This is a genomic window from Bordetella sp. (genome assembly GCF_051960075.1).
In the GTDB taxonomy this organism is placed as follows: Bacteria; Pseudomonadota; Gammaproteobacteria; order Burkholderiales; family Burkholderiaceae_B; genus Bordetella.
The window spans coordinates 1-44,237 of record NZ_JBQCER010000098.1 but is presented as its reverse complement, the minus strand read 5'-3'; the positions used below and the strand labels follow the sequence as shown (position 1 = coordinate 44,237).

Genomic DNA, 44,237 nt, shown 5'->3' with positions numbered 1-44,237 from the left:
CATTGTGGGCGGGGCCCGCCGTGCGGTTCGGGCGCCCCTGACGGGGGCCCCCCACCCCGGACTTCGCTCGCGCCCCGGCCCAACCCCGCCCAACCCAGGACGGACTTAAGAACCCGCAGGGCAGCTCAAGAACTTAAGACTTCTTCTCCGCGATCACCGCATCGGCCACCAACTTCGGCGCTTCGGCGTAGTGCTTGAACTCCATGGTGTAGGTTGCCCGCCCCTGAGTCAGCGAACGCAGCGACGTCGAATACCCGAACATCTCGGCCAGAGGCACTTCGGCGCGCACCAGCTTGCCCCCGCCGCCCGCGATATCTTCCATGCCTTGCACCATGCCGCGCCGCGAAGACAAGTCGCCCATGACCGAGCCGGTGTAGTCCTCGGGCGTCTCGACCTCGACATGCATCATCGGCTCGAGCAGCACCGGCTTGGCGCGGCGCATGCCTTCCTTGAAGGCCATGCTGCCTGCCATGCGGAAGGCATTCTCGTTGGAGTCGACGTCGTGATAGGAGCCGAAGACCAGCGTGGCCTTGATATCCACCACCGGATAGCCTGCCAGCACGCCGGCGTTGAGACTGTCGCGGATGCCGCGCTCGACCGCCGGGATGAACTCGCGCGGCACCACGCCGCCCTTGATCGCATCGACGAATTCGAAGCCCGCGCCGGGTTCCTGCGGCTCGAGCTTGAGCACCGCATGGCCGTATTGGCCCCGGCCGCCCGACTGTTTGACGAACTTGCCTTCGACCTCGTCCACGGTGGCGCGTATGGTTTCGCGATAGGCCACCTGCGGCTTGCCGACGTTGGCTTCGACGTGAAACTCGCGCTTCATGCGATCGACCAGGATCTCCAGGTGCAGTTCGCCCATGCCCGAGATGATGGTCTGGCCGGATTCTTCGTCGGTATGCACGCGAAAGGACGGGTCTTCCTGCGCCAGGCGGTTGAGCGCCAGGCCCATTTTTTCCTGGTCGGCCTTGGTCCTGGGTTCGACTGCCTGCGAGATGACCGGCTCGGGAAAGACCATGCGTTCCAGCACGATGATGTGCGCCGGATCGGTCAGCGTGTCGCCGGTGGTGACGTCCTTCAGGCCTACGGCGGCCGCAATGTCGCCGGCATAGACTTCGCTGATCTCCTGCCGCGAATTGGCGTGCATCTGCAGGATGCGGCCCAGGCGTTCTTTCTTGTCCTTGATCGGGTTGAACAACGTGTCGCCCGACTTGACCACGCCCGAATAGACGCGGAAGAACACCAGCTGGCCGACGAAGGGGTCGGTCATGATCTTGAAGGCCAGTGCCGAGAAAGGTTCGGCATCGCCCGGATGGCGCTCGATCTCTTTGTCGTCGACGGTGTGGCCCTTGATGGCGGGCACATCGACCGGCGAAGGCAGGTAGTCGATGACCGCATCCAGCATGGCCTGCACGCCCTTGTTCTTGAAGGCGCTGCCGCACAGCATAGGAACGATTTCGTTGGCGATGGTGCGCGTGCGCAAGCCGAGTTTTATTTCGTCTTCGGTCAGCGGCTCGCCCGAGAGATATTTCTCGAGCAGCGCCTCGTTGGCCTCGGCGGCCTTCTCGATCATCTTGTCGTGCCATTCCTGCGCCTGGGCCTGCAGGTTCGCCGGAATGTCGCGATATTCGAAGCGCACGCCCTGACTGTCGTCGTCCCAGATGATGGCTTTCATCTTGACCAGGTCGATGACGCCTTCGAAAGCGTCTTCGGCGCCCACGGGTATCTGTATCGGCACCGCGTCGCCGCGCAGGCGTTCGCCGATCTGGCGCTGCACGCGGAAGAAATCGGCGCCGATGCGGTCCATTTTGTTGACGAAGGCGATGCGGGGCACGCCGTATTTATTGGCCTGGCGCCACACCGTCTCGGACTGCGGCTGCACGCCGCCCACGGAGTCGTAGACCATGCAGGCGCCGTCGAGCACCCGCATGGAGCGTTCGACCTCGATGGTGAAGTCGACGTGTCCCGGGGTGTCGATGATGTTGATGCGATGTTCGGGATAATTGCCGGCCATGCCGCGCCAGAACGCGGTGGTAGCCGCCGAGGTGATGGTGATGCCGCGCTCCTGCTCCTGCTCCATCCAGTCCATCACCGCCGCGCCGTCGTGCACCTCGCCGATTTTGTGGGTGATTCCGGTGTAGAAGAGGATGCGCTCGGTCGTGGTGGTCTTGCCCGCGTCGATGTGGGCGGAGATGCCGATATTGCGATAGCGCTCGATGGGTGTGCGGCGAGTCATGGCGATTCCTGGTGGAACGGGTGAACGCCGATCTTACTGCTGGCCGCTGGCGCCTTGTTCGGCTGCCGAGAGCTCTTCAGGGGTATTGATATTGAGAAATCCATCTACCGCGTCGTCGAAGTCGACCTCGACGCCGCCCACGCACTTCTGCCAAAGATCGACCTTGCGATCGCCGCCTTGCAGGTAGCCGCGTAGATCGTCAGCGAGCGAGGTGCGCAGCGCCATGCAGACCGAATGCCGGCGCCCTCCCGCGCAAGCCACCGCCAATGGCGCGCCTTGCGCCTGCGCGGAGCCGATCAGACGCGCCGTCAGGTCGAGGGGCAAAAAAGGCGTATCGCAGGGCGCGACCACCAGCCAGCGGCCGGACCAGGCGAGCAGCCCTGCCGCCACGCCGGCCAGCGGACCCGGCCAGGCGTCTAGACTCGGATCGTCGGCCAGCACCTGACCGTATTGCGCGTAGCGCTCGGCATTGCGGTTGGCGCTGATGAACAACCGCTGGACCTGCGGCGCCAGACGCTGCGCCGCATGCGCCACGAGCGGCCGGCCGGCCAGCAAAAGCAGCCCCTTGTCGGCCTCTTGCATGCGAACGGCGCGCCCGCCGGCCAGGATCAGGCCGGCCGCGCCTTCAAAGGGAATATCAGCCACCGATATAGCTCATCTCGATCTTGCGCGCAGCCTGGGGCAGGCCCTGTGCGCGGCGTTCGGAATAGTTGTCGTCGCGCCGCGACCAGGTGCCGGCGATCAGTTCGGCCAGCCGGGCGTCGTCGGCCCCCTCGCGCAGCGGCTCGCGCAGGTCGTATCCTGCGCTGGCGAACAGGCACAGGAACAGCTTGCCTTCGGGCGACAGTCGCGCGCGCGTGCATCCGCCGCAGAAAGCATGCGACACGCTGGAGATGACGCCGATCTCGCCCGCGCCGTCTCGATAGCGCCAGCGCTCGGCCACCCGGCCCATCGCTTCGTCGGCCACCGCCTCGAGGGGAAACTCGGCGCCGATGCGCTCGAGCACCTCGGGGGTCGGCACGACCTCGGCGAGGTTCCACCCATTGGTGCTGCCCACGTCCATATACTCGATGAAGCGCAGCACGTGACCCGTGCCGCGAAAGCGCCGCGCCAGGGGCAGAATTTGTCCGTCGTTGAATCCGCGGCGCACCACCATATTGATCTTGATCGAGGCCAGCCCCGCTTCGGCCGCCGCATCCACGCCCCGCAGCACGTCGTCGGGCGTGAAATCGCTGTCGCTCATGCGCGCGAAAAGCTCGGCATCGAGTGCGTCCAGACTCACGGTGACGCGGCTCAGACCCGCGTCTTTCAACGCGCGCGCCTTGCGCGCGAGCAGCACCCCGTTGGTCGTGAGCGTGATGTCCAGCGACCGGCCTTGCGGCGTGCGCAGCTCGGCCAGCATGGCGATCAGCGCTTCGATGTTCTTGCGCAGCAGGGGCTCGCCGCCCGTCAGGCGGATTTTTTCGACGCCCAGCCGGGCGTACGTGCCGGCCAGACGCGTGATCTCCTCGAACGAAAGCAACGCCGAATGCGGCATGAAGGCATAGCTGCTGTCGAACACGTCGCGCGGCATGCAATAGCTGCAGCGGAAGTTGCAGCGGTCGGTGACCGAAATGCGCAAATCTCGCATAGGCCTGTTCCGGGAATCCGCCGCGGGCTGGCCGGGCCGCCACGAATGGGGGGCGACCTCGCGCGGCTGGGCAGGCCCGGCGGAGCGCTCGTCGGCGAGAAAGATCACCTTGTTCATGGAAATGCCTCTTTCAAGGTCATTGCCCGACCCACGTCGACGACGTCGTAGCCCGGCAGCAGATCGAGCTCGCCGATGTATTCCGGGCCGCGTATGACATCCAGCAATTCGCGCATCGCCGGAGTATCCATATCGGCCTTGCGCACGGCGAAGAAGTAGCGCTCGCGCGCCAGCAGGATGAAGTCCAGGCCGAAGCGCCGCGCGGCGGTTTCGACGCCCACGCCGGTGTCGGCCATGCCGCTGGCAATATGCGCGGCAATGGCCATGTGCGTGAACTCGCTGGTTTCGTAGCCCTGCACCTGATTGGTGGACAAACCCGCGCGCTCCAGCATGGCCTTGATCAGGTGGCGCGTGCTGGAGCCGATCTGACGGTTGACGAAGCGCACGTCGGGCCGCGCCAGATCGGCGATGCCGTTGATGCGCTTGGGATTGCCGGGCTGCACGAACAGGCCCGTGTTGCGCATCGACAGATAAACCAGCATGTATTCGTCGGCATCCAGCCAGGGGCGATAGGCCTCGAGAATGACCGACTCGAATTCGCCACAAGGCACCTGAAAGCCCGCCAGGTCGCACTCGCGGTGCTCGAGTGCGGCCAGGGCCTCGGCGGCGGTGCGATAGCGCAGCTCCAGTCCCAGGCCGTTACGGCTGACGTGCCGCATCATGGCCTCGACCGCAAAGCCGTGGCTGGCATGCAGCCGCAGGTGCGGCGCAGCGCGCGGCAGCAGGCGCTCGAGTTCTTCCTGCAGCTCGGAAGCCATGCTTTCGAGCGTGGGCGCCAGACGCGCCTCGATGCGCCGATTGGCCCAAAGCAGCCGCTGGGCAAATTCCGACAACTGCGTGCCCTGGCGTCGCCGCGTGATGAGCAGCGGCGTGCCGAAAATGGTCTCGAACCGCCGCAACACGCCCCAGGCATGGCGATAGGACAAGCCGCAGGCCCGGCAAGCGCCGGCGATGTGGCCGGTGGTATCGATGGCCGACAACAGCGACAGCACACTGCCCAGGGACACGTCCTGTTCGTCCTGCGCGCCATCCAGCGACCATTGTGGGCGCAGGCTCAACTGGAATTTATATGTCATCTATTTCTTATTGAGCGCAAAAAAGAACCGGATTATGGTATCAGCACAAGCGCATCCTGCAGATATTAATATGTTTTTTCTACCATATTAATCAGTTTCAGGCATTCCTATGAAAAAGCCGCGATCCGTCAAGCGGCCAAGGTTCAGGAGACCCGACGATGCATGATAGATCTGTCGTCAACGACATCGTGACCCGACTGCGCGGCATGCCCGGCGCGCTGCTGCCCATTTTGCATGCGGTCCAGCACGAACTGGGCCATATTCCGCCCGATGTCGTGCCAGACATCGCCGCCGCGCTGAACCTATCGCGCGCCGAGGTGCACGGCGTCATCACTTTCTACCCGCATTTCCGCAGCGAACCTGGCGCACGCCACACGCTGGAGGTGTGCCGCGCCGAGTCCTGTCAGGCCATGGGCGGCGAAGCCCTGGCAGGCCATGCCCGCACGCGTCTGGGCTGCGACTTTCATGCCGTCAGTGCCGACGGCACCTTCGCGCTCGAACCGGTTTACTGCCTGGGCCTGTGCGCGCAATCGCCGGCAGTGATGCTCGACGGCCGGCCTCATGCGCGCGTCACCGCAGCCCGGCTGGACCGCCTGCTCGACGCGGCGCGCACGTCGCCCGCACAGGACGGGGCCCGCACATGAACGCTCCCATCAAGATTTACGTGCCGCGCGACGCCGCCGCGCTGGCCGTGGACGCCGACGCGGTGTCCGCGGCCATCGAGCGCGTAGCGCAAGAACGCGGTGTCGCCATCTCCCTGGTGCGCAACGGCTCGCGCGGATTGCTGTGGCTCGAACCTTTGGTCGAGATCGCCACGCCGCAGGGCCGCGTGGCTTATGGTCCGGTGCAGCCCGACGACGTGCCGGGGCTTTTCGATGCCGGCTGGCTGCAGGGCGGCGCGCATGCGCTGTGCCATGGACAAACCGAAGACATCCCTTATCTCAAGAACCAGGAGCGCCTGACTTTTGCCCGCGTGGGCATCACCGACCCCTTGTCGCTGGACGATTACACGTCGCACGGCGGTCTGGAAGGCATGCGGCGCGCGATCGCGATGACTTCCGCGCAGATTGTCGACGAGGTATTGAACTCGGGCCTGCGCGGCCGAGGCGGCGCGGCCTTTCCCACAGGCATTAAGTGGAAGACCGTTCTGGCCGCCAACGCGGCGCAGAAATACGTGGTGTGCAACGCCGACGAAGGCGACTCGGGCACGTTCGCCGACCGCATGCTGATGGAAGGAGACCCCTACGTTCTGATCGAAGGCATGGCCATAGCCGTGCTGGCTGTGGTCGCCACGTATGGCTATATTTACGTGCGTTCGGAATACCCCCACGCCATCGCCGCGCTTGAAGAAGCCATTGCTCGAGCGCGCAGGGCTGGCTGGCTGGGCGCGGACATCCTCGGCAGCGGCCGGGCCTTCGACCTGGAAGTGCGCAAGGGCGCCGGCGCCTATATCTGCGGCGAAGAGACCTCGCTGCTGGAAAGCCTGGAAGGCAAGCGCGGCCTCGTGCGCGCCAAGCCGCCGCTGCCTGCGATCCAGGGCCTGTTCGGGCAACCCACCGTCATCAACAACGTGATCTCGCTGGCCTCGGTGCCAATCATTCTGGCGCGTGGCGCAAACTATTACCGCGACTACGGCGTGGGCCGCTCGCACGGCACCCTGCCCTTCCAGTTGGCCGGCAATCTCAAACAGGCAGGTCTGGTCGAAAAGGCCTTCGGCCTTACACTGCGCGAGCTGCTTTACGACTTCGGTGCAGGCTCCGCATCGGGGCGGCCGTTGCGCGCGGTACAAGTGGGCGGACCGCTCGGCGCTTACCTTCCCGAATCGCAGTGGGACGTGCCGCTCGACTACGAAGCCTACGTCGGTATCTCGGCCATGATCGGACACGGCGGTCTGGTGGCTTTCGACGACACCGTGGACATGGCGCGCATGGCGCGCTACGCCATGGAGTTCTGCGCGGTCGAATCGTGCGGCAAATGCACACCCTGCCGCATCGGCTCCACGCGCGGCGTCGAGACCATCGACAAGATCGTGGCCGGCGGTCCGCAGCGTGAGCAGCACGTAACGCTGCTGCGCGATCTGTGCGACACGATGCTGGGCGGCTCGCTGTGCGCGTTGGGCGGCATGGCGCCCTACCCGGTGCTGTCGGCCCTGAACCATTACCCCGAAGACTTCGGCATCAGCGCGTCGCGCGCTGCCGAGGCCGCTGCGCGAACCTAAGATCAGCGCCTACGCAAGGAGACATCCTCATGCTGGAAACCGTTGTCAAGCGCGACCGCGACCTGGGCACCCCGGCGCGCACGTCCGAACAACTCGTCACCCTGACCATAGACGGCCAGACCATCTCGGTGCCCGAGGGTACGTCGGTGATGCGCGCCGCCGCCGAGGCCGGAATCAATATCCCCAAGTTGTGCGCCACCGACAGCCTGGAGGCCTTCGGTTCGTGCCGCTTGTGCCTGGTCGAGATCGAAGGTCGACGCGGCTATCCGGCCTCGTGCACCACGCCCGCCGAGAACGGCATGGTGGTGCGCACCGAAACGCCCAAGCTGCACGATCTGCGGGTGGGCGTCATGGAACTGTACATCTCGGACCATCCGCTGGACTGCCTGACCTGTCCGGCCAATGGCGACTGCGAGCTGCAGGACATGGCCGGCGCGGTGGGCCTGCGCAACGTGCGCTACGGCTATGCGGGCGCCAACCACCTGCAGGACGCCAAGGACGAATCCAACCCCTACTTCAGCTACGATCCGTCCAAGTGCATCGTCTGCAATCGCTGTGTGCGCGCCTGCGAAGAGACGCAGGGAACATATGCGCTGACGATTTCGGGCAAGGGCTTCGATTCGCGCGTAGCGGCAGGCCAGAGCGAGGCCTTCCTGGACAGCGAATGCGTGTCCTGCGGCGCCTGCGTGCAGGCCTGCCCCACTTCGACCCTGCAGGAAAAGACCGTCATCATGATGGGCCAGGCCGAGCATTCGGTGGTGACCACCTGCGCCTACTGCGGCGTGGGCTGCGGGTTCAAGGCCGAGATGAAGGGCCAGGAAGTGGTGCGCATGGTGCCCTGGAAGGACGGCCAGGCCAACCGCGGCCATTCCTGCGTGAAGGGACGCTTTGCCTGGGGCTACACCACGCACAAAGACCGTGTGCTCAAGCCGATGATACGCAAACGCATCACCGATCCCTGGCAGGAAGTCTCGTGGGACACGGCGATCAATTATGCCGCCTCCGAATTCCGCCGCATCCAGGAAAAATACGGGCGCGACTCGGTCGGCGGCATCGCCTCTTCGCGCTGCACCAACGAAGAGACCTGGCTGGTGCAGAAGCTGGTGCGCGCCGCGTTCGGCAACAACAACGTCGACACCTGCGCGCGCGTCTGCCATTCGCCTACCGGGTACGGTTTGAAGCAGACCATGGGTGAATCGGCCGGTACGCAAACCTTCGATTCGGTCATGCACACCGATGTGATCATCCTCATCGGCGCCAACCCCAGCAGCGGCCATCCGGTGTTCGCCTCGCGCATGAAGCGCCGCCTGCGCCAGGGCGCCAAACTGATCGTGGTCGATCCGCGCCGCATCGAGCTGGTCGACGGCGCGCACGTCAAGGCCGACTACCATCTGCCGCTGCGGCCCGGCACCAACACCGCGCTGCTATCGGCGCTGGCGCACGTGATCGTCACCGAGGGCCTGGTGAACGAAGCCTTCGTGGCCGAGCGCTGCGACGCCAAGTCCTTCAACGAATGGCGCGAGTTTGTGTCGCGCCCGGAAAATTCGCCCGAGGCGATGGCGCCCATCACCGGCGTGCCGGCCGATGACATCCGCGGCGCGGCGCGGCTTTACGCCACCGGCGGCAACGGTTCGATCTACTACGGTCTGGGCGTGACCGAGCACAGCCAGGGTTCGACCACCGTCATGGCCATCGCCAACCTGGCCATGGCCACCGGCAACATCGGGCGCGAAGGCGTGGGCGTGAACCCGCTGCGCGGGCAGAACAATGTGCAGGGTTCGTGCGACATGGGTTCGTTTCCGCACGAGCTGCCCGGCTACCGGCATGTCTCGGATGACGCGGTGCGCGGCGAATTCGAGGCCGACTGGGGCGTGACCCTGCAGCCCGAACCCGGCCTGCGTCTGCCCAATATGTTCGACGCGGCGGTATCCGGCAGCTTCAAGGCGCTGTATTGCCAGGCCGAGGACATCATTCAGTCCGATCCCGATACGCAGCACGTTGCCGCAGCGCTGTCGGCCATGGAATGCGTCGTGGTGCAGGACCTGTTCCTGACCGAGACGGCCAAGTATGCCCACGTTTTCCTGCCCGGTTCGACCTTCCTGGAAAAGGACGGCACGTTCACCAACGCCGAGCGCCGCATTTCGCGCGTGCGCAAGGTCATGGAGCCGCGCAACGGCATGTCCGACTGGGAAGTGACGGTAGCCTTGTCCAATGCGCTGGGCTACCCCATGAACTATCGCGATCCCGGCGAGATCATGGACGAGATTGCGCGCCTCACCCCCACCTTCGCCGGCGTATCGTTCGAAAAGATCGATCGCATGGGCAGTCTGCAATGGCCCTGCAACGACGCCGCGCCCGACGGCACGCCCATCATGCACGTCGACGAGTTCGTGCGGGGCAAGGGCCGTTTCATGATCACCCGCTACGTACCCACGGACGAACGCAGCAATCGGCGCTTCCCGCTGTTGCTGACGACAGGGCGCATTCTGTCGCAATACAACGTGGGTGCGCAGACGCGGCGCACCGCCAATGTACTCTGGCATCACGAGGACGTGCTCGAGATTCATCCGCAAGACGCGGAGGACCGCGGCGTGAACGAGGGAGATTGGGTGGGCATCGAGAGCCGGGCCGGACAGACCGTGCTGCGCGCCACTATCACCGAGCGTGTGCAGCCGGGCGTGGTGTACACCACCTTCCATTTCCCACAGTCGGGCGCCAACGTCGTCACGACCGACAATGCCGACTGGGCGACCGACTGCCCCGAGTACAAAGTGACGGCGGTGCAGGTGACTCGCGTGACGCAGCCGTCGGAGTGGCAGCGCCAGTGGACGCAGTTCGAGGACGTGCAGCAAAAGCTGCTGCGCGAGCGCATCCGCGAAGAAGCGTCGGTCACCAAATAATAAGTCCGAAGCGCCATGCGGCTCTCCACGCCCGATCTGGATGAAGCGTTCGATCGCGCAGACCATGCGCGAGCGCAGGTCGTTCGCGTGCGCGCCGCCCGCATCGACGCCACCGAACAGGAGGACTGCCTGGCCGAGGAGGTTCCGATCGCGCTGGAATACAACGGCATCAGCCATGCCACCATGCTGGCCACGCCCGCCGACCTGGAGGATTTCGCCCTGGGGTTCTCGCTCACCGAAGGCATTGTCGACGGCGTGTCCGACATACGCGGCATGGATCTGCGTCATGAATGCGCCGGCATCGTGGTGGCGCTGGAGATTTCCAGCGCCTGCGCGATGCGCCTGCGCGAGCGGCGCCGAGCCATGGCCGGCCGCACGGGCTGCGGGCTGTGCGGCGTGGAAACGCTGCCCGAGGTGTTGCGGCCCGTGCCTGCAGTGGCCGACGGCCCCGCCGTGCCTATCGGCGCGGTGCTGCAGGCCATGCGCGACATGCGCGCGCGTCAGGTGCTGCACGATCTGACCGGCGCCACGCACGCAGCCGGCTGGGCCGACGCGCAGGGCCGCGTTGCCCTGGTGCGCGAAGACGTGGGCCGCCACAACGCGCTGGACAAGCTCATCGGTGCGCTGGCCCGCGGCGGGCAGGACGCGTCGGCGGGCATGACGCTTGTGTCCAGCCGCGCCAGTTTCGAAATGGTGCAAAAGACCGCGATGGCCGGTGTCGGCATTCTCGCGGCTGTTTCCGCCCCCACTGCGCTGGCCGTGCGCGTGGCGCTTCAGACCAATCTCACGCTGCTCGGCTTTCTGCGCGATGCCGATGCCGCGATCTACACTCACCCGCAGCGCATGCTTGCCTGACGCCTGGACCTATTCGCATGGAAATCCGCACACTGATCCGCTCGGCCAACCGCATCGGCGATTTCTTCGAATCGATGCCCGACAAGGCCGAGGCCGCCGAGGGCATCGCCAATCACATCCAGAAGTTCTGGGAGCCGCGGATGCGGCGCGAATTGCTGAATTTTCTCGCCCAGCATCCCGAAGGCCGCAGCGGGGAAGATCAATTGCACCCGTTCGTGCTGGAGACGGTGCTCAAGCAGCGGCAGAGGTTGACGCCGGCGGCTGCGTAATTTTCTTATGGGCGTTTCTTTGGGTTTTTAAGCCGTTCGCGCAATGCATCGCGGGCCTGCGATAACGCGAGTGCGTCAGACCTGAGGGAGTATGCGGATCAGGAAACCGCGATCACGCCTGCGTCTACCAGCGCATCGGCGATGCCGATGAACCCGGCCACGGAGACTTCTTCCGCGCGCGCGGTCGGCGCGATACCCAGGGTTTCCCAAGGAATATGCGCAGTCCAGTCGTCGAGCACCCGGCGCAGCATTTTGCGCCGTTGTGAGAAGGCCCGCGCCACCACGTGCTCGAACGCCGCGCTGCTGCGCGGTCGCGGGCGATCTGCTCCAAGAGGCACCATGCGCACGACAGCCGACACGACCTTGGGCGGCGGATCGAATGCCTCGGGGGGAACGTCGAACAGCTTGGCCATGCGATAGCGCGACTGCAGCATCACCGACAGGCGGCTGTAGTCGGAACTGCCCGGCTGCGCCACCATGCGGTCTATGACTTCGCGCTGCAGCATGAAGTGCTGGTCGCGCACCTGGTCGGCCGAGGCCATCAGGTGAAAAAGCAGCGGGCTGGAGATGTTGTAAGGCAGGTTGCCGACGACGCGCAGGTCGGGCCCGAATGCTGCGAAGTCGACCGTCAGGGCATCGGCCTCGACGACATCGAGCCGCTCGGACGGATACTGCTTGCGCAGGCGCGCCGCAAGATCTCGGTCGATCTCGACCACGGTCAGGCGCGACAGTCGATCGAGCAGCGGCCGGGTGAGCGCGGACAGGCCCGGGCCGATCTCGATCACGCGATCGTCGACGGCAGGCGCCACGGCCCGTACGATGGCGTCCACCACGCTCTCGTCGGTCAGAAAGTTCTGGCCGAAGCGCTTGCGGGCCTGATGCTGGGCCATGGCTCTTACTGCTGGTAGCGCTGCTTGAGCTCGTCGGCCTTGACCAGGCGATTGTCGATGTAGGTCTGAGCCATGACCTGATCCATATAGTCTTCGAAAGCCGGACCCGCCTGACGCTCCATCAGAATCTGGCGCGCGCGGTTGCGGCGCACATCTTCCGTGGCGTCGTGCTGGCGGCGCGCGATCACCTCGATCAGGTGCCAGCCGAAGGGCGACTCGATCGGTTCGCTGATCTCGCCGGGTTTGAGCCTGTTCATGGCCTGTTCGAAAGCGGGAACGGTCTGTCCGGGATTGAGCCAGCCCAGGTCGCCGCCCTGCGCCGCGGTGTTGTCCTGCGAGTACTGGCGAGCCATCGCTTCGAACGTGGTCTGGCCCGACACGATGCGCTGACGGATTTCTTCAAGCTTTTGACGCGCCTCGGCGCTGGTCATCACGGCCGAAACCTTGATCAGAATATGGCGCGCGTGAGTTTGCGTGATCTCCACGGTGCCGGCGGCGGCCGACGGAATCGTCTCGAGCTGCTGGACGCCGGGCTCGGGCGCCGGTTGTTGCTGCTGTGCCGGCGCGGCCACGCGTTCCATCGCTCGGGCCGTGACCTTGACGATGTGAAAACCGTTGCCCGCACGCAGCACGCCGGTGACCTGGCCGGGCATGAGATTGCGGATGGCGTTCACGAACAGATCAGGCCAGCCTTCCAGCGGGCGCACGCCCAGCTTGCCGCCATGCAGGGCGTCGGGCCCGTCGGAATTGGCCGCGGCCAGGCTGGCGAAGTCCGCGCCTTTGCGGATGCGCGCCAGCAGGCTGTCGGCCTTCTCTTTGGCGCGCGCGACCACCTCCGGCGACGCGCCTTCGGGAACATGGATCAGGATTTCCGACAACTCGACCGGACCGTTAGGCACGATTCGGACTTGCGGCTGGACGCTCGCCTGGGCGGGCGCGGCAACCGGGGCAGGCTTGGGCACAATTGCTTCGTTGTGCGCGTACTCTTTCAGAAAAGCGTCGACCTCGCTGTCGGAAATGAAGATCTTGGCATCGACCACGCGCTGGCGCAGCTGCTCCGACAGCAGTTCGTCGTGGATGGATTTGCGGTAGTCGTCCCAGGTGGAGCCGCTTTTGACGATATCGGCCTTCATCTGGGGAATCGTGAGGTGGTTGCGGCCGGCGACCATTGCAATGGCTTGGTCGACCTGAGCGTCGGTCAGCACGATGCCTTGCCGTTTGGCTTCCTGGGCTGTCACGCGATCCATGATGAGCCGGTTCAGTACCTGGCGCTGCAGGATGTCCATGGGCGGGGCCTTGATCCGTTGCGCGTTCAGGCTTGCCTCGGCCTGCCTGACCGCCTCGTTCAGGTCGCTCATGGTGATGACGTCCTTGCCGACCACGGCGGCGATGCCGTCGGTGATCTGCTCGCCCGCCGGCGCGGCGGACTTGGCCGCAGCGTGCTTGGCAGGTTGCGGCCGAGCCTCGGCATGGCGGCTGGCGGCGGCGTGGGACGCGGTGTTTTGCGCGTGCGCAGGCGAAGCAGCCAGTGCAGTGCACAGGGTCAGCGTCAGGAAGCAGCCGTACCCACGGCTGCGCAACGGCAATCTACGCATTACTCGTACCTTTCAAAGGAGGTGCCGGGTTGCTGATCCGGCGTCACGGGTTGGTAGCCCGGAATGTTGCGATTGATCAAACTCATGGGATCGCTGCCCAGCGAGCCCAGGCCCGTGAGTTCGAGCTGGAAGAACAGCGCGGTATTGGCTTGCGACCCTGAAATGGCATAGCGTTGGAACACCACGCGGGCAGACCAGCAGCAATCGGACTTGTATTCGACGCCGAGCATCGCCTGCGGGAACCGCGAATTGCCGCCGGAAGCCTCCTGGCCCAGAGCATAGTCGATGCGGCCCACGCCGTACCAGTGCTTGGTGAACGGCCATTGCACGCCCAGGCTGATCTGGTTTTGCGGCGTAGGCAGATATTGCTGGTTGATCAGCGCGGAGCTTTGGTAGCGGTAGGTCAGCGCTACGGTGGTCAGGCGCTGCGGCGACCAGCGCAGGCTGGTATAGGCCTGCGACACGCGATTGCCGTAAGTATCGTATTGCACGCCCATGTCCGTGCTGAGCGTGTCGGTCAGCGCAGCGCTGGCGCCGCCCAGCAGGTCGGAGTGCTGATGCTCGCGCGTCACTTCGCCCGGCAGCGCGACCATCTGGTCGACGAAATACTGCTGTACGCCGCCCGACAGCGACAGGCGCTCCAGGCCCGTGGCGTTGTCGATCCAGCGCGTGGTCAACGCGGCAGTGACCTGGTTGGCGTTGTTGATGCGATCCCAGCCGCCGATGTAGCGGTTTTCCTGGAAGGCCTGGTCGAAGCTGAAAGGCGCCAGGTAGGTATCGTAGACCGGCAGGTTGTTCTGATTGCGGTACGGCACGTACAAGTAATAAAGACGCGGTTCCAGCGTTTGCGTCGCAGACCGGCCGAAGAGCGCCGTCTGGCGGTCGAAGGTCATGCCGCTGTCGAGAGAAACAATGGGCACCGTGCGCGAGGCCGACGTGCCGTAGGTCGACGTGCTGCCCAGCTGATTGAAGTCGGTGTTGTACCAGTTGGTGTTGCCGTACTGGGTGTAGTTCAGGCCGACCTTGGGCGTGATGTACCAGCCGGGATGAACAATGGGATAGGACAGCGACGGATAGATCTGGAACCGGTTGCCGTCGGGACTCAGGCGTGTGCCCAGCTCCAGCGGCCGGGTGAAGCGGACCATCGAGGTGTCCACATTCGCGTCGAAGCCGTTCCAGTCGTAGTGGTGGCCGTTCGCCCTGAAGGCCAGCTCGTTGAACGGCGGGGCGACGGGCGCGAGCGGATCCTGCAGGGTCTGATAATGCAGGGACTGGACCGACGCGTTCCAGTAGACATTATTCCATCCGCCAATGACGTTCTGCGGCAGATAGACGGTGGCGGCCGTGTTCAGGCCGATGGTGTTGCTGATGTCGCGGTAGTAGTTGTTGTCCGAAACGCGCTGGACATCCCAGTTGGCATAGAAGCCGTTGCCGAACTGCTGGTAGTGCGTCCAGCGGTACATCCAGCGATCGCGGTTGGCGACCCGGTCGCTGGGCAGAAAGTTGGCCTGCGCCAGTCCGGTGTAGTCCTCGCCGAGATAGCGCCCCGTGGCGCCCAGCATCATGCCGCGCTTGCTCATGATCTGGGGATTGAGCGTCAGATCGTAGTTCGGCGCCAAATTGAGGTAATACGGCGCCGAAACGTTAAAGCCGGTGCTGCTGGAGGCACTGTACGTAGGAACCAGAAAGCCAGACTTGCGCTCGTCCTTGACCGGGAAGGTCAGGTAGGGCGACGCCAGGATCGGAACCCCCTTGAAGTACAGCACGCCGCCGTGCGCCACGCCTTCGTTCGCTTCCATGTCGATATCGAGGCTGTCGGCCTTGATGTACCAGGACGGATCGGAACAGGAACAGTTGCTGTAACGGACCTGCGTAAGTCGGAACTCCGACTTGCTGAAGATGTCTGCATGCTGGGCCTGGGCCGTGCCGCCGGTGGCGCCGAGCCAGAAATCCGGCTTCTGGATCTCGCCCTGGTAGTCGTCCAGATTGACGTGACCGGACGGGCCGGTGATCAGCGTGGCGTCGCGCAGCACACGCAGATTGCCCTTGACGGACACTTCGCCGGTTGCGCGATCGTAGTGGATGCTGTCGCCTTTGAGCACCGCGTCGGGGCGGCGTATCTGGGCATGGCCGGTCAGGGTGAACGATGTGTCGGGGTTGCCCTCGATCTGGTCACCCTGGATGAAGGTCGAAATGGCGTCGGTGGATAGATCGTGCTCGCGCAGGCGGGAAGAGCTGCGCATTGCGGCCGGCGGCTGAAGGCCCGGCACTTCGACCTGAGCGGACGGCGGCGTCGCGGCGGCGTCTGCGTCGGTATTGGAAATGGCCGCGGCCTGGGCCTGCGCGGCTCCGGCCACGCCCACTGCAAGAAGAATCAACCACCGGACCATGCGCACGAGCACGAAAACCAACCCCGTATGAAGTGGGCCCCCCTGCGGCATATTGAAAAGGTGCCGGAGCGAAGCGACCCGGTATTATAGAGAAGCCGGCCAAACGCCCAAGCGTCGGGGAATTCCCCATGACAGCGCGGCCAAACTCCCCGGCTTCCTACCCAATTCACTGACTTCGAGACGGTACTCTTGAACGCCTCCCCCGACACGCGCCGGACCTTGATCGAGGCCTGGCTGCGCAGCCTGCCGCCCGGACTGGCTCTGCGCCTGGAAACCCTGCGGCCTGCCTCCAGCGACGCGAGCTTCCGGCGCTATTTCCGCCTGGAGGCCGAGCACGGCACCGTCATCGTGATGGACGCACCGCCGCCCCACGAGGACGTGCGCCCTTTTCTGCACGCCGGCGATCTGCTGCGCCAGGCCGGGCTGAATGTGCCGACCGTGCTGGCCGAGGCGCCGAACCAAGGGCTGCTGCTGCTGTCCGACCTGGGCCGTGAAACCTACTATCAGCGCATCCAGGCCGGGTTGGACGATGCCCGCCTGCAAACCCTGTACCGCGAAGCGCTGGCGGCGCTGGTGCAAATGCAGCAGGCCTCGACCGCCGGGCTGCCGCCCTACGACACGGCGCGCCTGGCTGCCGAACTGGAGCTGTTCCCCGAGTGGTATGTACAGCGCCATCACGGCACCGCCCTGAACAACGGGCAGACCGAAGCGCTGCAGAAAATCTTCCAGTTGCTCTCGGAGCGCTGCGCCACGCAAACGCCCGTCTATGTGCACCGCGATTTCCACTCGCCCAATCTGATGGTCTGCGATGAGGCGCGTTTCGGCCCCAACCCCGGCATTCTGGACTTCCAGGACGCCCTGGCCGGGCCGCTCGCCTATGACCTGGCCTCGCTGGTGACCGATGCGCGCACGACCTGGGAAGAGCCGCAGCAGTTGGACTGGGCCATCCGCTACTGGGAAATGGCGCGCAAGGCCGGTTTGCCGGTGCCCGCCGATTTTGCCGAATTCCACTGCGCCTACGAGTGGATGAGCCTGCAGCGCAATCTGCGCATTCTGGGCGTGTTCGCACGACTGAATCACCGCGACGGCAAATCGGGGTATCTGGCCCACATGCCTCGCGTCAACCAATACGTGCGCCAGGTCGCCAGGCGCTACGGGGTCTTTGCGCCGTTGCTGCGCCTGTTGGATCAGCTCGACCAGACCTCGCCCACTGTGGGGTACACCTTCTGATGCGGGCGATGATTCTGGCGGCGGGCCGCGGCGAACGCATGCGGCCGCTTACCGATCACACGCCCAAACCGCTTTTGACGGTCGGCGGCAAACCGTTGATCGTCTGGCACCTGGAACGGCTCGCGCAGGCCGGTTTGCGCGACGTCGTCATCAACCATGCCTGGCTGGGCGATCGCATCGTCGAGGAACTGGGAGACGGCAGCCGCTGGGATTTGCGCATCCGTTATTCCGCCGAGGACCCGGCGCTGGAAACCGCCGGCGGCATCGTGCAGGCCCTGCCCTGGCTGGGCGCAGACCCTTTTCTGGTCATCAACGGCGATATCTGGTGCGATTGGGATCCCGCGCGTTCCGATATGGCGCGGCGCGACATGGACCGCACCCATGCGGACGCCTGGCTGCTGCTGGTCGACAACCCGCCGCAGCACCCGCAGGGCGATTTCGCGCTGCAGCCCGATGGCCGCGCGGCCGACGATGGCCCGGCCAAGCTGACTTTTTCCGGCATAGGCATCTACCGTCCCGGGCTGTTTGCCGGCCTCGCATCAGGCCGCCCTGCCCCGCTGGCGCCGCTGCTGCGGCAAGCCATGGCGCGCGGCGCCGTGCGCGCCGAGCGCCACGCCGGCCGCTGGGTCGACGTCGGCACGCCACAGCGCCTGCAGGCGCTCGACGCCGCGCTCGGCACCGACCCGAACCCCGAATCCGGCACACGGTATACGGCACGGCGCAATGCGCCACAGTAGTATGCTTTGAATTCTTCACCCTTTACACCAAACCCTAGGCACAGGAAGTCTTACATGGGCATGCTCGGACAATCGGGACGTCCGGTTTTCAAACCGTCTGTTTATCAGCCCGGTCGGCACAATCGGCGCCTGCCGCGCGGCCTGGGATTGCTGTTCATCGGCATCGCTCTGGGCGCCGGCGGCGTACTGTTTCTGCAAACCAACTACGGGCCGCCGCGGCTGTCTACCGAGCAGTCCGAGCAAGTGCGCAGCGAATTGAACGCCGCCACGCTGGAGCGGCAGCGCCTGCAGACTCAGATCGACGATCTGCAGCGCCAGCTCGACGCCAGCCACGCGGCGGCGGCAGCAGCGGCAGCCCCCGCGGAGACCGCCGCGCAGCCTGCCCTCCCGGTTGCGGCGCAATCGGCGCCCGAGCCTGCGTCAGCGCCAGCGGCAGCCACAAACCCGCCGGCAGTCCCCGCGCCCGCCGCCCAGACCGCCGAAACGGCTCCGGTGCCCATTGCCAGCCCGGCGCCGCGCACCGCCGAGCAACCCGCTGCCACCACCACGACCGCGCCCGTTATCGAGGCGCCCAAGCCCATCGCGCGCAAGCCCGTGCACCACGATTACGAAGAACCTCACTCGCAGCTGCGCATGACCATCATTCCGATGACGGCGCCCACGCCGTCGCCGACGAAGTAGCGCTGCGCCGCTGCCGCCACCAGGAAAAATGGCCCGTCATAGGCCATTTTTTTATCGGGCTGCGCCGCGCCGCGCGCCGCGATCGTCGCCCAGGGAATGGGCATACATGGATTTTCCGCCCAGCGCGTGGGCCACGACATAGCCCATGACGCAGGCCGTCATCAACGGCAACATGGCCTGATAGCTGAGCGTCATCTCGAATATCATCAGAATCGACATGAGCGGCGCATGGGTGGCCGCCGACAGCAGGGCGCCCATGCCGACCACGGCATAGCTGCTGATCGACGCCTGAGGCAGCGCGGCATGCAGCGCCGAGCCGTACAGATGCCCCAGCGCGGCGCCCATGAACAAGGTGGGCGTGAAGGTGCCGCCCACGGCGCCCGATCCCGAGCTGGCCGAGGTCGCCAACAGTTTCATCACGAACACCACCGCGACCGTCTGCCAGGCCCAGGGCTCGTGCAGCAGCGAGTTGACCACGCTGTAGCCGTTGCCCCAGACCTGGGGCCAACCCACCGAGATCACGCCCACCACCAGGCCGCCCGCGGCCAGACGCAGCCACAGCGGGCCGATGAATCGCGAGAACAGACGCTTGGCACCGTTGAGCATCTGCAGATACCAGGGCGCCACCACGCCGGCCAGCACGCCCAGGCCGAGATAGGTGAATACCTCCCAGGGCGAAGAAAAATCGAAGGCCGGCATGTGATACACGGCGTCGTAATGCAGCAACTGGCGCGTGACCATATTGGCTGCCACCGAGGCCACCACCAGAGGCACCAGCGTGGCCGACGATACCGAGCCGTAGATAATCTCGGAGACGAACAGGGCGCCGGCGATGGGCGCGTTGTAGACCGCCGTCAGGCCCGCCGTGGCGCCGCAGGCCACCAGCAGGCGCAGGCGCTCCGGCGGCCAGACCAGCCAGCGGCCGCACACCGACGCCAGCATGGCCGCGATCTGCACCATGGGACCTTCGCGGCCTATGGAAGACCCCGTGGTGATGGAGCAAAAGGCCGACAGGCTGCGCACCATGGTCTGGCGCAAGCCGATGAAGCCGCGCCCCAGCGAGATCGCTTCCATGTAGTCGCCTGCACCCTGAGGCGGCAACTTGCTGCGCGCCCAATGCAGGATCGCCCCCGCCACGGCGCCGCCGACGACGGGCAGGAACAGGCGCTCCCAGTCGGGCAGGCTGTGGGCCAGCGATACCATGCCGTGCGCCGGCTGCCGCCCCAGCAAAACCTGCATGAGTTCGAGCCCTGCGCGGAACACCATGGTGGCCAGCGCGCCGAGCACCCCCACCGCCGCCGCGGCCAGCAACATGACCGACAGTCGGTCGGGAACCAGGCGCCGGCCTGAGCGGAACGCCGCGGGACGGCGCCAGAATCGTCGAGGTCGCTGCATGGCCGGGATTCTACCGTTGGCTCTCGACATCGCCTATTCTTAACTCCTGTTCGAACCCCATATCAAGCCACGCTCATGCGCATTCTGCTTGTCGAAGACGACGCGATGATCGGCACCGGCTTACAGGACTGCCTGCGCGCCGACGGCTATGCGACCGACTGGGAGCGCGACGGCGAACGCGCTTCTACGGCGCTGCGCGCCGGCGTCTACGACCTGGTGCTGCTGGATCTGGGCCTGCCCAACCGCGACGGCCTGTCGGTGCTGCGCGAATTGCGCGGGCGGCACGACCGCACGCCGGTTCTGATCGCCACCGCGCGCGACGCCGTCGGCGACCGCATCGCCGGACTGGACGCCGGCGCCGACGACTATGTGGTCAAACCTTACGATCCCGATGAGCTGCTGGCCCGCATCCGCGCGCTGCTGCGGCGCAGCGCCGGCCATGCCGAACCCGCGTTCGAACATGGCAACGTGCGCATCGACCCGCAGACGCGCGAGGCGTCGGTGGACGGCGCCCCCGTTACGCTCACGGCCCGAGAATGGGCCGTCCTGCAGCCGCTGATCGCGCGCCCCGGCATGATCTATTCGCGCGCCCAGCTCGAAGAAAAGCTCTACAGCTGGGAAGAAGAAATCGCCAGCAACGCCGTCGAGGTCTACGTACACGGCCTGCGCAAAAAGCTGGGGCACCGTTTCATCCAGACCGTGCGCGGCGTGGGCTATGTCATCCCCAAGCAGGGCGGCAAGGCGGTGGAAACCTGATGCGTCGGGCCGTTACATCGCTGCGCACGCGGCTGCTGCTGTTTCTGCTGGGGTCGATCTTCGCCGCCGCGCTCATCCAGGCCGGCGTGGCCTATCGCGGCACGCTCGCGCAAACCGACGAACTCTATGATGCACAGTTGCGCAGCACGGCCCTGTCGCTGAGCGACGGCGATCTGCAGCTGAACAATACGCCCCTGGCGGTGCCCGGCGTGCCCGCCAACTCGGTGGACAGTCTCATCATCCAGATCTGGACCGTGGACGGCGTGCAGCTTTACCGTTCCGCCTCGGGTCGCCTGCTGCCCGATCCGGTCAAACTGGGCTTTTCCACGGTGCAGACCGGCGACGCCACCTACCGCGTCTATGCCATGTCCACGCCGCTGCAGGTGACTCAGGTCGCGCAGGACATGCGCGTGCGCCGTCTCACCGCGCGCGATCTGGTGCTGCGCTCGGTGGGGCCGACCCTGGTGATGGCGCCGATCCTGATGCTGGTGGTGTGGTGGGTGGTGAGCCTTTCCCTGCGGCCCGTCGAGCGCGCGCGCACACAATTGGCGGCACGCCAGCCCGACGATCTTTCGCCCGTGTCCGACGACGGGCTGCCCGATGAAATCCGGCCGTTGGTTCAGGAGCTGAACCTGCTGCTGGAACGCGTGCGGCAGGCCTTCGCCTCGCAGCAGCAATTCGTCGGCGACGCCGCACATGAGCTGCGCACGCCGCTGGCCGCCTTGCAGTTGCAGCTGCAGAGCCTGCGCCGCGCCGCCGACGATGCGGCGCGCGAGCAGGCCATCGGCCGCCTGAGCGAAGGCGTGGGGCGCGCCACGCGCCTCATCGAACAACTGCTGTCCATGGCGCGCCACGAAGGCGGCGCGCCGCACCTGCACCTGGCGCCCACCGATCTGGTGCAGGCCGTGCGCGACGCCGTGTCGCAGACTCTGCCGCAGGCCAACGCCAAACGCATCGACATCGCGCTCGACGGCCCGGACACGGCCATGATCGACGGCCAGGCCGACGCGCTCGTGCTGCTGGCGCGCAATCTGCTGGACAACGCCATCAAATACACGCCCGAAGCCGGCGCAGTGCGCATCGACGTCAGCGTCGGCAGCTCTGTGACACTCACCGTGGACGACACCGGGCCGGGCATCCGGCCCGGCGAGCGCGAACGCGTTTTCGACCGCTTTTACCGCGGCGCCGACGCGGGCGCCGCAGGCAGCGGCCTGGGACTGGCGCTCGTGCGCACGCTGGCAGGCCGGCACGGCGCCACGGTCACGCTGGACGAAGCGCCGGGCGGCGGGCTGCGTGCGCAGGTCGTGTTTCCGTCGATTTCAAGCTAGCGGATCAAAGGTCTCGTCGATGCGTTCTTAAGATTCGCCTAAGCGGGCGCCTGCACCATGAGGCCGTGTTTCACCTGGCCTCAAGGAGCCCCATCATGAATTCGACGCAACGTCCGACCAAGAAAATCGCCCGCTTGACGCTGGTTCTGCTCGCCGCCGGCGCCATCGGCGGCGCCGGCCTGGCCGCCTACGGCGGCACGGCATACGCCCAGACCACCCTGGCCCCGACGCTATCATCGGCCCCGATCGGCGTGGTGACCACGCCCAATTTCGCGCAGATCAACAAGCTATACGGTCCGGCAGTGGTCAACATCACCGTGAAGGGCGTGGAGAAAGTCAGCGACAGCCAGGGCGATCCCTTCCAGCAGTTCTTCGGGCAGTTCCCCGGTTTTCCGGGCATGCCGCAAGGCTCGCACAATGTGCCCATGGAAGGCGTGGGATCGGGTTTCATCATCAGCTCCAACGGCATCATCCTGACCAACGCGCATGTGGTCAAAGACGCCAAATCGGTCGTCGTCAAGCTCACCGACCGCCGCGAATATCATGCCAAGGTGCTGGGCAGCGACCCGCAGACCGACGTGGCCGTGATCAAGATCGACGCCACGAATCTGCCCACCGTGAAGATCGGCCACGTGTCCAGCCTGCAAGTGGGCGACTGGGTGCTGGCCATCGGCTCGCCCTACGGCCTGGAGAGCACGGCGACCGCCGGCATCGTCAGCGCCCTGGGCCGCTCGCTGCCCGATGACACCAGCGTACCCTTCATCCAGACCGACGTGCCGGTGAACCCCGGCAACTCCGGCGGACCGCTTTTCAATTCGCAAGGCGAAGTGGTGGGCATCAATTCGCAGATCTACACCAAGACCGGCGGCTACCAGGGCCTGTCGTTCTCGATCCCGATCGACGTGGCCGAAAAGATCAAGGACCAGATTCTGGCGCACGGCAAGGTTCAGCATGCCCGGCTGGGCGTAACGGCGCAGGAAGTCAATCAGGACCTGGCCGATTCGTTCAACCTGCCCTCGCCGTCGGGCGCTCTCATTGCCAGCGTCATGAAGGACAGCGCAGCCGAGCATGCGGGCCTCAAGCCCGGCGACATCATCCGCAAGATCGACGGCCGCGAGATCGTCTCGTCGGGCGACCTGGCATCGGCCATCAACATGGACGCACCGGGCCAAAAGATAACGATGGACGTCTGGCGCAACGGCAAGCCCATGACGATGACCGCCACGCTGGGCAAGCTCGACAGCAGCGGCGTCTCCGCCGCCGATAGCAGCGCGTCCTCCGCGCACGGCAAACTGGGCGTTGCGCTGCGTCCGCTCACGCCGCAGGAGGCCAGCGCGATCGGCACGCAAGGCCTGCTGGTGGAACAGGTATCGGGTGCGGCGGAGCGCGCCGGCATCCAGCCCGAAGACGTGATCCTGGCCATCAACGGCGTGCCCGCCACCAACGTGGATCAGGTGCGCAAGGAAGTCGCCCATGCCAAGGGCACGATCGCGTTGCTGATCCAGCGCGGCGACAACAAGATCTTCGTGCCGGTGCGGTTGAAGTAGCCTTCTCGACCTGCGGGCCAGCGGGTCGGGACGCCTAACGGCCTACCGCATACGCCTGCATCAACCGGGGCGTGGCCGCCGCGTGCAGCATGCCGTCGGCATCGCGCGTGGCGGCGGTCAGGCGGCCCACCGTCCACTGCGGCACTTCTTCCAGCTCGTGCCCGCGAGCGCGCAGATCGTCCAGCACCGCGCGGCCGAACGACGCCTCGGCGGCAAGATGCCCAGGCTTGCGGTCGCGCGGATAGAACGAACTGGGAAAGTGCATGGTGTGCGACATGGGTTGATCGATGGCCTCTTGCAGGTTCATCCCGTGATGCACATGGCGCAAAAACAGCAGCAGCTGCCATTGCTCCTGCTGATCGCCGCCCGGCGTGCCGAACGCCATATAGGGCTTGCCTTCGCGCAGCGCCAGCGAGGGCGTGAGCGTGGTGCGCGGCCGCTTGCGCGGCGCCAGCGTATTGGGCAGACCCGGCTCCAGCCAGAACATCTGCGCGCGCGTGCTCAACGCGAAACCCAGTTCGGGAATGACGGGCGAAGACTGCAGCCAGCCGCCCGAAGGCGTGGCCGACACCATATTGCCCCAGCGGTCGATGACGTCGACGTGCGTGGTGTCGCCGCGCCGCACCGAACCGGGGGCGGGCGTTCCCGCCGCGCGCATGTCGGCCATGGTGGGCTCGCTCGATGCCTCGCCGGCGCGCGTCACCTTGGACATGCGCGACAGCACGTCCATCACGCGCGCCACCTGCGCCTCGTAGCCCGGCGCCGTGCCCGGCCGCAATTCGTGCGAGGCGCGCTCGCCGATCAAGGCGCGGCGCGCGTCGTTGTAGCCGTCGGAAAGCAGATGCGCCAGCGGTACCTCGACAAAATCGGGATCGCCGTAGTAGACCTCGCGATCGGCGAAGGCCAGCTTCATGGCCTCGGTCAGGCGGTGCACGAACTCGGCGCTGTTGGGCCCGGCGCCTTGCATGTCCATGCCCTTGAGCAAGGCCAACGTCTGCAGGAACACGGGGCCCTGGCTCCACGCCCCGGCCTTGACCACGGTGTAGTCGCCGTAGTCGTAGGCGAGCGGCGCTTCGTAGTGCGCCGACCAGCTCGCCATGTCGTCGGCCGTGAGCACGCCGCGATGCGGCGCGCCGCTTTCATCCATGACCTCGGTGCGCGCGAAACGGTCGATGGCCTCGGCCACGAAGCCGCGGTAGAAGGCATTGCGTGCCGCTTCGATCTGTCGTTCGCGGTCGCCGCCCGCGCTCTCGGCCTCGCGCAGCACGCGCTTCCAGGTCTGCGCCAGCCAGGGGTTGCGAAACAGCTTGCGCGCCTGCGGCGCCGCTCCGCCCGGCAGATAGACGTCGCAGGTCGAGCGCCAGTGCTGCTTGAAAAAATCCTGCAGCCCCGCGATGGTGGCTGCGATGCGCGGCATCAGCGCATGGCCGTGCTCGGCGTAGTGTATGGCCGGCTCCAGCACGTCGCGCAGGCGCAGCGTGCCGTGATCGCGCAGAAGCAGCATCCAGGCGTCGAAGGCGCCCGGTATCACCGCCGGCAGCAGTCCGTTGCCGGGGATCAGGCCCAGGTCCAGCGCACGGTAAGCCTCCAGCGTGGCGCCTGCCGGCGACGGGCCCTGCCCGCACAGCACTTCGGTGCGCCCGGTGCGGGCCGAATGCAGCAACACCGGCACTTCGCCCGCCGGCCCCACCAGGTGAGGCTCGACCACGTGCAGCACGAAACCGGCCGCCACCGCGGCGTCGAAAGCGTTGCCGCCGCGCTCGAGCATGGCCATGCCCGACGCGCTGGCCAACCAATGCGTGGACGTGACGACGCCGAAGCTGCCTACGATTTCAGGGCGCGTGGTGAACATGCCCAGGCCCGCGGTGATATCCATGATGCTCAATTCCCCGAGAGAGTCACGCCCTTGAGACGGATAAGGCCGTCGGGATAGGGCACGAAACCGTGAACCGCCTTCTGCACGCCGAAGATCCAGGGCAGATAGTAGAGATAGATCTCGGGCCGGTCGTCACGCATTTTCTCCAGCACCTTGGCGTACAGCGCCTTGCGCTGGCCTACGTCAGCGGTGAGCTCGGCGTCGGCCAGCCACTTATCGACCTGGGGATCGCAATACTTGCCGTCGTTCAGGCCGCCCTTGCAGCGGATATAAGGATCGATATTTCCGCCCGGATCGACGCGGCCCGACCAGCCCGTCTGCCCGACCTCGAAATCGCCCTTGGCCAGCGCCGCCTGCAACGCGGCGAACTCCATGGGGTGCAGCGTAATGTCGAAGCCCGCATCGGCGCCCATGGCCTGGATCATCTCCATGGTCTGTTCCATCGTGGTGTTGTTGCCGTAGCTGAGTTCGAACTTCACATGCGAGTAACCGGCCTGCTTGAGCAGCTCGCGCGCTTTCTGCACATTGCTGCCGGCGTGCTCCATGTTCTTGTCGTAGGCGAAGCTGGCGGGCGGGAAAGGCTGATGCGCAGGCTGGAACATGCCGCCGCCCACCACCTGGTTGATGGCGTCGCGGTCGATGGCCAGTTCCAGCGCCTGACGTACGCGCTTGTCTTTGGCCAGCGGGTTGTCGGCGCGCTTGCCGTTGCCCATGTTGATGGAGATGGCCTGGAAGCCCAGGCCGGTGACCGGCATCAGCGCCAGCTTGGGATCGCTCTTGATGGCCGGGACGTCGCTGGGCGCGATGCGCTCGGCGATGTTCAGCCCGCCCGACCGCAGATTGTTCAGGCGGATGGTGGAATCGGGCATGGGCATGAAGACCACCCGGTCGAAGTGATAGTTCGCCGCATCCCAGTACTTGGGAAACTTGTCCAGCACGATGCGGTCGTTCTGCACCCGCTCCTTGAATTGATAGGGGCCCGAGCACACCGGCTTGGCGCCGGGGTTCTTGTCGAAGCTGGCCGGCGACATCATCATGCCCGCGCGGTCGGACAGCTGCGAGAGCAGGCCCGCGTCGGGATGCTTCAGATGCAGCACCACCGTCTGCGCGTCCGGCGCATCGACGCTGGCGACGCTGGACAGCTCGCTCTTGCGATTGCTGTCGGGCAGCGTCATGGCGCGTTCGAGATTGGCTTTCACCGACGCGGCGTCGATCGGCGTGTCGTCCTGGTAGACGGCGCCCGGTCGCAGCTTGAAGGTGAGCGTCTTGCCGTCGCCGCTGGTCTGCCACGACAGGGCCAGCTGCGGCACGAACTTCAGGTCGGGCGAGATGTCGATCAGTTTGTCGCACAACGAGGCGAACACGATGCGCCCGACGAAGGTGCGCGATCGAACGGGATCGAGCTGATCGGGGTCGTCCTGCAGGCCGATGCGCAGCGTGGTCTCGGCGATGGCCGCGCCGCTGCCCAGCAAGCCCATGATGACGCCGGCACAGGCCAGCGCAGTGCGTAGTTTCATGGCATTTCCTCTGTCGATGAACGAAACGGGCCGGCGCGAACCGCCAGCGCATCACCCGGTCATGCTATCACCGCGCCCGCGGCCGATGCGACGAACCGGTCAGGAGCCCGCGGCGACGACCTCGCGTATGCAGTCCATCGCCACCTGAACCGCTTGCGGGCGAAAGCTTTCGCGACGCCAATACAGCGCCACCGCGCCGAACCCCGACAAGCTTATCGGCAGTACGCGCAAGGTGTTCATCTGCGCCAGGCGCAGGGCCGCCCGATGCGAGGCCACGCCGATCATGTCGCTGTTGTTGAGCAGCGTGAGGTTGCTCGTCACCGAGTTCGTCTCTACCGCGTCGCGCGGGATCGCCTGGCCGGCGTCGGCCAGCGCTTTCTCCAGCGCCGTGCGCACCGGCGTGCCCTGCGGCCAGACGATCCAGCGGTAATCGCGCAGATCGTCCCAGCCCAGCGGCGAGCGAGACAGCAGCGGGTGATCGGGCCGCGTCACCATGTGAATGGGGTCGCGGTAAAGCGGCTCGGTCTCGATGCCCGGCTCCGTGCCCCCCGGCATCGCCCGGCCCATGACCAAGTCCAGATCGCCCTGCGCCAGCTGCTCGAGCAGACGGTCCGTCGTGCCCTCGACCAGGCTCACATGGGCCTGAGGCATGCGCTCGAACAGGCGCAGCATGGCCAGCGGCGCCGTATCGGAAGCCGCCGCGCCCGAAGCGCCGATCACCACCCGGCCGGCGCTGCCTTCGCGCAGGGCGGCCATATCGCCGCTGGCGCGGTCCAGCTGCGCATCCAGACGGCGCGCGTGCTCGATCAGTACCTCGCCGTATTGCGTGGGAATCAGTCCGCGCGCGTGGCGCTCGAACAGCGGCAGCCCGATGTCCTGCTCCAGATCCTTCAGCCATTTCGACAGACCGGGCTGGGTCGTGTTGAGCAGGGTCGCCGAATGGCTGATGTTGCGGGTCTGCGCCAGGCTGAGCAGCATCCGGACGTTGCGCAGCCGCAGGCGATGAGTCCAGTCCATGACCACCCCAATGTATATGTTTTATGGCATGAATTAGAAGATTAAATCATTTTAAATCGTATATCTGGGTCACCATAATGGGCCAAATACAAGGAGACACCATGTCCTACGTTTTCGCCCCCCAGGCCACCATCGGCGTGCCCGTCGTCGGCAGCAAAGACCTCTTCCCCGTACGCCGCGTGTATTGCGTGGGCCGCAATTACGCCGCACACGCCCGCGAAATGGGCTTCGATCCCGACCGCGAGCCGCCCTTTTTCTTCTGCAAGCCGGCCGACGCCGTCGTGCCCGTGGCTCGTGGCGATACGCTCGCGTTGCCCTACCCCAGCGAAACCCGCAACTACCACTACGAGATCGAACTGGTCGCGGCCATTGGCAAGGCCGGCGCCGATATTTCCATCGAGCAGGCCCTGGAACACGTGTGGGGCTATGCCGTGGGCCTGGACATGACGCGCCGCGACCTGCAGATGACGATGCGCGAAGCCGGCCGCCCCTGGGAACTGGGCAAGGCCTTCGACCTGAGTGCGCCCATAGGGCCGTTGTATCCTGCGGATCAAGCCGGCGACATCCACAAGGCCAGCATATGGCTCAAGGTCAACGGCGAAACCAGGCAATCCAGCGAAATCCCCAAGCTGATCTGGTCGGTGGCCGAGACAGTGTCCTATCTGTCGAAGTTCTTCCGTCTGGAACCGGGCGACCTGATTTACACGGGCACCCCGGAGGGCGTGGGGCCCGTCGTGGCCGGCGATCTGATGGAAGGCGGCGTGGACGGTCTGGGCACCCTCAACGTTCGAGTGACCAAATAATGCAGATCTACAGCTTCTTCAACAGTTCCACTTCGTACCGTGTGCGCATCGCCCTGGGGCTCAAGGGCCTGCCTTACGACTACCAGGCCGTGGACATTCGCGCCAAGCAGCACCGCGAGCCCGGCTACGTCGCGCTCAATCCCAACGCCAACGTGCCGCTGCTGCGCGACGACGGTTTCGACCTGGGCCAATCGCTGGCCATCATCGACTATCTCGACGCCACGCACCCCGAGCCGCGCCTGATACCGACCGACGCCAGGCTGCGCGCCCGCGTGCTGGAATTGAGCTATGCCGTCGCCTGCGACATTCATCCGGTGAACAATCTGCGCATCCTCAAATATCTGGTCAAAGAGCTGGGCGTCACGCCCGAGCAGAAAGACGCGTGGTATGCCCACTGGATCCACGAGGGCCTGACCGCCGTCGAGGCGCTGCTGGTGCGCCACGGCGGCGAGGGCAACTATTGCTTCGGCGATGCGCCCACCCTGGCCGACTGCTGCCTGGTGCCGCAGGTGTTCAATGCCCTGCGCAACAAGTGCGACCTGGCGCCCTTCCCGCGCGCCTTGCAGATCTACGAACACTGCCTGCAGCAGCCGGCGTTCAAAAACGCCGCCCCCAGCGCCCAGCCCGATTTTCAGGCATGAGGACGCACCGATGAGCGCGCAGGAGCCCGATGCGCAGAGTGGGCCGCTGCGCGCCTATGCCGACCCGGCCTACCGGCCGCTGTGCGGCACGCTCGCCCAAGTGCGAGAGAACATCGATCGCCTGGACGACGACATCGTGCGGCTCATCGCGCAACGCGCCATGTATGTGAAAGACGCGGCGCGCTTCAAGCGCGACGCCTTTCAGGTGAGCGCGCCCGCGCGCCAGGCCGAGGTCTACGCCAAGGTGCGCGCCTTGGCCCGCAAGCACGACCTGGGCTTCGACAATCTGGAAGATGTCGTGGAAACTGCCTATCGCGCCCTGGTGGCGGCCTTCATCGCCAACGAACAGGCGTATTTCGACAAGATGAAAAATATCGGAGACTCAGCATGAACAAGATCGCCCCCCCCGGATTGTTGCGGCGCAAGTTCCTGGCCGCAGGCATGGCCGCGCTGGCGTTGACCGCCGGCGCGGCGAGCACGGCGCCCTCGGCCCATGCGGCCGCCTGGCCCAGCCAGCCCTTGCGGCTCATCGTGCCTTTCGGCGCAGGTTCCAGCCCCGACCAGATGTCGCGCGTCATCGGCGAGAAGCTCGGCAAGATCCTGGGCCAGAACGTGATCATCGTGAACCGCCCCGGCGCCAGCGGCAATCTCGGCACTTTCGACATGGCCAACGCCAAGCCCGACGGCTACACCTTCGGCATCTCGATCACCGGTCCGCTGGTGAACAACACGTTGATCTACAAAAAGCTGCCCTACAACCCCGTCACCGATCTGGCGCCCCTGACGCTGGCCGTGCACCAGCCCAATGTGCTGGTCGTGCCGGCCGCTTCGGGCATCACCACCGTGCAGGGCCTGCTGGATGCGCTCCGGAAGAATCCCGGCAAGTTCAATTTCCCGTCGCCGGGGGTGGGCACCATCTCGCAACTGGCCGTGGAGCTGATGCTGCAGCACACGCATACGCAAGCCACTCACATCGCCTATTCGTCTTCGCCCGATGCGCTGACGTCGCTGCTGGCCGGCAACACCCAGTTCGCCGCCCTGCCGCTGAGCTCGGTCATGGCCATGATCAAGGACGGCAGGCTGCGGGCGCTGGCCGTCACCTTCCCCAAGCGCTCGCCGCTCCTGCCGGATGTGCCCACGCTGAAAGAATCCGGCGTGCCCGGTGTCGAAGGCTCGGCCTGGGCCGGCTTCGTGATCTCGTCCAAGGTGCCGGCGGGCATCCGCAAGAAGTTGTCCGACGCCCTGATCCAGGCCATTCACGACCCCGCTGTCAGCCAGAAGCTGACCGTGATGTACATGGATCCGGTGGGCAGCACGCCGGCGCAGTTCAGCGACTACATGCATCAAGAGCTCAACCGCTGGGGCCCGCTCATCAAGAAGCTGGGGCTCGCAGGCTCGCTTTGACAGAGTGCGCGCCGAAAAAAAACCAGAGCGGCGCCAGGAGGACGACATGATGATCACCGAACCCGCCCGGCAGGTTCCGCTGCACGGCGAGTATGACGTCGCGGTGCTCGGCGGCGGCCCTGCCGGCATCCTCGCCGCAGCCAGCGCGGCGCGCAACGGCGCGCGCGTGCTGCTGATCGAGCGCTACGGCTTTCTGGGCGGCATGGGCACGGCGGCAGGCGTGTCCAACTTCTGCGGCCTGCATGCCAATGTGCACGGCCGCATACGCCAGGTCGTGCACGGCATGACCGACGAACTGCTCGATCGCATGCGCGCCCTGGACGGGTTGAACGAACCGCACCTGATCCTGGGCAAGATCCACGCACAGGCCTACGACATCTCGGCCTTCAAGTGCGCCGCGGACAGCCTGGTCCAGCATTGCGGCGTCGAGCTGCTGTTCCATGCGCTGGCTACCGGCACGACGCGCGGCGCCGACGGCCGGCTCGACGCGCTGTTGCTGGAGACCAAGTCCGGGCGCCGCGCGGTGCTCGCCCGCACCTTCATCGACTGCTCGGGCGATGCCGACCTGGCGCACTGGGCCGGCCTGCCCTACGAGAAGGGCGACTCGGCCGGGCACATGATGTATCCCACGCTGATGTTCAAGGTCGGCAATGTCGACGGCGCGCGCGCGCAAGAGGCCTGGAAGACCATCCCTAAACTGATGGACGAGGCCCAGGCCAGCGGCGAATTCACCTTCCCGCGGCGCGGCGCCATCGTGCGCCCGCAAAAGCACGACTACGAATGGCGCGTCAACGTGACGCAGTTGGCCAACCGCGACGGTTCGGCCGCCGACGGCACCGACGCGCTCTCGCTGTCGGCCGCCGAGCTCGAAGGACGCCGGCAGATCGTCGATTACCTCTCCTTTCTGCGTGCCAAAGTGCCAGGCTTCGAGAAAGCCTACATCCTGGATATCGCGCCGCAGCTGGGCATACGCGAGACCCGCCGCGTCGTCGGCCAATACCTGCTCACGCGCGAAGACGTGCTGGGCTGCGCGGACTTTCCCGACAGCATCGGCGTGAACGGCTGGCCGCTGGAAATCCATACGGCCGGCGATGTGCAGTGGGTCTGGCCGCCCGTTCCCGAATCGCGCGGCTACAACCAGCTGCCTTTTCGCATGATCGTGCCCAGGCAAGGCCCGGGCATCCCCGACAACGTGCTGGTGGCGGGCCGCTGCGCCTCCATGACGCACGAAGGCCAGTCGGCTGCGCGCGTGAGCGGCAGCTGCTTCGTCATGGGCGAAGCGGCGGGCACCGCGGCTGCCTTGGCCTTGCGCGCCGGCATCGCGCCCGCGCAACTGGCGCCGCAAGCGCTGCAACAGCAACTCGAACGCCAGGGCGTATTCCTGGGCGCTCGCGAGGAATCACCGGAGACCGCACTGCAATGAACACTCAATCGGCCATTGTCGTGGGCGGGGGCATCGGCGGCCTGGCCGCCGCGCTGGCCCTGACCCGCCAGGGCATCCGCGTACAACTGCTGGAGCAGGCCGCGCACATCGGCGAGATCGGCGCCGGCATCCAGCTCGGCCCCAATGCCTTCGCCGCGCTCGATGCGCTGGGCGTGGGCCGCATCGCCCGCCAGCGCGCCGTTTTCACCGACCACATCATCATGATGGACGCGGTCGACAACAGCGAAGTCGTGCGCATCGAAACGGGCAAGGCGTTCCAGGAGCGCTTCAACGGCCCTTACGCCGTGATCCACCGCGCCGATATCCACGGCGCCATTTTGGAAGGCGTGCAGCACGATCCGCTCATCTCCTTTCACACTTCGACCCACATCACGGGCTTCACGCAGACCGACGACTACGCCGAGGTGACCGACGCTCAGGGCAAGTCCTATCGCGCCGACATCGTGGTGGGCTGCGACGGCGTCAAGTCGGTGGTGCGCCAGAGCCTCATCGGCGATCCGCCGCGCGTGACCGGCCACGTGGTCTACCGCGCCGTGGTCGAGCGCGAGAACATGCCCGAAGATCTGCGCATCAACGCCCCCGTGCTGTGGGCCGGGCCGCGCTGCCATCTGGTGCACTACCCGCTGCGCGGCGGCGCGCAATACAACCTGGTCGTGACCTTCCACAGCCGCGAACAGGAAGAATGGGGCGTGCGCGACGGCAGCAAGGAAGAAGTGCTGTCCTACTTCCAGGGCATACATGCCAGACCGCGCCAGCTGCTGGACCGCCCGACCTCGTGGCGCCGCTGGGCCACGGCCGACCGCGAGCCGGTCGAACAATGGAGCTACGGCCGCGCCACCATCCTGGGCGATGCCGCCCACCCCATGTCGCAGTACATGGCCCAGGGCGCCTGCATGGCGCTTGAAGACGCCGTCACACTGGGCCTGGCCGTGGCGCAGCACAAGGACGACCTGCGCGCCGCGTTCAAGCTGTACGAATCGCTGCGCATCCCGCGCAGCGCCCGCGTGCTCTGGTCCACGCGCGAGATGGGACGCATCTATCACGCCCAGGGCGTGGAGCGGGCCGTGCGCAATTCGTTGTGGCAGGGCCGCTCGCAGCAATCCTTCTACGACGCGCTGCAGTGGCTGTACGGCTGGAACGCCGACAACTGCATGAGCGGCATCAGGCTCTGATTTCAATCCGTCCGGATCTCAATAATTTCAATACCGAGGAGACACTCATGAAGAACCACGCACTGCACCGCATCGCCGCCGTCCTGCTGCTCGCCCTGGCGGGCAGCGGCCCGGCCATGGCCCAGACCGTCAAGCCCGTGAAGATCGGCTTCATCGGCACCCTGTCCACCCCCGCCGGCTACATCGGCGAGGACGAGCACGACGCCTTCATGCTGGCCGTCAAGGAAGGCGGCGGCAAGCTGGGCGGCGTGCCCGTGGACGTGGTGGTCGAGGACGACGGCCTCAAACCAGCCAACGCCAAGCAGATCGCCGACAAGATGGTGCAGGACGGCATCCGCCTCTTCACCGGCATCACCTTCTCCAACGTGATGGCCGCCGTGGGCCCGACCGTGCTCAACGCAGGCGGCTTCTACGTCAGCCTGAACTCCGGCCCGTCGAACTATGCCGGCAAGGCCTGCAATAAAAACTTCTTCTCGGTCGCCTTCGAAAACGACTCGTACAGCGACACCGCCGGCGACGTGGCCAACGAGCTGGGCATCAAGAAAATGGTCGTGATGGCGCCCAACTACCAGGCTGGCCGCGATGCGGTGAACGGATTCAAGAGCGCCTACAAAGGCCAGCTCGTCGACGAGATCTACACCAAGCTCGACCAGTCCGACTTTTCGGTGGAGCTGGCGCGCGTGCGCTCGCTCGCGCCCGAGGCGATCTTCCAGTTCCATCCGGGCGGCGCCGGCAGCAACCTGGCCAAGCAGTTCGCCAACTCGGGCCTGTCCGACAAGATCAAGATGATCACCCCCATCTACTCGATGGACGACCGCATGCTGGCCGCCAGCGGCGCGGCCGCCAAGGGCTACTACCTGAGCTCGCCGTGGAGCGCCGACCTGCCCAACGCGCAGAACCAGCATTTCATGCAGGCCTTCGAGGCGGCCTATCACCGTACGCCCACGGTCTACGCGGCCCAGGCCTACGATACGGCCAACCTGATCGCCTCGGCGCTCAAGGCGGTCGACGGCGACGTCACCGGCAAGGCCGACGCCTTCCGCGCAGCGCTGCAAAAGGCCGACTTCGCCACCGTGCGCGGCCACTTCAAGTTCGCCGCCAACCACTACCCCATCCAGGACTGGTACCTGCTGCACATCGAAGACAACGGCTCGGGCAAGCTGGTCTACAAGAACGTGAAGGTCATCGCGCACGATCACGTCGACCCGTACGTCAGCCAGTGCAAGATGTAAGCGGCCAGGCCTGTTAACGGTAAAAGGAGCCACGCATGCTGATGCTCTTGGAGCAGCTGCTCAATGGCCTGCAGTACAGCGCGCTGCTGTTCCTGCTGTCGGCCGGCCTGACGCTGGTGTTCGGAATCATGAACGTCATCAACCTGACGCATGGCTCCTTCTACATGGTCGGCGCGTTCTGCGCGGCCGCCGCGGTCGCCAAGACCGGCTCCTTCCTGGCCGCCATGCTGGCGGCGCTGGTGGGCGCCGGCCTGTACGGCCTGGTCATCGAGCTGCTGGTGATCCGACACCTCTACCGGCGCGACCACCTGGACCAGGTGCTGGCGACGCTGGGCCTGGCGCTCTTCACCGACGAGCTGGTCTCGGTGCTGTTCGGCCGCAGCCCGCCGTTCATGAGCATCCCGCCGGCCCTGGCCGGTTCGGTGCTCGTGCTGCCCGGCCTGGCCTACCCGGTGATGCGGCTGGCCTTCATCGCCGCCGGCGCGCTGGTGGCCGTGGGCCTGTGGTGGCTGATCTCGCGCACCCGGGTCGGCATGCTGGTGCGCGCCGGCGCCGACGACGGCGAGATGGTCGACGCGCTGGGCGTGAACGTGCAGCGCCTCTTCACGCTGATCTTCTCGCTGGGCGCGCTGCTGTGCGGCTTTGCCGGCGTGATGGCGGCGCCGCTGCTGGCCGTGCAGATCGGCATGGGCGAGCGCATCCTCATCACCACGTTCGTGGTGATCGTGGTGGGCGGCGTAGGATCGGTGCGCGGCGCGCTGGTGGGGTCGCTGCTCATCGGCATGACCGACGCGCTGGGGCGCGCCTTCATTCCCACACTCACGTCCATGGTGCTGCCGCCGCAGCTGAGCGATCCGCTCAGCGCCAGCCTGGTGTCGGCCAGCATCTACATCCTGATGGCCATCGTGCTGCTGTTCAAGCCGCGCGGCCTCGTCCCCGCGCGCCACTGAGAAAGCCCATGACCCGCAAAGCAATCATCAACGCGGCCGGCCTGCTGCTGTTCGCGCTGGCCCCGCTCATCGCCGCGGCCACGGGCAAGACCTTCCTGGTCAGCCTGTGCACGCAGTTCGCCATCTACGCCCTGGCCGCGGTCAGCCTGGACCTGATCCTGGGCTACGGCGCCCTGATCAGCTTCGGCCACGCCGCCTTTTTCGCCCTGGGCGGCTACACGGTGGGCATCGTCGGCTTTCACATGAGCCAGGGCGACACCCTCCTGGGCTGGGCCGGCAGCCATTCGGCGCTGGTCATCTGGCCGCTGGCCGTGATCGTCGCGGCGCTGGTCGGCCTGGTCATCGGCTTTCTGTCGCTGCGCACCTCGGGCGTGCAGTTCATCATGATCACCCTGGCTTTCAGCCAGATGGTGTATTTCGTCCTGGTGGGCCTGATGGTCTACGGCGGCGACGACGGCCTGGCCATCGATGCGCGCAACACCCTGCCCGGCATCAATCTGGCCTCGCCCGACGTCTTCTACTACACCTGCCTGGCGCTCATGGTGCTGTGGATCGCGCTGTGCCGGCGCATCGTGCACTCGCCCTTCGGCATGGCCCTGCGCGGCCTGAAGCAGAACGCGCGCCGCAGCGTGGGCCTGGGCTATGCGCCGCTGCGCTACCGCATCACCGCCTTCGTGCTGTCGGCGGCCGGCACCGGCCTGGCCGGCGCGCTCTGGGCCAACTACGCGCTCTTCGTCAGCCCCGACATGGCGGCCTGGCAGAAGTCGGGCGAGTTCATGTCCATGGTCATCCTGGGCGGCATGGGGTCGATCTTCGGCCCCGTGGCCGGCACGGTGGTGTACCTGGGCCTGGAACAGGCGACGGCGGCCTATACCGAACACTGGATGCTGATCATGGGACCGGTGCTGGTGCTGGTGGTGCTGTTCGGCAAGCGCGGCATCTACGGCTGGCTCACCGGAGGCAAGTACCATGACTGAACAGGCCAGGCTCGACATACGCGACCTGCGCAAGTCCTTCGGCGCGGTCAGCGCCACGCAGGGCGTGGACCTGACCGTGCGGCCGGGCGAACTGCACGCGCTCATCGGCCCCAACGGCGCGGGCAAGACCACCCTGCTGTCGCAGATCGGCGGCGAGATCCTGCCCGACGCCGGCAGCATCTTGCTGGACGGCCGCGACATTACCCGCATGCCGGCGCACCAGCGTCCCGCTGCGGGGCTGGCGCGCTCGTTCCAGATCAGCCAGGTCTATCCGGAGTTCACCGTCGAGGACAACGCGGCCATGGCGGTGCAGGCGCACATGCCGGGCGGCTTCAATCTGTGGCGCAACGCCCGGCGCGATGCGCGCCTGCGCGAACCGGCCCGCCGCGCGCTGGAACGCGCGGGCCTGGGACACCGCCTGGACGAGCGCGTGGCCAACTTGGCCCATGGCGAGAAGCGCCAGCTCGAACTGGCCATGGCCCTGTGCATGGACGCGACGCTGCTGCTGCTGGACGAGCCCATGGCCGGCCTGGGGGCCGAGGAGTCGCTGCGCATGGCCGCGCTGCTGCGCGAGCTCAAGGGGCAATACGCCATTTTGCTGGTCGAGCACGACATGGACATCGTGTTCTCGCTGGCAGACCGCGTCACCGTGCTGGTCTACGGCAAGACGATCTTCACCGGCACGCCGGACGAAGTGCGCAACCATCCCGATGTACGCGCCGCGTATCTGGGAGAAGAGGACACCGGCACGGAGGGCGGACAATAATGCTGCACGTCGAGAAACTCGAATCGGGCTATGGCCCCAGCAAGGTGCTGTTCGGCGTGGACCTGGAAATCGCGCCGCGCCAGGTGGTCTCGCTCATCGGCCGCAACGGCATGGGCAAGACCACCACGGTCAAGACGCTGATGGGCATGCTGCCCGCGCAGGGCGGGCGCGTGACGCTCGACGGCAAGTCCATCGCCAGCCTGGCGCCGCACCGCATCGCGCGGCTGGGCCTGGGCCTGGTGCCCGAAGGCCGGCGCGTGTTTCCTTCGCTGTCGGTGGAAGAAAACCTGCTGGCCACGGCGCGTGTCGGCGATTCGGGCAACAGCGCGAGCTGGCACCTGGGCCGCGTCTACGAACTCTTTCCGCGCCTGCAGGAGCGGCGCCAGCAGTCGGCCCGCACGCTGTCGGGCGGCGAGCAGCAGATGCTGGCCGTGGGCCGCGCGCTGCTGACCAATCCGCGGCTATTGATTCTGGACGAGGCTACCGAGGGCCTGGCGCCGCTCATACGGCAGGAGATCTGGCATTGCCTGCGCCGCCTGAAGGAAGACGGCCAGACCATTCTGGTAATCGACAAGAACCTCAAGGAAATGGCCACGCTGGTCGATCGGCATCACGTGCTGGAGAAGGGGCGCGTGGTCTGGGAGGGGACGCCGCAGGCGTTCGGGCAGAACCCCGAGCTGGCCAATCGGTATCTGGGGGTCTAGGGTCTGTTGCGGTCAGGTTTCGAGGACTTGGAGGCTTGCGATTGAGTTCTTGAGACGTCCATCGTGTTCGGGCCGAGGGGGCAGGCAGAGACCTGGTCGGCCGACTCGGCCCCTGAACGAGGCCTCGGCCCGAGCACAATGAACTTGCACCGAGACTGAGCAGGGTCCAGTCAGCCCCTGCGGCTGGAGCATGACGCTTCGCTCAGCGTCAGGAATGCACACGCACAAAGCACGTGTTGAACTACCCGCGCTCAACAACCTCGCTACGGTCGAAATGCAGACGCTCCATGATGGGCGCATCGGAAAAGCGAAACAGGTCGAACGCCGTCTCGGCCTGCAGCGACCACGTCACCCAGCTCGGTACGACGAAGATGTCGCCCTTCTCCAGCTTGTGGGTCGTCTCGCCCAGCACCACCGCTCCGCGCCCTTCGAACACCTGGAATACCGACGAGCCGACCTCGCGCCGCAGCGCGGTGGCCGTGCCCGCGCGCAGGCGATGGAACTCGGCGCGGATGGTCGGCATGACGTCGCCGCCGGTCGTCGGGTTGGTGTAGCGGATCGCCGCATGGCCCGACTCGACGACGCCGGGGTGGCCTTCGTCCTCGAGCTTGAGCTGTTCGGCCAGGGCGCGGTCGGTATGGACCCAGCGATAGGCGCCGATGGGCGAGGCCACCGTGCTGCGTGGCCCCGACACGGGCCGCAACCCGGGGTGGCACCACAGGCGCTCGCTGCGCGAGACGTCCGGCGTGCTCCGGTCGGTCAGGCCGTCGGTGCCCACTTCGAAAAAGCCCACGTCGTTGGTATAGCTGAAGGGAATGTCCAACCCGTCGAGCCAGGCCATGGGCGTATCGCGCACGTTCTGGTGGCCGTGAAAGCACCAGCCCGGCGTGAGCAGGAAGTCGCCGCGGCTCATGTGCACCGGATCGCCATTGACGACGGTCCACACGCCCTCGCCTTCGACCACGAAGCGGAAAGCGTTCTGCGAGTGGCGGTGCTCGGGCGCGGTCTCGTGCGGCCCGAGATACTGGATCGCGCACCACAGCGTGGGCGAGACATAGGCCACGCCGCCCAACCCCGGATTGGCCAGCCCGATGGCCCGGCGCTCGCCGCCGCGGCCCACCGGCACCAGGTCGCCGGACTGCTTGGCCAGCGCGTACAGCTCGGACCACTGCCAGACGTGCGGCAGCGCGCGCGGCATGGGATGCCGCGGCATCAGGTTGCCGGTCTGCGTCCAGAGCGGATTGAGGTGATTGGATTTGAAATCGGCATAGAGCTGGCGCAGCGCGGGGGTGTCGTCCGGCTGCCCGCCATGCGCTTTTTGTTCGCTCATCATGGTCTTGTTCCTCCTCGTTGCCTCGGCTTGGGCATGCCTTGCATTCTATCTGCCGGGATATACGGCAAATAATGGGATTTTCGTATCAACCATATTCCGGATCACATGGATAGAACACGCAATAAAAAGCGGCTTTTCCCCTCTCGGGAAAAGCCGCCCTCATGCGCGACGCGTGCCGGCGATCAGTTCACATGCGCGCCCGAGGCCTTCACGATCTGCTTGTACTTGGCCTTTTCACGCTTGACGAACTCGGTGAACTGGGCCACGGACATGGGCTGGATGTCGGACCCCATCGACAGCAGCAGCTTGCGCACGTCGGGCTGGCGCAGCGCGTCGGCATAGGCTTTGTTCAGCTTGTTCACGACCGCCGGCGGCGTGCCGCCGGTGGTGATGATGCCAAACCAGGTGCCCAGGTCGAAGTCCTTCACGCCCGCCTGCTCCATGGTGGGCAGGTCGGGCAGCAGCGAAGAGCGCTTGGCCGTGGTCACGGCCAGCGCCAGCACCTTGCCGTCCTTGATCAGGCCTGCCGAAGACGCCAGATTATCGAACATGAAATCGGACTGGCCAGACAGCAGCGCCAGTTGCGCCGGCGCCGCGCCCTGGTAGGGGATATGCTCGGTCTTGACGCCCGCGCGCAGGTTGAACAGCGCCCCCGCGAGGTGGCCCGCGCTGCCGTTGCCGCCCGAACCGAAGTTGAGCTTGCCCGGATGCGCCTTGGCGTAGGCGATCAGGTCGTGCACGGTCTTGATGTGGTTCTTCTGTGCGAAGGCCAGGTTGACCTCCAGCACATTGGGTACCGAGGCCACGATGGTGACGGGCGCGAAATCCTTGTCGGGATTGAAGGGCAGCTTGCTGTACAGCCAGGGGTTGATGGCGTTGATGGCCACCGCCCCCATGCCCAGCGTGTAGCCGTCCGGCGGCGCCTTGGCGATCAGGTCGGCGCCGATGTCGCCGCCCGCGCCGGCGCGGTTCTCGACGACGACGGGCTGCCCCAGCTCGGCCTGCACCTTTTTAGCCAGCAGGCGCGACGTGGTGTCCAGCGGGCCGCCGGGCGGATAAGGCACGATGAAGCGCAGCGGCTTGTCGGGATAGGCGCCGGCCGCCTGGGCGGACAAGGGCGCCATGGACAAACCCGCGGCCAGCGCCAGGGCGCCGCCCACGACGATACGACGGGGTAGGGAAAAGCGTGACATGCGTTGTCTCCTTGTGGGCAAATCGGCCAAGCATACTCCAGGCTACCTCTCGGCCTGCTTAAGCGCGCGGCTTGAAATCTGCCGAGACAGCAGCTAGGTCACCGGCATGACGAACACCTCGCCCGCCTGTGCCGGCGCGACACGGCCGACGCCTCAAACACTCAAATAACGACAGCAATTCAATGCAGTATCTGACTCAAGAACAACTTGGTTCTTTCGTTCTGGGGATGATCGAAAAACGCATCCGGCTTGTTCTCTTCGATGATCTCGCCGCGATCCATGAAGATCACCCGGTCGGCCACCTTGCGCGCGAACCCCATCTCGTGCGTCACGCACAGCATGGTCATGCCGGAATCGTGCGCCAGGCCCACCATCACGTCCAGCACCTCCTTGACCATTTCCGGATCGAGCGCCGACGTCGGCTCGTCGAACAGCATGATCTTGGGACTCATGCACAGCGAGCGCGCGATCGCCACGCGCTGCTGCTGGCCGCCCGACAGCTGCCCGGGATACTTGTCGGCCTGATCGGGAATGCGCACGCGCTCCAGATACTTCATGGCCGTTTCCCGGGCCTGGGCCAAAGGCTGCTTGAGCACCCAGCTCGGCCCCAGCGTCAGATTTTCCAGCACCGTCAGATGCGGAAAAAGATTGAAGTGTTGAAACACCATGCCCACATCGCGGCGTATGGCCTCGATCTGGCGCAGATCGTTGGTGAGCTCGGTGCCGTCGACGACGATGCTCCCTTGCTGATGCTCCTCCAGCCGGTTGATGCAGCGGATCAGCGTGGACTTGCCCGAGCCCGAGGGGCCGCAGATCACGATGCGCTCGCCGCGCGCCACCTCGAGATTGATATTGCGCAACACGTGGAACTGCCCGTACCACTTGTTGACGTCGCGCATGCGGATGATGGCGTCTGCCATGCAATGTGACTCCTGGAGTGCCTAGCGCGAATATCCGGTGCCGAGCCGCTTTTCCAGCGCCCGGCCGTACTTGGACATCGCGAAGCAGAACGCGAAATAGATCAGCCCGACGAACACATAGCCCTCGGCGCTGAAGCCGCGCCAGGCGATGTCCGCCATCGCCGTCTTGACCGTGAGCATCAAGTCGAACGTGCCGATGATGATGACCAGCGACGTGTCTTTGAAAAGCCCGATGAACGTGCTGACGATGGGCGGGACCACCAGGCGCAGCGCCTGCGGCAGAATGATCTTGCGCATCATCTGCCAGTAGGACAGGCCGAGCGATTCCGCGCCCTCGTACTGCCCCTTGGGTATGGCCTGCAAGCCGCCGCGCACGATCTCGGCGATATAGGCGGCCGTGAACAGGATGATGGCGATCTGCGCGCGCAGCAGCTTGTCGATGTCGAAACCCTCGGGAAAGAACAGAGGCAGCATCACCGACGCCATGAAGAGCAGACTGATGAGCGGCACGCCGCGGATCAGTTCGATATAGACCACGCACAGCGTGCGAATAGCCGGCATGCGCGAGCGCCGCCCCAGGGCCAGGACGACGCCCAGCGGAAACGCCGCCCCGATGCCGAACACCGACAGCATCAGCGTGATCGGCAGGCCGCCCCAGAGCGTGTCCTCTACGTGGGGGAGGCCCAGTACACCGCCCCACATCAACACGCCCGACGCCGCCAGCCCCGCGATCCAGATGAAAACGAGCCGGACGTTCCAGAAGCGGCGCATGCCGCTGGCCGCGACCGTGGCGATCATGATGACCGTCGCCAGCATCGGCCGCCATTGCTGCTCGTAGGGATAGGTGCCGAAAAGGATGAAGCGATGCTTGTCGGCGATGAAGGCCCAGCACGCGCCGGCGGGATCGGCGCGGCAGGCTTCGGGGGTGCCCGTCCAGTGCGCCTTGATGAGCAGCCAGTCGGCCAGCGGCGGCAACGCCATGAGCAGCAGCCATGCCGCCAGTACGGTCAAAAGGGTATTGAGCGGCGACGAGAACAGCCGCTCGCGCAGCCAATGCCTCGCGCCGACGCGATCGGTCGGCGGCGGCAGGCCGTCTTCGGGGATGCGTCGGTCGGCGCTCACTTCAGCGCTCCACCAGCGCGACGCGGCGGTTGTACCAATTCATGAAGAAGGCGATCGTCAGGCTCACGGTGAGATAAGCTGCCATGATGAGCAGCACTCCTTCGATCGCCTGTCCCGTCTGGTTCATCATGGTGTCCAGAATCGACACGATATCGGGATAGCCGATGGCCACGGCCAGCGAGCTGTTCTTGACCAGATTGAGATACTGGCTGGTCATGGGCGGCACGATCACGCGCAGTGCCTGCGGCAGCACCACCAGGCGCAGCACCAGGCCGCGGCGCAGGCCCAGGGAGTTGGCTGCCTCCCACTGGCCGGCATCGACCGCCTGTATGCCCGCGCGCACCACCTCGGCGGTAAAAGCCGTGGTGTAGACGACAAGGCCTACGAGCAGCGCCGCCAGCTCCGGGCTGAGCGTCCAGCCGCCGGCGAAATTGAACCCCTTGAGAACGGGCGCTTCGAGCGTCAAGTGGCGGCCGCTCAGCAGCCAGCCAAGACACGGCAGCGCCAGGAGCAGCCCCAGCGCCCAGCGTCCCAGCGCAAAAGGCTGCCCGGTGGCCTGCTGGCGCCGCCTGCCCCAAAACCGCAGGAAGACGATGCCGGCCAGCGCGGCGGCCAGACCCAGCAGCATCCAATCGAACGACACGCCGCGCAGCGCCGGGACCTTCAGGCCGCGATTGGAAAGAAAGACATCCGGCAGCGGCCGATGCGCCTGGCGCGGCCCCGGCATGCTCTCGGTGATGATCGAATACCAGAAGAACAATTGCAGCAGCAGCGGCACATTGCGCACGGCCTCGACGTAGACCATGGCCAGCTTGGCGATCAGCCAGTTGCGCGACAGCCGGCCGATGCCGACGAGCGTGCCCAGCAGCGTGGAGAACACCACGCCCAGCGCCGAAACCAGCAGGGTATTGAGAACGCCGACCCAGATGGCCCGGCCATAGGTGCTGGCCGGCGTATAGTCCAGCAGGGTCTCGCCGATATCGAAGCCGGCTTCGCGATGCAAAAAAGCGAAGCCGGTGGTGATGTGGCGCGCGCTGAGGTTGTGCAGCAGGTTGGAAATCAGGAACCAGACCGCCAGCGCGACGGCTCCGACCGCCACGACCTGGTAGATCGCCGAGCGCACGCCCGGGTCATGCCAGCCGAGTCGCCGCGCGGGCGGCCTGCGAGAAGAGGTGGAATTCATGTCGGACAAGAGACGCGGGGGGGGGGGGGGCGCGGACCCCCCCCCCCCCCCCCGGGGGGGGGGGGGGAGGGGGGCGGGCCACCCACATAAAAAAAACCCCCAGGGAAGTTGTCTGGGGGGACCCGCACCG

38 protein-coding genes are annotated in these 44,237 nt (G+C 66.0%); 22 read left to right on the top strand and 16 right to left on the bottom strand.

Features of this window, described 5'->3' with window-relative positions; translation table 11 throughout:
• Positions 1 to 133: 133 nt before the first annotated feature.
• Genes fusA through ACTHJ1_RS17425 form a run of 4 tightly spaced genes read right to left on the bottom strand, consistent with a single transcriptional unit; the run spans position 134 to position 5,062 of the window.
• On the bottom strand, positions 134 to 2,239 hold the full coding sequence (fusA, locus tag ACTHJ1_RS17440; protein ID WP_440195069.1) for an elongation factor G: 2,106 nt from the start codon (positions 2,237 to 2,239) through the stop codon (positions 134 to 136).
• Positions 2,240 to 2,272: 33 nt separating this feature from the next.
• Positions 2,273 to 2,884, bottom strand: coding sequence for a molybdenum cofactor guanylyltransferase MobA (mobA, locus tag ACTHJ1_RS17435; protein ID WP_440195066.1), 612 nt, complete (start codon positions 2,882 to 2,884; stop codon positions 2,273 to 2,275).
• A complete protein-coding gene (gene moaA / locus ACTHJ1_RS17430; RefSeq protein WP_440195063.1) occupies positions 2,877 to 3,986 on the bottom strand; it encodes a GTP 3',8-cyclase MoaA in 1,110 nt (369 codons plus the stop codon). Before moaA ends, mobA begins: the two co-directional genes overlap by 8 nt.
• The gene (locus ACTHJ1_RS17425) at positions 3,983 to 5,062 is read right to left on the bottom strand and encodes a substrate-binding domain-containing protein (protein WP_440195060.1); all 1,080 of its coding nucleotides are present in this window, start codon (positions 5,060 to 5,062) and stop codon (positions 3,983 to 3,985) included. The genes moaA and ACTHJ1_RS17425 overlap by 4 nt, the downstream gene beginning before the upstream one ends.
• 158 nt (positions 5,063 to 5,220) lie before the next feature.
• On the opposite strand from ACTHJ1_RS17425, the gene ACTHJ1_RS17420 reads away from it, so the two are divergent.
• Genes ACTHJ1_RS17420 through ACTHJ1_RS17400 form a run of 5 tightly spaced genes read left to right on the top strand, consistent with a single transcriptional unit; the run spans position 5,221 to position 11,304 of the window.
• A complete protein-coding gene (locus ACTHJ1_RS17420) occupies positions 5,221 to 5,706 on the top strand; it encodes a formate dehydrogenase subunit gamma (RefSeq protein WP_440195057.1) in 486 nt (161 codons plus the stop codon).
• Complete coding sequence (locus ACTHJ1_RS17415; protein WP_440195054.1) at positions 5,703 to 7,280, top strand: formate dehydrogenase beta subunit; 1,578 nt, start codon at positions 5,703 to 5,705, stop codon at positions 7,278 to 7,280. Before ACTHJ1_RS17420 ends, ACTHJ1_RS17415 begins: the two co-directional genes overlap by 4 nt.
• A gap of 29 nt (positions 7,281 to 7,309) precedes the next feature.
• Positions 7,310 to 10,180 (top strand): formate dehydrogenase subunit alpha, encoded by a 2,871-nt coding sequence (gene fdhF / locus ACTHJ1_RS17410; protein ID WP_440195051.1) that lies wholly within the window; start codon positions 7,310 to 7,312, stop codon positions 10,178 to 10,180.
• A 15-nt stretch (positions 10,181 to 10,195) separates the two neighbouring features.
• Positions 10,196 to 11,035, top strand: coding sequence for a formate dehydrogenase accessory sulfurtransferase FdhD (gene fdhD / locus ACTHJ1_RS17405; RefSeq protein WP_440195048.1), 840 nt, complete (start codon positions 10,196 to 10,198; stop codon positions 11,033 to 11,035).
• Between the two features lie 17 nt (positions 11,036 to 11,052).
• Positions 11,053 to 11,304, top strand: coding sequence for a formate dehydrogenase subunit delta (locus ACTHJ1_RS17400; RefSeq protein WP_440195045.1), 252 nt, complete (start codon positions 11,053 to 11,055; stop codon positions 11,302 to 11,304).
• 98 nt (positions 11,305 to 11,402) lie between these two features.
• On the opposite strand, the gene rsmA is transcribed toward ACTHJ1_RS17400, so the two are convergent.
• From rsmA to ACTHJ1_RS17385, 3 genes are read right to left on the bottom strand one after another with little or no spacing between them, the layout of a single operon-like run.
• Positions 11,403 to 12,194 (bottom strand): 16S rRNA (adenine(1518)-N(6)/adenine(1519)-N(6))-dimethyltransferase RsmA, encoded by a 792-nt coding sequence (rsmA, locus tag ACTHJ1_RS17395; protein ID WP_440195042.1) that lies wholly within the window; start codon positions 12,192 to 12,194, stop codon positions 11,403 to 11,405.
• A 5-nt stretch (positions 12,195 to 12,199) separates the two neighbouring features.
• Entirely contained in the window at positions 12,200 to 13,789 is a 1,590-nt protein-coding gene (locus ACTHJ1_RS17390; protein ID WP_440195039.1) for a peptidylprolyl isomerase, read from the bottom strand.
• Positions 13,789 to 16,185 carry an LPS-assembly protein LptD gene (locus ACTHJ1_RS17385; RefSeq protein WP_440195078.1) on the bottom strand — a complete coding sequence of 799 codons (2,397 nt, stop codon included), beginning with the start codon at positions 16,183 to 16,185 and terminating at the stop codon, positions 13,789 to 13,791. The genes ACTHJ1_RS17390 and ACTHJ1_RS17385 overlap by 1 nt, the downstream gene beginning before the upstream one ends.
• Before the next feature lie 183 nt (positions 16,186 to 16,368).
• Between ACTHJ1_RS17385 and ACTHJ1_RS17380 the strand changes: the two genes are divergently transcribed.
• Genes ACTHJ1_RS17380 through ACTHJ1_RS17370 form a run of 3 tightly spaced genes read left to right on the top strand, consistent with a single transcriptional unit; the run spans position 16,369 to position 18,827 of the window.
• The gene (locus ACTHJ1_RS17380) at positions 16,369 to 17,409 is read left to right on the top strand and encodes an aminoglycoside phosphotransferase family protein (protein WP_440195036.1); all 1,041 of its coding nucleotides are present in this window, start codon (positions 16,369 to 16,371) and stop codon (positions 17,407 to 17,409) included.
• Complete coding sequence (gene murU, locus ACTHJ1_RS17375; protein WP_440195033.1) at positions 17,409 to 18,146, top strand: N-acetylmuramate alpha-1-phosphate uridylyltransferase MurU; 738 nt, start codon at positions 17,409 to 17,411, stop codon at positions 18,144 to 18,146. The genes ACTHJ1_RS17380 and murU overlap by 1 nt, the downstream gene beginning before the upstream one ends.
• 60 nt (positions 18,147 to 18,206) lie before the next feature.
• Complete coding sequence (locus tag ACTHJ1_RS17370; protein ID WP_440195075.1) at positions 18,207 to 18,827, top strand: hypothetical protein; 621 nt, start codon at positions 18,207 to 18,209, stop codon at positions 18,825 to 18,827.
• Positions 18,828 to 18,878: 51 nt separating this feature from the next.
• Here ACTHJ1_RS17370 and ACTHJ1_RS17365 read toward each other — a convergent pair whose 3' ends face one another.
• Entirely contained in the window at positions 18,879 to 20,222 is a 1,344-nt protein-coding gene (locus ACTHJ1_RS17365) for a ClcB-like voltage-gated chloride channel protein (RefSeq protein WP_440195030.1), read from the bottom strand.
• Positions 20,223 to 20,297: 75 nt separating this feature from the next.
• Here ACTHJ1_RS17365 and ACTHJ1_RS17360 point away from each other — a divergent pair, with 75 nt between their 5' ends.
• The 3 genes from ACTHJ1_RS17360 (at position 20,298) to ACTHJ1_RS17350 (ending at position 23,853) form a co-directional block, all read left to right on the top strand.
• Entirely contained in the window at positions 20,298 to 20,978 is a 681-nt protein-coding gene (locus ACTHJ1_RS17360; RefSeq protein WP_440195027.1) for a response regulator, read from the top strand.
• The gene (locus ACTHJ1_RS17355; RefSeq protein ID WP_440195024.1) at positions 20,978 to 22,306 is read left to right on the top strand and encodes an ATP-binding protein; all 1,329 of its coding nucleotides are present in this window, start codon (positions 20,978 to 20,980) and stop codon (positions 22,304 to 22,306) included. Before ACTHJ1_RS17360 ends, ACTHJ1_RS17355 begins: the two co-directional genes overlap by 1 nt.
• 95 nt (positions 22,307 to 22,401) lie before the next feature.
• Entirely contained in the window at positions 22,402 to 23,853 is a 1,452-nt protein-coding gene (locus ACTHJ1_RS17350) for a Do family serine endopeptidase (protein WP_440195022.1), read from the top strand.
• 34 nt (positions 23,854 to 23,887) lie between these two features.
• Here ACTHJ1_RS17350 and ACTHJ1_RS17345 read toward each other — a convergent pair whose 3' ends face one another.
• The 3 genes from ACTHJ1_RS17345 to ACTHJ1_RS17335 form a co-directional block, all read right to left on the bottom strand.
• A complete protein-coding gene (locus tag ACTHJ1_RS17345; protein WP_440195072.1) occupies positions 23,888 to 25,705 on the bottom strand; it encodes a gamma-glutamyltransferase family protein in 1,818 nt (605 codons plus the stop codon).
• A gap of 29 nt (positions 25,706 to 25,734) precedes the next feature.
• Positions 25,735 to 27,246 (bottom strand): ABC transporter substrate-binding protein, encoded by a 1,512-nt coding sequence (locus ACTHJ1_RS17340; RefSeq protein ID WP_440195019.1) that lies wholly within the window; start codon positions 27,244 to 27,246, stop codon positions 25,735 to 25,737.
• A gap of 99 nt (positions 27,247 to 27,345) precedes the next feature.
• On the bottom strand, positions 27,346 to 28,263 hold the full coding sequence (locus ACTHJ1_RS17335) for a LysR family transcriptional regulator (RefSeq protein WP_440195016.1): 918 nt from the start codon (positions 28,261 to 28,263) through the stop codon (positions 27,346 to 27,348).
• A 101-nt stretch (positions 28,264 to 28,364) separates the two neighbouring features.
• Between ACTHJ1_RS17335 and ACTHJ1_RS17330 the strand changes: the two genes are divergently transcribed.
• Genes ACTHJ1_RS17330 through ACTHJ1_RS17280 form a run of 11 tightly spaced genes read left to right on the top strand, consistent with a single transcriptional unit; the run spans position 28,365 to position 38,356 of the window.
• The gene (locus ACTHJ1_RS17330) at positions 28,365 to 29,066 is read left to right on the top strand and encodes a fumarylacetoacetate hydrolase family protein (RefSeq protein ID WP_440195013.1); all 702 of its coding nucleotides are present in this window, start codon (positions 28,365 to 28,367) and stop codon (positions 29,064 to 29,066) included.
• On the top strand, positions 29,066 to 29,707 hold the full coding sequence (gene maiA, locus ACTHJ1_RS17325; protein ID WP_440195010.1) for a maleylacetoacetate isomerase: 642 nt from the start codon (positions 29,066 to 29,068) through the stop codon (positions 29,705 to 29,707). Before ACTHJ1_RS17330 ends, maiA begins: the two co-directional genes overlap by 1 nt.
• Positions 29,708 to 29,717: 10 nt before the next feature.
• A complete protein-coding gene (locus tag ACTHJ1_RS17320) occupies positions 29,718 to 30,098 on the top strand; it encodes a chorismate mutase (protein WP_440195007.1) in 381 nt (126 codons plus the stop codon).
• On the top strand, positions 30,095 to 31,111 hold the full coding sequence (locus ACTHJ1_RS17315; RefSeq protein ID WP_440195004.1) for a Bug family tripartite tricarboxylate transporter substrate binding protein: 1,017 nt from the start codon (positions 30,095 to 30,097) through the stop codon (positions 31,109 to 31,111). The genes ACTHJ1_RS17320 and ACTHJ1_RS17315 overlap by 4 nt, the downstream gene beginning before the upstream one ends.
• A gap of 46 nt (positions 31,112 to 31,157) precedes the next feature.
• Complete coding sequence (locus ACTHJ1_RS17310) at positions 31,158 to 32,534, top strand: FAD-dependent oxidoreductase (protein WP_440195001.1); 1,377 nt, start codon at positions 31,158 to 31,160, stop codon at positions 32,532 to 32,534.
• Positions 32,531 to 33,727: a 3-hydroxybenzoate 6-monooxygenase gene (locus ACTHJ1_RS17305; RefSeq protein ID WP_440194999.1), complete on the top strand. Its 1,197-nt coding sequence runs from the start codon at positions 32,531 to 32,533 to the stop codon at positions 33,725 to 33,727. The genes ACTHJ1_RS17310 and ACTHJ1_RS17305 overlap by 4 nt, the downstream gene beginning before the upstream one ends.
• A 47-nt stretch (positions 33,728 to 33,774) precedes the next feature.
• Positions 33,775 to 34,959: an ABC transporter substrate-binding protein gene (locus ACTHJ1_RS17300; RefSeq protein ID WP_440194996.1), complete on the top strand. Its 1,185-nt coding sequence runs from the start codon at positions 33,775 to 33,777 to the stop codon at positions 34,957 to 34,959.
• A gap of 35 nt (positions 34,960 to 34,994) precedes the next feature.
• Positions 34,995 to 35,909 carry a branched-chain amino acid ABC transporter permease gene (locus tag ACTHJ1_RS17295; RefSeq protein WP_440194993.1) on the top strand — a complete coding sequence of 305 codons (915 nt, stop codon included), beginning with the start codon at positions 34,995 to 34,997 and terminating at the stop codon, positions 35,907 to 35,909.
• 8 nt (positions 35,910 to 35,917) lie between these two features.
• Positions 35,918 to 36,886, top strand: a complete 969-nt coding sequence (locus ACTHJ1_RS17290) for a branched-chain amino acid ABC transporter permease (protein ID WP_440194991.1) — start codon at positions 35,918 to 35,920, stop codon at positions 36,884 to 36,886.
• Entirely contained in the window at positions 36,879 to 37,652 is a 774-nt protein-coding gene (locus ACTHJ1_RS17285; RefSeq protein WP_440194988.1) for an ABC transporter ATP-binding protein, read from the top strand. Before ACTHJ1_RS17290 ends, ACTHJ1_RS17285 begins: the two co-directional genes overlap by 8 nt.
• Positions 37,652 to 38,356 carry an ABC transporter ATP-binding protein gene (locus ACTHJ1_RS17280; protein WP_440194986.1) on the top strand — a complete coding sequence of 235 codons (705 nt, stop codon included), beginning with the start codon at positions 37,652 to 37,654 and terminating at the stop codon, positions 38,354 to 38,356. Before ACTHJ1_RS17285 ends, ACTHJ1_RS17280 begins: the two co-directional genes overlap by 1 nt.
• 241 nt (positions 38,357 to 38,597) lie before the next feature.
• Here ACTHJ1_RS17280 and ACTHJ1_RS17275 read toward each other — a convergent pair whose 3' ends face one another.
• The 5 genes from ACTHJ1_RS17275 to ACTHJ1_RS17255 form a co-directional block, all read right to left on the bottom strand.
• Positions 38,598 to 39,689 carry a cupin domain-containing protein gene (locus ACTHJ1_RS17275; protein WP_440194984.1) on the bottom strand — a complete coding sequence of 364 codons (1,092 nt, stop codon included), beginning with the start codon at positions 39,687 to 39,689 and terminating at the stop codon, positions 38,598 to 38,600.
• A 182-nt stretch (positions 39,690 to 39,871) separates the two neighbouring features.
• Positions 39,872 to 40,882, bottom strand: coding sequence for a Bug family tripartite tricarboxylate transporter substrate binding protein (locus ACTHJ1_RS17270; protein ID WP_440194981.1), 1,011 nt, complete (start codon positions 40,880 to 40,882; stop codon positions 39,872 to 39,874).
• Between the two features lie 179 nt (positions 40,883 to 41,061).
• Positions 41,062 to 41,802 carry an amino acid ABC transporter ATP-binding protein gene (locus ACTHJ1_RS17265; protein WP_440194978.1) on the bottom strand — a complete coding sequence of 247 codons (741 nt, stop codon included), beginning with the start codon at positions 41,800 to 41,802 and terminating at the stop codon, positions 41,062 to 41,064.
• A gap of 21 nt (positions 41,803 to 41,823) precedes the next feature.
• The gene (locus ACTHJ1_RS17260) at positions 41,824 to 42,924 is read right to left on the bottom strand and encodes an amino acid ABC transporter permease (protein ID WP_440194976.1); all 1,101 of its coding nucleotides are present in this window, start codon (positions 42,922 to 42,924) and stop codon (positions 41,824 to 41,826) included.
• 1 nt (position 42,925) lies between these two features.
• Positions 42,926 to 44,107 (bottom strand): amino acid ABC transporter permease, encoded by a 1,182-nt coding sequence (locus ACTHJ1_RS17255; protein WP_440194973.1) that lies wholly within the window; start codon positions 44,105 to 44,107, stop codon positions 42,926 to 42,928.
• Between the last annotated feature and the right edge of the window lie 130 nt (positions 44,108 to 44,237).

Excerpts from the sequence above, each read along its gene's own strand:
- ACTHJ1_RS17295 (WP_440194993.1), top strand. The coding sequence starts at position 34,995 with ATGCTGATGCTCTTGGAGCAGCTGCTCAATGGCCTGCAGTACAGCGCG.
- fusA (WP_440195069.1), bottom strand. The coding sequence starts at position 2,239 with ATGACTCGCCGCACACCCATCGAGCGCTATCGCAATATCGGCATCTCC.
- ACTHJ1_RS17365 (WP_440195030.1), bottom strand. The coding sequence starts at position 20,222 with ATGCAGCGACCTCGACGATTCTGGCGCCGTCCCGCGGCGTTCCGCTCA.
- ACTHJ1_RS17400 (WP_440195045.1), top strand. The coding sequence starts at position 11,053 with ATGGAAATCCGCACACTGATCCGCTCGGCCAACCGCATCGGCGATTTC.
- ACTHJ1_RS17370 (WP_440195075.1), top strand. The coding sequence starts at position 18,207 with ATGCTCGGACAATCGGGACGTCCGGTTTTCAAACCGTCTGTTTATCAG.
- ACTHJ1_RS17310 (WP_440195001.1), top strand. The coding sequence starts at position 31,158 with ATGATGATCACCGAACCCGCCCGGCAGGTTCCGCTGCACGGCGAGTAT.
- ACTHJ1_RS17355 (WP_440195024.1), top strand. The coding sequence starts at position 20,978 with ATGCGTCGGGCCGTTACATCGCTGCGCACGCGGCTGCTGCTGTTTCTG.
- ACTHJ1_RS17305 (WP_440194999.1), top strand. The coding sequence starts at position 32,531 with ATGAACACTCAATCGGCCATTGTCGTGGGCGGGGGCATCGGCGGCCTG.
- ACTHJ1_RS17340 (WP_440195019.1), bottom strand. The coding sequence starts at position 27,246 with ATGAAACTACGCACTGCGCTGGCCTGTGCCGGCGTCATCATGGGCTTG.
- ACTHJ1_RS17390 (WP_440195039.1), bottom strand. The coding sequence starts at position 13,789 with ATGCGTAGATTGCCGTTGCGCAGCCGTGGGTACGGCTGCTTCCTGACG.
- ACTHJ1_RS17335 (WP_440195016.1), bottom strand. The coding sequence starts at position 28,263 with ATGGACTGGACTCATCGCCTGCGGCTGCGCAACGTCCGGATGCTGCTC.
- murU (WP_440195033.1), top strand. The coding sequence starts at position 17,409 with ATGCGGGCGATGATTCTGGCGGCGGGCCGCGGCGAACGCATGCGGCCG.
- ACTHJ1_RS17300 (WP_440194996.1), top strand. The coding sequence starts at position 33,775 with ATGAAGAACCACGCACTGCACCGCATCGCCGCCGTCCTGCTGCTCGCC.
- fdhD (WP_440195048.1), top strand. The coding sequence starts at position 10,196 with ATGCGGCTCTCCACGCCCGATCTGGATGAAGCGTTCGATCGCGCAGAC.
- rsmA (WP_440195042.1), bottom strand. The coding sequence starts at position 12,194 with ATGGCCCAGCATCAGGCCCGCAAGCGCTTCGGCCAGAACTTTCTGACC.
- ACTHJ1_RS17255 (WP_440194973.1), bottom strand. The coding sequence starts at position 44,107 with ATGAATTCCACCTCTTCTCGCAGGCCGCCCGCGCGGCGACTCGGCTGG.
- ACTHJ1_RS17315 (WP_440195004.1), top strand. The coding sequence starts at position 30,095 with ATGAACAAGATCGCCCCCCCCGGATTGTTGCGGCGCAAGTTCCTGGCC.
- ACTHJ1_RS17420 (WP_440195057.1), top strand. The coding sequence starts at position 5,221 with ATGCATGATAGATCTGTCGTCAACGACATCGTGACCCGACTGCGCGGC.
- ACTHJ1_RS17360 (WP_440195027.1), top strand. The coding sequence starts at position 20,298 with ATGCGCATTCTGCTTGTCGAAGACGACGCGATGATCGGCACCGGCTTA.
- ACTHJ1_RS17350 (WP_440195022.1), top strand. The coding sequence starts at position 22,402 with ATGAATTCGACGCAACGTCCGACCAAGAAAATCGCCCGCTTGACGCTG.
- fdhF (WP_440195051.1), top strand. The coding sequence starts at position 7,310 with ATGCTGGAAACCGTTGTCAAGCGCGACCGCGACCTGGGCACCCCGGCG.
- ACTHJ1_RS17330 (WP_440195013.1), top strand. The coding sequence starts at position 28,365 with ATGTCCTACGTTTTCGCCCCCCAGGCCACCATCGGCGTGCCCGTCGTC.
- ACTHJ1_RS17415 (WP_440195054.1), top strand. The coding sequence starts at position 5,703 with ATGAACGCTCCCATCAAGATTTACGTGCCGCGCGACGCCGCCGCGCTG.
- ACTHJ1_RS17285 (WP_440194988.1), top strand. The coding sequence starts at position 36,879 with ATGACTGAACAGGCCAGGCTCGACATACGCGACCTGCGCAAGTCCTTC.
- ACTHJ1_RS17290 (WP_440194991.1), top strand. The coding sequence starts at position 35,918 with ATGACCCGCAAAGCAATCATCAACGCGGCCGGCCTGCTGCTGTTCGCG.
- ACTHJ1_RS17265 (WP_440194978.1), bottom strand. The coding sequence starts at position 41,802 with ATGGCAGACGCCATCATCCGCATGCGCGACGTCAACAAGTGGTACGGG.
- moaA (WP_440195063.1), bottom strand. The coding sequence starts at position 3,986 with ATGAACAAGGTGATCTTTCTCGCCGACGAGCGCTCCGCCGGGCCTGCC.
- ACTHJ1_RS17270 (WP_440194981.1), bottom strand. The coding sequence starts at position 40,882 with ATGTCACGCTTTTCCCTACCCCGTCGTATCGTCGTGGGCGGCGCCCTG.
- maiA (WP_440195010.1), top strand. The coding sequence starts at position 29,066 with ATGCAGATCTACAGCTTCTTCAACAGTTCCACTTCGTACCGTGTGCGC.
- ACTHJ1_RS17280 (WP_440194986.1), top strand. The coding sequence starts at position 37,652 with ATGCTGCACGTCGAGAAACTCGAATCGGGCTATGGCCCCAGCAAGGTG.
- ACTHJ1_RS17275 (WP_440194984.1), bottom strand. The coding sequence starts at position 39,689 with ATGATGAGCGAACAAAAAGCGCATGGCGGGCAGCCGGACGACACCCCC.
- ACTHJ1_RS17345 (WP_440195072.1), bottom strand. The coding sequence starts at position 25,705 with ATGTTCACCACGCGCCCTGAAATCGTAGGCAGCTTCGGCGTCGTCACG.
- ACTHJ1_RS17425 (WP_440195060.1), bottom strand. The coding sequence starts at position 5,062 with ATGACATATAAATTCCAGTTGAGCCTGCGCCCACAATGGTCGCTGGAT.
- ACTHJ1_RS17320 (WP_440195007.1), top strand. The coding sequence starts at position 29,718 with ATGAGCGCGCAGGAGCCCGATGCGCAGAGTGGGCCGCTGCGCGCCTAT.